45 protein-coding genes, 1 tRNA gene and 2 pseudogenes are annotated in these 51,030 nt (G+C 46.9%); 23 read left to right on the top strand and 25 right to left on the bottom strand.

What is annotated here, in order from left to right; genetic code table 11:
• Positions 1–705: 705 nt before the first annotated feature.
• The 3 genes from J07HQW2_RS09030 to J07HQW2_RS09020 all read left to right on the top strand — a co-directional run bounded on the left by J07HQW2_RS09030 (position 706) and on the right by J07HQW2_RS09020 (position 3,229).
• A complete protein-coding gene (locus J07HQW2_RS09030) occupies positions 706–1,047 on the top strand; it encodes a DUF5783 family protein (RefSeq protein WP_021055155.1) in 342 nt (113 codons plus the stop codon).
• 25 nt (positions 1,048–1,072) lie between these two features.
• A complete protein-coding gene (locus J07HQW2_RS09025; RefSeq protein ID WP_021055154.1) occupies positions 1,073–1,441 on the top strand; it encodes a NifU family protein in 369 nt (122 codons plus the stop codon).
• A gap of 201 nt (positions 1,442–1,642) precedes the next feature.
• Entirely contained in the window at positions 1,643–3,229 is a 1,587-nt protein-coding gene (locus J07HQW2_RS09020) for a sulfatase (RefSeq protein ID WP_021055153.1), read from the top strand.
• Positions 3,230–3,400: 171 nt separating this feature from the next.
• Here J07HQW2_RS09020 and J07HQW2_RS09015 read toward each other — a convergent pair whose 3' ends face one another.
• The 4 genes and pseudogenes from J07HQW2_RS09015 to mdh form a co-directional block, all read right to left on the bottom strand.
• Positions 3,401–4,192: an HAD family hydrolase gene (locus tag J07HQW2_RS09015; protein ID WP_021055152.1), complete on the bottom strand. Its 792-nt coding sequence runs from the start codon at positions 4,190–4,192 to the stop codon at positions 3,401–3,403.
• Positions 4,193–4,466: 274 nt separating this feature from the next.
• Positions 4,467–11,330 (bottom strand): DNA polymerase II large subunit, encoded by a 6,864-nt coding sequence (polC, locus tag J07HQW2_RS09010; protein WP_021055151.1) that lies wholly within the window; start codon positions 11,328–11,330, stop codon positions 4,467–4,469.
• 2 nt (positions 11,331–11,332) lie between these two features.
• Positions 11,333–11,752, bottom strand: a complete 420-nt coding sequence (locus J07HQW2_RS09005; protein ID WP_021055150.1) for a PPC domain-containing DNA-binding protein — start codon at positions 11,750–11,752, stop codon at positions 11,333–11,335.
• 207 nt (positions 11,753–11,959) lie between these two features.
• Positions 11,960–12,873 (bottom strand): annotated as a pseudogene (mdh, locus tag J07HQW2_RS09000) (malate dehydrogenase).
• A gap of 152 nt (positions 12,874–13,025) precedes the next feature.
• Between mdh and J07HQW2_RS08995 the strand changes: the two are divergent.
• Positions 13,026–13,808: an Sjogren's syndrome/scleroderma autoantigen 1 family protein gene (locus J07HQW2_RS08995; protein ID WP_021055147.1), complete on the top strand. Its 783-nt coding sequence runs from the start codon at positions 13,026–13,028 to the stop codon at positions 13,806–13,808.
• 288 nt (positions 13,809–14,096) lie between these two features.
• Here J07HQW2_RS08995 and fer read toward each other — a convergent pair whose 3' ends face one another.
• The 12 genes from fer to hemB form a co-directional block, all read right to left on the bottom strand.
• The gene (gene fer, locus J07HQW2_RS08990; protein ID WP_048075215.1) at positions 14,097–14,486 is read right to left on the bottom strand and encodes a ferredoxin Fer; all 390 of its coding nucleotides are present in this window, start codon (positions 14,484–14,486) and stop codon (positions 14,097–14,099) included.
• A gap of 506 nt (positions 14,487–14,992) precedes the next feature.
• A complete protein-coding gene (locus J07HQW2_RS08985; protein ID WP_048075586.1) occupies positions 14,993–16,150 on the bottom strand; it encodes an inorganic phosphate transporter in 1,158 nt (385 codons plus the stop codon).
• A 315-nt stretch (positions 16,151–16,465) separates the two neighbouring features.
• Complete coding sequence (locus J07HQW2_RS08980; RefSeq protein ID WP_021055144.1) at positions 16,466–17,764, bottom strand: O-acetylhomoserine aminocarboxypropyltransferase/cysteine synthase family protein; 1,299 nt, start codon at positions 17,762–17,764, stop codon at positions 16,466–16,468.
• Positions 17,765–17,986: 222 nt separating this feature from the next.
• A complete protein-coding gene (locus J07HQW2_RS08975) occupies positions 17,987–18,406 on the bottom strand; it encodes a hypothetical protein (RefSeq protein WP_021055143.1) in 420 nt (139 codons plus the stop codon).
• A gap of 78 nt (positions 18,407–18,484) precedes the next feature.
• Entirely contained in the window at positions 18,485–19,333 is an 849-nt protein-coding gene (locus tag J07HQW2_RS08970) for a uroporphyrinogen-III synthase (RefSeq protein ID WP_021055142.1), read from the bottom strand.
• Positions 19,333–20,148, bottom strand: coding sequence for a uroporphyrinogen-III C-methyltransferase (gene cobA, locus J07HQW2_RS08965; protein ID WP_021055141.1), 816 nt, complete (start codon positions 20,146–20,148; stop codon positions 19,333–19,335). Before cobA ends, J07HQW2_RS08970 begins: the two co-directional genes overlap by 1 nt.
• An 18-nt stretch (positions 20,149–20,166) precedes the next feature.
• The gene (hemC, locus tag J07HQW2_RS08960) at positions 20,167–21,333 is read right to left on the bottom strand and encodes a hydroxymethylbilane synthase (protein ID WP_021055140.1); all 1,167 of its coding nucleotides are present in this window, start codon (positions 21,331–21,333) and stop codon (positions 20,167–20,169) included.
• 258 nt (positions 21,334–21,591) lie between these two features.
• Entirely contained in the window at positions 21,592–22,035 is a 444-nt protein-coding gene (locus J07HQW2_RS08955) for a hypothetical protein (RefSeq protein ID WP_021055139.1), read from the bottom strand.
• Positions 22,036–22,286: 251 nt separating this feature from the next.
• On the bottom strand, positions 22,287–23,627 hold the full coding sequence (locus J07HQW2_RS08950) for a glutamate-1-semialdehyde 2,1-aminomutase (protein ID WP_021055138.1): 1,341 nt from the start codon (positions 23,625–23,627) through the stop codon (positions 22,287–22,289).
• A 506-nt stretch (positions 23,628–24,133) separates the two neighbouring features.
• The gene (locus tag J07HQW2_RS08945; RefSeq protein WP_021055137.1) at positions 24,134–24,496 is read right to left on the bottom strand and encodes a nitrogen regulatory protein GlnK1; all 363 of its coding nucleotides are present in this window, start codon (positions 24,494–24,496) and stop codon (positions 24,134–24,136) included.
• Positions 24,493–25,896, bottom strand: a complete 1,404-nt coding sequence (locus J07HQW2_RS08940; protein WP_021055136.1) for an ammonium transporter — start codon at positions 25,894–25,896, stop codon at positions 24,493–24,495. The genes J07HQW2_RS08945 and J07HQW2_RS08940 overlap by 4 nt, the downstream gene beginning before the upstream one ends.
• Positions 25,897–26,193: 297 nt before the next feature.
• Positions 26,194–27,174 (bottom strand): porphobilinogen synthase, encoded by a 981-nt coding sequence (gene hemB / locus J07HQW2_RS08935; RefSeq protein WP_048075584.1) that lies wholly within the window; start codon positions 27,172–27,174, stop codon positions 26,194–26,196.
• Positions 27,175–27,327: 153 nt separating this feature from the next.
• On the opposite strand from hemB, the gene J07HQW2_RS08930 reads away from it, so the two are divergent.
• Positions 27,328–27,846 carry a DedA family protein gene (locus tag J07HQW2_RS08930; protein ID WP_021055134.1) on the top strand — a complete coding sequence of 173 codons (519 nt, stop codon included), beginning with the start codon at positions 27,328–27,330 and terminating at the stop codon, positions 27,844–27,846.
• A gap of 239 nt (positions 27,847–28,085) precedes the next feature.
• Here the strand turns inward: J07HQW2_RS08930 and J07HQW2_RS18225 are convergent, their stop codons facing one another.
• Positions 28,086–28,250: a DUF6757 family protein gene (locus tag J07HQW2_RS18225; protein ID WP_021055133.1), complete on the bottom strand. Its 165-nt coding sequence runs from the start codon at positions 28,248–28,250 to the stop codon at positions 28,086–28,088.
• 177 nt (positions 28,251–28,427) lie between these two features.
• Positions 28,428–29,249, bottom strand: a complete 822-nt coding sequence (locus J07HQW2_RS08925; RefSeq protein WP_021055132.1) for a PHP domain-containing protein — start codon at positions 29,247–29,249, stop codon at positions 28,428–28,430.
• Between the two features lie 138 nt (positions 29,250–29,387).
• Between J07HQW2_RS08925 and J07HQW2_RS08920 the strand changes: the two genes are divergently transcribed.
• Entirely contained in the window at positions 29,388–29,672 is a 285-nt protein-coding gene (locus J07HQW2_RS08920) for a DUF5789 family protein (RefSeq protein WP_021055131.1), read from the top strand.
• Positions 29,673–29,783: 111 nt separating this feature from the next.
• Here the strand turns inward: J07HQW2_RS08920 and J07HQW2_RS08915 are convergent, their stop codons facing one another.
• Complete coding sequence (locus tag J07HQW2_RS08915; protein WP_021055130.1) at positions 29,784–30,776, bottom strand: DUF5784 family protein; 993 nt, start codon at positions 30,774–30,776, stop codon at positions 29,784–29,786.
• 175 nt (positions 30,777–30,951) lie between these two features.
• Positions 30,952–31,701, bottom strand: a complete 750-nt coding sequence (locus J07HQW2_RS08910) for a DUF7530 family protein (protein ID WP_021055129.1) — start codon at positions 31,699–31,701, stop codon at positions 30,952–30,954.
• A 365-nt stretch (positions 31,702–32,066) separates the two neighbouring features.
• Between J07HQW2_RS08910 and J07HQW2_RS08905 the strand changes: the two genes are divergently transcribed.
• The 3 genes from J07HQW2_RS08905 to J07HQW2_RS18220 all read left to right on the top strand — a co-directional run bounded on the left by J07HQW2_RS08905 (position 32,067) and on the right by J07HQW2_RS18220 (position 34,947).
• Positions 32,067–32,270 carry a DUF7561 family protein gene (locus J07HQW2_RS08905; protein WP_021055128.1) on the top strand — a complete coding sequence of 68 codons (204 nt, stop codon included), beginning with the start codon at positions 32,067–32,069 and terminating at the stop codon, positions 32,268–32,270.
• 58 nt (positions 32,271–32,328) lie between these two features.
• Positions 32,329–34,131 (top strand): ATP-dependent DNA helicase, encoded by a 1,803-nt coding sequence (locus J07HQW2_RS08900; protein ID WP_048075583.1) that lies wholly within the window; start codon positions 32,329–32,331, stop codon positions 34,129–34,131.
• A 639-nt stretch (positions 34,132–34,770) separates the two neighbouring features.
• Positions 34,771–34,947 carry a DUF7317 family protein gene (locus J07HQW2_RS18220; RefSeq protein ID WP_021055126.1) on the top strand — a complete coding sequence of 59 codons (177 nt, stop codon included), beginning with the start codon at positions 34,771–34,773 and terminating at the stop codon, positions 34,945–34,947.
• A 100-nt stretch (positions 34,948–35,047) separates the two neighbouring features.
• On the opposite strand, the gene J07HQW2_RS08895 is transcribed toward J07HQW2_RS18220, so the two are convergent.
• Positions 35,048–36,193 carry a 60S ribosomal export protein NMD3 gene (locus J07HQW2_RS08895; RefSeq protein WP_021055125.1) on the bottom strand — a complete coding sequence of 382 codons (1,146 nt, stop codon included), beginning with the start codon at positions 36,191–36,193 and terminating at the stop codon, positions 35,048–35,050.
• A 169-nt stretch (positions 36,194–36,362) separates the two neighbouring features.
• On the opposite strand from J07HQW2_RS08895, the gene htpX reads away from it, so the two are divergent.
• The 3 genes from htpX (at position 36,363) to radA (ending at position 39,293) form a co-directional block, all read left to right on the top strand.
• The gene (htpX, locus tag J07HQW2_RS08890; RefSeq protein ID WP_021055124.1) at positions 36,363–37,232 is read left to right on the top strand and encodes a zinc metalloprotease HtpX; all 870 of its coding nucleotides are present in this window, start codon (positions 36,363–36,365) and stop codon (positions 37,230–37,232) included.
• A gap of 26 nt (positions 37,233–37,258) precedes the next feature.
• A complete protein-coding gene (locus J07HQW2_RS08885) occupies positions 37,259–37,864 on the top strand; it encodes a PspA-associated protein PspAB (RefSeq protein WP_021055123.1) in 606 nt (201 codons plus the stop codon).
• Positions 37,865–38,261: 397 nt separating this feature from the next.
• The gene (gene radA, locus J07HQW2_RS08880; protein WP_021055122.1) at positions 38,262–39,293 is read left to right on the top strand and encodes a DNA repair and recombination protein RadA; all 1,032 of its coding nucleotides are present in this window, start codon (positions 38,262–38,264) and stop codon (positions 39,291–39,293) included.
• Between the two features lie 305 nt (positions 39,294–39,598).
• On the opposite strand, the gene sufU is transcribed toward radA, so the two are convergent.
• The 4 genes from sufU to J07HQW2_RS08860 all read right to left on the bottom strand — a co-directional run bounded on the left by sufU (position 39,599) and on the right by J07HQW2_RS08860 (position 42,803).
• Entirely contained in the window at positions 39,599–40,015 is a 417-nt protein-coding gene (gene sufU / locus J07HQW2_RS08875) for a Fe-S cluster assembly sulfur transfer protein SufU (RefSeq protein WP_021055121.1), read from the bottom strand.
• Between the two features lie 142 nt (positions 40,016–40,157).
• Entirely contained in the window at positions 40,158–41,441 is a 1,284-nt protein-coding gene (locus J07HQW2_RS08870) for an aminotransferase class V-fold PLP-dependent enzyme (RefSeq protein ID WP_021055120.1), read from the bottom strand.
• A 163-nt stretch (positions 41,442–41,604) separates the two neighbouring features.
• Positions 41,605–41,907 (bottom strand): DUF424 family protein, encoded by a 303-nt coding sequence (locus J07HQW2_RS08865; protein WP_048075582.1) that lies wholly within the window; start codon positions 41,905–41,907, stop codon positions 41,605–41,607.
• A 155-nt stretch (positions 41,908–42,062) separates the two neighbouring features.
• Entirely contained in the window at positions 42,063–42,803 is a 741-nt protein-coding gene (locus J07HQW2_RS08860; RefSeq protein ID WP_021055118.1) for a tetratricopeptide repeat protein, read from the bottom strand.
• Between the two features lie 312 nt (positions 42,804–43,115).
• Between J07HQW2_RS08860 and J07HQW2_RS08855 the strand changes: the two genes are divergently transcribed.
• The 11 genes and pseudogenes from J07HQW2_RS08855 to rdfA all read left to right on the top strand — a co-directional run bounded on the left by J07HQW2_RS08855 (position 43,116) and on the right by rdfA (position 50,728).
• Positions 43,116–43,268 (top strand): 50S ribosomal protein L39e, encoded by a 153-nt coding sequence (locus J07HQW2_RS08855; protein WP_011572618.1) that lies wholly within the window; start codon positions 43,116–43,118, stop codon positions 43,266–43,268.
• A gap of 2 nt (positions 43,269–43,270) precedes the next feature.
• Positions 43,271–43,549 (top strand): 50S ribosomal protein L31e, encoded by a 279-nt coding sequence (locus J07HQW2_RS08850; protein ID WP_021055117.1) that lies wholly within the window; start codon positions 43,271–43,273, stop codon positions 43,547–43,549.
• 1 nt (position 43,550) lies between these two features.
• Positions 43,551–44,231: a translation initiation factor IF-6 gene (locus J07HQW2_RS08845; RefSeq protein WP_021055116.1), complete on the top strand. Its 681-nt coding sequence runs from the start codon at positions 43,551–43,553 to the stop codon at positions 44,229–44,231.
• Between the two features lie 333 nt (positions 44,232–44,564).
• Positions 44,565–44,792 carry a 50S ribosomal protein L18Ae gene (gene rpl18a, locus J07HQW2_RS08840; protein ID WP_021055115.1) on the top strand — a complete coding sequence of 76 codons (228 nt, stop codon included), beginning with the start codon at positions 44,565–44,567 and terminating at the stop codon, positions 44,790–44,792.
• 2 nt (positions 44,793–44,794) lie between these two features.
• Positions 44,795–45,259 (top strand): prefoldin subunit alpha, encoded by a 465-nt coding sequence (gene pfdA, locus J07HQW2_RS08835; RefSeq protein ID WP_021055114.1) that lies wholly within the window; start codon positions 44,795–44,797, stop codon positions 45,257–45,259.
• 31 nt (positions 45,260–45,290) lie between these two features.
• Positions 45,291–46,545 (top strand): annotated as a pseudogene (gene ftsY, locus J07HQW2_RS08830) (signal recognition particle-docking protein FtsY).
• A 204-nt stretch (positions 46,546–46,749) separates the two neighbouring features.
• A complete protein-coding gene (locus J07HQW2_RS08825; protein ID WP_021055112.1) occupies positions 46,750–48,156 on the top strand; it encodes a signal recognition particle protein Srp54 in 1,407 nt (468 codons plus the stop codon).
• 89 nt (positions 48,157–48,245) lie between these two features.
• Positions 48,246–48,827: a magnesium transporter gene (locus J07HQW2_RS08820; protein WP_021055111.1), complete on the top strand. Its 582-nt coding sequence runs from the start codon at positions 48,246–48,248 to the stop codon at positions 48,825–48,827.
• Entirely contained in the window at positions 48,828–49,385 is a 558-nt protein-coding gene (locus J07HQW2_RS08815) for a magnesium transporter (protein WP_021055110.1), read from the top strand.
• Positions 49,386–49,494: 109 nt separating this feature from the next.
• Positions 49,495–49,567: transfer RNA gene (locus tag J07HQW2_RS08810), tRNA-Pro, on the top strand.
• Positions 49,568–50,035: 468 nt separating this feature from the next.
• Positions 50,036–50,728 carry a rod-determining factor RdfA gene (gene rdfA / locus J07HQW2_RS08805; RefSeq protein ID WP_021055109.1) on the top strand — a complete coding sequence of 231 codons (693 nt, stop codon included), beginning with the start codon at positions 50,036–50,038 and terminating at the stop codon, positions 50,726–50,728.
• Positions 50,729–51,030 lie beyond the last annotated feature (302 nt).

Here is a 51,030-nt window from a genome sequence, read left to right as displayed (position 1 = left end):
TCTAATCCTTCTGATTTGTGTAGACACATGCTCACAATGATATTATTAAGAATAACAACTGTAATGAGTCATCTTAAACTCAAACTCTTCACATTCTTGATTCAGATCTTCAGCAGTATTATTAAGTTAAATACAATGCTGCAAATTTGTTATCAAATATGCCGGACATAGAATGATATGTACACACTCAAATCTCAATTGTGATAATATGATTCTATGAATTTAACATATATAAAAAAGAATTCAAGCGAACTTAGCGCTGATATGATACGAATCTTCGGATGTCGATATCTCTATCTGTGATCATAAAGCAGGATTTTGTGCTCGAATTTTACAGATTTATCCATATATTTCAATTTGTTGCACAAGATGATCTGACTGATAGATTGATTCAGAAAGTAACTCTATTCGTGGGAATTCTCAGTGAGTACAATGTAGTTCACTCCATTGAGGATGCTGTTTCAGTAATTCACAACATATGCATGGCTTATTCCAAAATTGAATGATAATCCATTCGTTCTTCACGCTTTCTCAATCTTTTAAGATTTCACTCGATATATACTCATCAATCAGTTCAATCACCCAAAGTACCAATCGGTGATGCATCACATGCAATACAATTATGACTTCCAATTCATCATCTGCCTATCCGTATCGCCGTCCAAACCCGAATCGGTTTGTAGCGCCAGCAGTATTATACCAATAATGACTGAGTTTGACCCAGAGCAGTTTGAGGATAAATACGCAAACTACTTTACCGAACTCCAACGCGCGTATAAAAACGCATTCGAGTCAATGAATGATCAATATGACTCCGAGTTGATTCATGCAATTGATCAGCAAATCCTCAATGAATCTGAGCCATTTTATAACTCTGAGACAGACTCATTTGAGATTCAATTACCAGAGAATCCAACAGATCGTCTCACTGCAATAGTCGTTGATGATGAGAAGCTCCAAACGGTACTTGAGACGTACGTCGACGAACTTCAAAAGCAACACCGACGCGTGCTTGGACTCGATAATGAGTCCGAACCAAAGGTCTAAGCCGCTCGCTGATATTATATTTAGTATGAGCACGGAAACCGCAGATACTGAGAACGAGACAAAAGAACTGAAAGAACGCGTGACGAATTTCCTTCGTCGGAATTTCCCACAGATTCAGATGCATGGTGGGTCCGCAGCGATTCAGCATCTTGACGCCGAAGCAGGCGAAGTTTCGATCCAGCTTGGTGGTGCCTGCTCAGGGTGTGGCATCTCTCCAATGACGATTCAGGCGATTAAGAGTCGGATGGTCAAAGAGATCGCTGAAATTGAGACCGTTCACGCTGATACCGGTATGGACGGCGGTCACGGACACGGCGGCTCCTCACCATCGTTCCCAGGTGAGACTTCTGATGACGGTGGTGCATCCGACGAAGGTCCACAGGCTCCGTTCTAAATCGGCACACTGACTTTCCGCCTATTGTAGCAATACCCGTCGTGATTATCGATTTTGCGCATTGATTACTGATCTCACGAGTCTCATTAACTGAATTATTCTCTAGATTTATGTGGTATTATCCGGATATATATGAGCATATACCCGATTAGATGCACACGAGACCGATGCGTCTTTGATGTTATCGTTGCGAGTTAATATATGCCAACTGAATCACCCGAAAACGTCCTGTTCGTGGTGATGGACACGGTCAAAAAAGACCACCTGTCGCCGTATGGTTATGACCGCCCAACTACACCCACGCTCAATTCTTTCGCTGAAGATGCGACAGTGTTCGAAGAGGCAGTCGCTCCAGCGCCATGGACGCTCCCGGTGCATGCCTCATTGTTCACCGGATTGTACCCATCACAACACGGTGCAAGTCAAGAAAATCCATATCTTGAGGGGGCAACAACAATTGCACAGACACTCTCTGCAGCGGGCTACCGGACCGCCTGTTATTCCTCGAACGCATGGATTACTCCGTATACTCACCTTACAGATGGATTCGATGATCAAGATAATTTCTTTGAAGTAATGCCTGGTGAGTTCCTTACTGGACCGCTTGCTCGTGCGTGGAAAATGATGAATGATAATGAGTCTCTTCGTGCACTTGCTGATAAGCTTGTAAGCCTTGGCAATACGGCACACGAATATTTTGCTGGTGGCGAGGGTGCTGACTCAAAAACGCCTGCGGTCATCGACCGCACAATAGAGTTCATCGATAATACTGAAGACGAATTTTTCACATTTATCAATCTCATGGATGCACATCTTCCGTATCATCCACCCCCAGCGTTTCGTGAGGAGTTCGCCCCGGACGTCGACTCAAGTGCTGTCTGTCAAAACTCAAAAGAATACAACGCTGGTGCACGTTCGATTGATGATGAGGAGTGGGCAGATATTCAGGCATTATATGACGCTGAGATTGCGCATATTGATGACCAGCTCGGGCGATTGTTCAACTGGTTACAACAGGCAGGGCTGTGGGATGAGACAATGGTCGTTGTCTGCGCGGACCATGGGGAACTTCACGGCGAGCACGACATTTATGGACATGAATTCTGCCTATACGATCAGTTGGTGAACGTTCCACTGTTGATCAAGCATCCGGAATTGGATACTGATCGTCGACATGATCAGGTTGAACTCATCGATCTCTACCATACCGTTCTTGATGCGCTTGATGTGGACGGCGGGAATCCACACACTCCTGGCGAGACTGCAGTAGCCCATGACCAAACACGGTCACTATTGTCTGATTCCTATCGTGAGTTTGAATCGCTTGCTGGGACCGACGAGTCTGACCCTGCTCAACAAAGCAGTGATGGCTCGTATGCATTCATTGAATATTCACGACCCGTCGTTGAACTCAAACAACTTGAAGAGAAAGCAGCTTCCGCTGGTGTGACGTTATCAGAGGATTCACGATTTTACTCGCGGATGCGTGCAGCTCGGCGAACCGATGCAAAGTATGTCCGAATTGACCGAATTTCTGATGAAGCATACCAACTTGACACCGACCCAGACGAACAGAATTCAGTAGCTGGCGTAGTAAACGGGAATACAGCAGGTATGAACATAGGAGCAGAAGCAATCACAGCGACAGAAACAGCTCTTGCAGCCTTCGAATCAGCAGTTGGGGGCGCATGGACTGATGGGGTTGCTGATGACGTGACAGACGACACTATTGCTGAGATGGATGCTGATGCGCAAGAGCGCTTACGCGATCTTGGATATCTCGAGTGAGCAAATGCGTAATTTATTGTATATCATATTGAGATTACATCCACACCCCGGGGCACTCGCCTTGCTCATCTCTAGAAATGACAGACACGATGCTCATTAATCACAAATGAGAATTCCGATGTCAATTATCCAGGGTCACGTTAAAATAAGCACAAACGCGGAATCATCTGATTATTTAATTTGTTCAAGCACCCTCGGAAGGTCTCTGAGATCATTAATTGATGCCGTTGGTGTCCTATCAAGTGTCGCAACGTCATTGTGTGACCGACGAAGGAAAACGCTCTCAAGACCTGCTCGGTGAGCGGCAATTACGTCTGTCCCACGGTCACCGACGTACACTCCACTGTCAGCACCGAGCGCATCAAGCGTTTCCTCAAGATAATGTGGATCCGGCTTCCGTCGGCGGAATCCATCGACACCAAGGTCACGTCCGCGAACATGGTCAAAGCGGTCAATCTCGAAATGATCTACGACGAACTGGACCGTTGGATGGTAATTATTACTTACGAGTCCGAGTGTCGTCTCATTGTCGAGTGTCTTCAACGCATCAATATCTGCATACACACCACGACGTCCATCCGCAATTCGGTCAGAAATACGCTGTGCGCTTCGCTCTTCACGGGCGGCATAGAGTGCGACTGGGTCAACATCAATAGCTTCGCAGGCGGTGACGAATTCCTCAGTATACTCATATTGCTCAAGCGCACTACGATGTGACTGTGAAAGCGACTGCTCCCAGTCATCTCCCCATTCTCGTTCCGCAAGAATATCTTCGAATGCTCGTTCGTGAACAATCGAGTCAGCACCGCGACCCTCCAGTATGACACCATCCATGTCAAACAGGACAACAAAGTTATTATCAGCCGATGCTGGCGGTTCAGTATTCGATTGTCTTACTGTATTTGTTTCACTGTCCTTTTCGGAATGTGCGCGGGTAGCCGCGTCCGCTTCGGACTCTGTCACGTGTGTTATGTCGGGCTCGATTGTCCTGAATCTATCTGTCTACGCCGTCTCAGCCGAGGAATTTGGTCTGTACCCGTACCCGTATAGACTGCATTTGTAATAACTAGCACAGACAGGATTGGCATCTCATCTCTATATTCTCAATTAGTTATTATCGATCAATCATCTATAGATGTGTATTGATACTTGACACACGGATACACGATACTGTTATATGATAAATTTCCATCTGAAAACATAGGAACCGACTCTGAACCTGGTCAATACTTCGTATTTACATGAAATCAGCGATACCTGATTGCTTGTTTGTATCATCCTCAAAAATAGATTCGAGGCTTCTCTCGAGCACTTCAAGACGCTGTTTTGTGTATTCACGGCAGTCAAATTCCTCAGCAATGTGAATTGCCGTGTCCATGTATTTATTCACCGACCCCTGATGTACGGTGAGATTCACCCGACCACCGCACTCTCGACATTCACCGGTCAGTGGCATTCGTCGATATGACTCTCCGCAGTCAAGACATCGTGTTTGTTGTCGTGAGAATGCTCGCAGATTCCCAATCAAGTCCGGCAGGAAATGATATTCAATTACACGCTCTGCAACATCTGTCTCATCAACTGCTCGGAGTTTTCGTGCAAGTTCAAGCTGTGCATCCATCTTATCCATCATCGAATCGAGTGTTTTGTACGCCGATAGATCCGGACCAGCAGCAATATCGGTCGTATCATGCGTATGATTGAATCCTGTATATTCGGTATCGGTATCAAGATACTCTTCAGCAATCGTAATCTCTTCTTCCCACTCCTCAGGGTCTTCCATCCGTCGGGTCGCCTCATAGAATCCTCGGGGATACTGTCGAACGACATCCATATTGTGTGCCTCATCGTCTATCTCTGATGGGTCAATGCGTGAGGACATTACCAGCGGAGCATCCATTGAGTTGTGCGCGTACAACCAGTTTGCCGTGAACACCGGCTCTCCACCGACCTGTAGATCATATAGGTATCCATCATACTCAACGCATTCGACATTCTCGACTCGAAGATACGATAGGTCACCCTTGGTGAGTACTGCAAGCTCGTCTCGCTTTGCTTCGAGTTGTGTCGGAAGGTCGACCGTCGAAAGCTCTGTGACAATCGAATGAAGCCTTTCCAGTGAGACTGTTTCCTGTCGTGTGATAGACTCTGGGATTATCTGACTGATCTGAGATGTGTCCTCAAGCACTTCCTGAATCGTGAGGAGTGCGTCCGGAATTGGCACAGCGATATTCTCCTGCGTTATTGGACACTCACCGTTCAGGATCTGATGTAGTGGATTCTTATTACCCTCACTCTCAACTGAGACGGTATATTTGGGTTCTACTGAATGAGTTGCATCTTGTTCTGAGATACGTGCAACAATACCAAATCGGTGAAGTAAGAAGACAAGTCCATCCTTTATATCGACATTTTCGGCATTGAGTGTGACTGTTGTCTCTTCAGTTGCTATATCATTGCCCTCGAGATCGATACCTTCGACCGCATCAGCTCTACTTTCAGCATTCTTTCCGGAAATAAATCCTCGGAGGAATGACACTGCAACATCATCTGGACCGTGAAGAATACACTCAGGAATGACGAGCTCACTTGAGTGCGTGTGATCAATACCTTCCTCCGTTTTAATTCCTAAAACAAGTGTGGATACAATAGTATTGAGCACCGGTGGAAACGCAATTTCATACCCATTTTCCACTATATTGACTGTTGGTCTTACACCGAATACGCTCTCACTCGTGACGACAATTCGCTCAACGCGTGTTTTATCTACAACATGAATACTCAGCGTGTCGGTCGTGATCGACTCCTGGGCAATGAACTGTCCAAGAAGCCATCCAAATGAGTCAGTGACATCGACATATCGTTCAATTTTTTCTGTGGACTCTCGTAATCCAACTGTCTCATTTTGCTCTAATCCCAGCTCTCCTACAGCAGCTGAGCCGAGTGTCCTCATTTCATCTGCGGATCCTGACCGTTGTCCCGATGCACCAGGATCAGCTACTGGATTCGTTTTTTGCTCAGTATTCATGCTCACGGTCTCAGATGTCGAATTCGATGTTACCGATCCGGTCTGTTCGCCGAGACATGGACCATTGATATACTCAACAACATCAAGCGTTGTCTGAGTGGACTCAACATCAAGTGTCCGTGGTGCAACTATGATATCGCCTGCAGCGAGGTCATAGCCAGCCACCTCCTCGATACCATCGTCATACCGGAAGAGACTATGTTGGTCAGTAATATTGAGCGATCGACCAAACTGGGTGGTAATCCGACGTAACTGCTCGCTCTCATCGGCTTTGTATCGAATTGCTTTCTCAATCGGCTGTAAAGATGCCTGATGATCTTTATCGAAGGCGTATGTCTTCCACCCTTCTGACACACATGTTCGTTTCCTAAACTTTCCATCACGATTGATCGGACTATCAAGTTGCTTCCAAAAGTCTTCAAATGTCGTGAATACTACCTCATCATCAGGACCTACTGCAACTAATCGAGAATCAGCTGCAACGCTTCCTCCGCGCTTATCTGGAAGGTACTCTCGTGAAAAATTCAACAATCCATCCATTAGAAGCATGACACAATCTTCATCGCCGTCACACTGTTTCTGTGAAAGATCATTCGCAATGAGTGAATGTGTCTCAGAAACTGTGAGACAGTATGTGTACTCAACATCCGCCTCGATATACTCAATATCCGTGATCGCTTCAGTGATGTAATCGTCACTTCCTCCGTCGATCGCGCGTCGAGACTCGCTGACTAGCCTATTATTCGATCTTGAATGCTGTGATTCATATACTTGTTTCTGCTTCTGACTTTGTCTATCATGGACAAGACTCAGGCTATCCGATGCTGTAAGCGAAATAACATATGAGCGAGTCGCTGCCAGTTGATCAGCATCAGTATGCCTCTTAGTATCGAGTACATACGATTCTGGAAGAATCTCAGAGACTGACTCTGGCTGACGTGTAATTATCTCTGCGGTGATCCCAAGTCGTCGTAATATCGCAGTAATATCTTCTTTGAGCTCGCGACTGACAACTATCGTAGAAATATCTGCTGTGTCCGTCTTTACCTGATTGTGAGCAGTAAAGAAGCTACGTAGATACGACTCGACATGAGACTCAGATGCATCAAACAATGCCTGTGGGATACGTTTTTCAGTTGGTCGAGTGCCAACGTCAACTATCGTATCAAAAACCCTCCTGATGAGTTCTCCAGGAGTACTAACCGTCGTTTTATCTGAATTGTATTGAATTGTTTCAATCTCAAAAACATCGGTAAGTGCTTTCGAAAGGAGCGCTTCTGTTTGTGAGTTAATATCATAAAACGATAGCGTTGATTGTTCTCGTGGAGGCGATTTAGCGTGCGTATGGAATATTCCTGCTGCAGCGTAGTATCCAAGTAGCGATGCAAACTCTTCAGTAAATCGAATACATCGATCAATCTTCACTTCCTCTCGATGAAGCCCAATTTGCACATCATCAGGAACACCTCTCAGAAGGGATTGATCTGTTTTAACAAATTCCCGAAGAAGCATAACCGGTATCTCTCCCTCACTGAGCTGTTGCATCAGTGTTTCTTTAGTTGATTCGAGCTGGTAAGCAGTATCTTGTATTAATCCAACGATATCTTCATAGTCAGTAACCTCCTCCGGGAGGAGTTGATTGCACAGTTGGACGGGAGCTGTCGTATGAATTATTAGCCGATCAATTGCGAGGTCATCCTGAGTGAGGAACTCCGCAAGAAGATCATACTGCGGTGTGTGAGATGACGGTGATATCTCTCCCAGCTGTCTCGACATCGCTGCATACTCACCAGGCGTAATCTCACTTGCCTGCTTTGAGACTAGATTACCTTGCTTGAGAATATGCATCTCATGATCAGGTGTTACCGTTATCTCCCGACCACTCGCTGTCTCAATTCGAACCAGATGATCCGGTGCATGATGTTTTGACACTGCTGTCACTGACTGCAATCGCTCATTGCCATCGGCATCTATCGATGGAACCGACACCTCGCTGTCAGCAGCATCAAGTTCCTGGACGAGAGTCCCAACAGCATCTATTTCAGGATCCTCAAGCCGGTCCTCAACAAACGTTCGAATCGTCTCATGATGCCACTCATCGCTGGCATTCCGAAACCAGAGCTTTGTGTCCGGATGGAAGCAGTTTCGACGTTTTGCAGCGTGGAAATATGGATGTGCGTACCCAACAGCCGCAGAGGTGAATCCAACAATCCGTCCAACGACGGCAGCCGATGTATGCGGCGCCATTCCAAAGACGAGTTCACCAATCAACTCGTCGCGTTCATCAATCTGATAGAATTGATTTAGATTATAATACTGCGTTAAGAGATCATCAACGAAATCCGCGGTCTTCATCATGTGTTCTGCTGCTCCATCCGGAAGCACGATATCTTGCACCTTGAGTTCGACAAGTTGATTATCGAACTGAAGCGGCTCGCCGCTGATATCCGTTTGATATCCAAGTTCACGAAAGTGGTCAGCGGTGACATCAAGTTCTTCAGGACGAACTGCGGTAACCGGTAAGTCTGTCATATCATACCGAACAGTGCCGTCCTTGAATGATGATACACCGTGTTTTGCCCGCAAGATTCCTTTCTCAAGCGGTTCAGGTGTTTTATTCGATGAGGTGAGACCTTTGACACCTTTCAAAATCTCAAATGAGGCTTCACGCTCATTGACACGATTGAGTGCATCGTGATATCTCTGGTGTAGGTCAATATCTTGCCACTCAGCACTTGTCACATCACGTTCGCAATGATCACAGTACACCCGTCCAGATTCATCGGGGTGAAGTATTGACTCACAATCAGGACATTTAAACTGCGGTTCAGTATGTGCACCACACTCAGCGCACTGCAGTTCAAATCCAACCGTATTGCATTGAGAACAGTGACGTCTGCCTAATTGAACCGAAATCTGACCACGTTCGTTATCATCGCCAAAGCTCTGTGCGGCATCACCGAGATTGCGTTGATTCCCACCAGCCTCACCGATTGGAAAGAGTGTATGTACAGCCGGTGAGAGGTCTCGATCCTCAGATTTCTCTGGGCGTCCCATTCGACTTCCAATTCGTGTTGGTGCGCGCTCACGAACCTGAAATGGGGCAACCTCATTCACTGCTTCAATAGCGTTATCTCCATTATCTTGCTCTCGAGCATGTTTTGAAAGGTCAGCAAGCGACCATGTGCGGTCACCGATACTTGCTTTCTCATCAGATTCAATCTCAATCTCAATCCCGAGTGAAAGTGCGAGTGCCCGCCATGCAGGGATTTGAATCGAGTCATCACCCTGATGATGTTCAACGAGTAACCGTTCAACTGTCTCCCGAATCGCCGGTGTGGTATCAATCCGCAACGCATCATTCGTCGTTATGTCGGCTGTGATTGAGCTGGTACCGCTACTGTTGGCGCTTCGGTTTCCGTTATCACTACCAATGGTATCCCCGAGGTCACTGACAACAATATCACCGGCTGCTACAACATCTGCGAGATGGTCAAACTCAGCAACTGAAATATCGTGCCAAAGATATGTGTATGCCGGGTGTAGTGGGATATCATATTCTTCTGCCCAGCGTACTGCGCTATCGACAGTTGGATTCTCTAAATCAACCGTTGGGTCGTCACGAAGTGGTTGTATATCTGCAATGCTCGCTTCAAAATCCTGAATCCACCATTCAAAAACATATGCTGCTGGTGCGAGTGGGTGATTATTTTCTATAAATTCGCCGAAGTTGACGAGGTATTCACCAAGATCAATAATTTTCTCAACCCCGTTTTGAAGTTTCTTTGCCTCTTCAGGATCATCGATACAGCGAACATCGCCGTTTGCGAGTCTTACCGTCGGTCCTTCGATCGAGTCAACAGGCACAACACCGCCAGCTTTTCCAGGACGCTCGGTTTTGATTTGGGTTCCCGTGGCAACAAAATCATCAACAATATGCATCGTTGCCGGATGGACGCCTGCGGTTGCAAATCCATGATTCCGTGCGCGTCCATAGCGAAGTCGAAACGCACCTGCAGCCGATGGATGTCCAAACACAGGGCGACCAGCAATAAGATCACGCAGATACTTGCCAGTGGCATCAACACGAGGGGACTCAGTGGGCTCTAATCCAGACTTATTTTCGACAGTATCAATTCTGTGCTCTAGCTCATCCTTTGTTTGAGGTTCGTCTTCATCTGCGTCTGTACCGGGTATATGAGTCTCATCGTTTTCAGCGCTATCACTATTGGTTCCAATCGTATTATCAATGAGATCCTGTAGCCATGGCCATTCCACCTCATCAAGTTGGCGAGTATACCGCTGAATCTTCGGTGCTTTGAGTGCAATCCCCTCAGCAAGTACAAGACACATTCCCCCACGTGCGGAATTCGTGTCGACACGCTCAAGATCACGATATCCAGAGACTTCTTCATCACCAGTAGCCTCGCCGTCAAGCATAATCGGCATGTGTTTGGTTATGAATTTTGTCTCTTTGTCTTTTGGTGAGTACTGTAGACCCGTTTCACGGTCATATAAACTTATTTCTTCAGCATATCGCTCTGTTTCATCCGTACGTGCAGCGTATTCATCGATATCTAATAGCGCTCGGGCATAATCAGCAACGAGTACTGACAGCGCCTGCGCAGTTCCTCCTGCTGAACGGATTGGTCCGGCATAATAGACATTAACAAATTCACTGCCATCATCATTATTGAGAATTTCAACCCGGTCAATACCCTCAATTGGCGCCGCAACAACACCCTCAGTAAGGAGCGCCACAGCTGTCCGAACCGCACCCTCTATTTTCCCTTCACGTGTGTCATAATCGCCGACAGTTCCTCCGACAAAGTCAGTAACAAGCTCCAGTGCTACCTCTTCACGAGAGCGTCCATTATCAAGCTCTCGTATACGTGTTGCAACGCCAGCAATCCCGAGAATATTCTCGACACGATCTGCCATGTCCTTCGCAACTGGGATTTCAACCTCTGGCTCCGGGTCATATCCCTTCTTCTTCGCCTGTTGTGCCCGGTCGAATGCTTGATTTAGCTGCGATTCCAGTGTCTCAAAGTATTGTTTATCGGCGTCTCGCACGATTATAACCAGACATCAAGACCGGTTGTCTCATCATACTCACGAATAAGGTCAGTGTCAAGCGCTCTGAGATACACCTCACCAGCGAAAACAGTCCCAGCGTTGAGGTGTCCAGCAAGTGCTTGCCCGCTAGGTCGTGAAAGCACAGCGTGAGTGTGTGCGAATCGCTCATCATCAAGCATTGCAATGTTCCCGATACAGGCGGCAATTTCAAGTGGTTCATCAAAACTCACACTATTATACTCAGCCTCAGTTTGGTCATAAAACCACACCTCGGCGTCTTGAACTGCACCCATTGCATTGAACCACGCGGCATCGATATCTTCGAGTTTGGCGAACTCTTCAATCTCTGCTCGCCAGTCAGCACCCGTTTCAAGTCTGAGTAAGAATTCCCGAGCCGTGTCCACCTCACGATAGTGCATACAGCTTCACTCGTGAGACGACGACAAAAGGTCCACGATGATACTAAGTGTGTGATCGAAGATATCTATCTGACTCAATAACCGATCAAGCGGTATATTATACCATTGAATATTCACCGTCAGTGCGGCGTATATCCCCCAACATACAATATCTCTCTAAATCACCACCGATGATTGAAATAGACTAATATCGAGGATATGATCACTTCACTCTATCTTTGCGTATTGATCTGAGAGTTTTTCTGCTGCATCATCCATCAACTCACGCTCATACTGATCAAGGTCCCACTCAACAACTTCCTCAACACCATTTGCACCGAGTTTGACGGGCACGCCAAATGCTGTGTCAGTGTAGCCGTACTCATTATCAAGAACAATCGACCCAGGAAGCACTTCTCCGGTATCATTGAGCACAGCCTCAACCATATGAGCAACACCTGTTGCCGGACCCCACTGTGTTGCACCTTTTCGCTCAATTACATCCATTGCTGATGCCTGTAAGTCCGCCAAAATTGTCTCACGTTCATCAGAATCAAACGTTGGACCCGCTCCGTCGATATGGACTTTTGAGAAGGCTGGAACCTGTGCATCACCGTGTTCACCAAGAATCGTCGCTTCAACATTCTGAACTGGCGTATCAAACCGCTCACTCAACACATATCGAAACCGAGCAGAATCAAGACGTCCACCAAAACCAATGACAGTATGTCTCTCTCTATCCCCGGTTTCATACAGATGACGATGAGAAGATCAACAGGATTTGACGTTGTTATTGAAATGAATTCCTCATTATGTGCTGCGAGTGACGATCCAATGTCTGCCATGATTGGTGCGTTGTCCTCGGCAAGATCAATCCGTGTTTGACCCGGACTTCGGGGAATCCCTGCGGTAATAACAACCACATCAGACCCGGCAGTGTCCGCATAATCGCCCTGAATGACTGTTGTATTCGAATCATATGCAACCCCATGATTCGTATCTGCAGCCTGACCAATCACTTCATCTTTTTTATCAGGAATGTCAACGAAAACGAGTTCATCAACTACGTCACGAAGCGCGAGGCTGTATCCTGCGGCAGCACCAACTGTCCCAGCAGCACCAACGACACTGACTTTCGCCATATCACATATGTGAACATGTGGAAACTGATTAAATACTTCGAATTCGGTGATATGCGGTCTCTACTGTCGATATTTGCTTTCGTCGACTGTCGAATTAGTGTGTTAATATGACCCCGGTGGATTTTTCGATGTGGCATACCTAACCCATCAGTGTGAGCGATTTTGACGAAGAGGCAGAGCGAGAGCGACTCCGAGAGAAGTATGAGCAAGATTCCGAACGGCGGGCGGAGACGCAGCAGATGAGCGAACTCCTATTGAAAGGGGCGACGATGACGAACGCCCACTGTGGGACATGTGGGTCGCCCATCTTTCGCTACGACGGTCAAGAGTTCTGTCCGACGTGTCAATCACGGAATGCTGAAAACGAGGCGGCTGATAATGGCTCGATGAAACAATCAGACGCTAAAACCGCCGCTGCTTCGGATAACAATAATCAACCTGTCAATACTGGCGCATCACCGAATGCCCAAACGAATAATCAATCACCCGCCGAAGCAAATGCACAGACCAATGCAACCGCTACGCCGGATGCTAATAACTCAAATTCAGGAACACCACCAACCGTTGAACCGGTTGACACGGCTGTGCAGACGAATACGCCGGACCCGACATCACAATCACAATCACAATCACAACACAAGCCACAATCCCAGCCAACATCAGACAGTGATAATACGTCCCCGCGAAACAATGCGTCCCGTCCGCGTCGTGACAACAGTGGTGCAGTCACCGACACTGATACTGCCGCACATACAAACGTATCCGAACAGTACCCTGCGGAGAACAATCCAACTCGACAAACAGCAGTTGAGTCGTTGCTTGAGGCACTGACCCGTCATGCCCAACTTGCTGCTGCGAGCGATGACCCACGTCGTGCACGTGATCATTTACAAGCAAGCAATGAGGCAGCTGAAGCGCTTAATCAACTACGATAATCTGAGTGATACATACTGTCGTATGCGCTCAGCTATCACAGTAGTGCCGCTGGATATCTGCTTTTTCATATGACATATGCGTGAAATGACATGAATATGTTTAGAATTCCTGTCTGAAATGAGACGACTCACGCGATGTATTGTTTATTGGGTGTTATCCCAAATAATCACTATACACTAGATTAGACAGTATAGCACAGACTACACAGCGAGTAAATATAAAAGAATTAGTGGTAGTTAGCGCTCAATAGCAACGATTTGTAGAGCGCAGGTATGTATTGTCGTCGTCTAGATGACGCGGTTTTGGAGATAATCGAGGTGTTTTGCGTTGTAGACAATCTGAACACTGTCGGCTGCTGGTGATCCGATACACGTTAGCCGAACATTCTTCTCAGAGACTTCCTCATCGGAAAGAATCTGCTGCATGTCCATGTCGATTTCTCCTTCCGTTACGATTGCAGCGCAGTTTGCGCATGCACCCGCGCGGCAGGAGAAGGGCCAGTCATAGCCTTGTGCTTCTGCGGCTTCAAGAATATACTCGCCTTCGTTCACCTCGAGTGATCCGTAATCTTCGCTACCGAGATCGGAGTCTGCAGCCTTATCGAAAAGGTCCTCATCGTTCATCTCCCAGCCCTTGTCATCAAGGGACTCATAATTGAGATATTCTACGGTTGCCATCAACATTTAATATGTGCGCCACACCATTAGACTTTGTTGTTTGCTAATTTCGTCATCATACCACCATCTACGGGCGAAAATCATACGCTCGTGCTCGGTATATGCACGACTATGTGCATTATTTTGATTTTCCCCTTCTAATCACCATACAACGGCGATATTACTCGTTATCGGAATATTATATTGAGACATATGTTCATTTCTGTTCCAACCGTTGATTCATTGATCTTGATATGACCCTGTGGTCATAGCTTGGATCAGATACGGACCTCTGATGAGTAATACTGATTTCGTGTTTATACAATGAATATCTGCCCTGAATACAGCCAAAATTAGAAACAATATGAAACATATCACGAGGGTTATGATGAGAGCAACTAACACTCAAACGAACACCTGATTCACTTCCTATATTGATTACCAACTCGCATCGGGAGATATGATAAACCGGGCGAGAAGTTTCAGAGTCCTAATTAAATCTATACTTGAAATTAACTCAAAGAGTTTCACAATGGGGTCAAAGTAAACAATACATACGATGCGACTGCTGACACTGATGGTGTCAGGAGCCAAAAGAAGATGACACGCCCTGTTGTCCCAGGGTCAAACAGCGTTTGATCGGTAAGTTCTTGTGGCGACTCCTCACCGACATTTGGGACCGTTTTGTCGGTCTCAGCGGTTAATGCATCTACTGACATCTCTGGTTTTTCTCCACCGATTGCATCACCAATCGTGACTGTCCGTGTTGCTCGACCCCATCCAAGACCGACAATACACATTGTAGCTGAGACCGCAAGACTCGCTGGAATGCCTAACATTGAAAGCACTGCAATGACCGATGCAGAGACTGTTTCGACGACAAGCGCAGCCAAAATCGGCAGTTCAGTCAGGTCATTCCCAACCGTATCAAGTGTTCGACGTGCGATAGTAAATGCTCCGAGCCCAATCGCTCCAGTGGCTAGGACAATCCCGATATTCATTGATACTGATCCATTCCCGACGAGTGGTGCAACAGCGTTTGCTGCGTTTGAGGCACCCGCGGAGTATGCCATATAACAGGCGATAATAATGACTAAACAAACACTGCCGAGTTCTCGATTTGAGGTGTTTGGTCCTCGACGAACTTGTGGGACAGTTCCACTGCGATTGAGTGTGATGAGCGGTCCCGGTGAGCGGTTCAGTTTGAGTCGAGCATCAAGATATGGGTAGAGATATCGTCCAACGACTGCACAAATCCAAAATGCAAGTACTGGTGCGACAATCCACCATGAGACGATCTCAAGCATCACGGCTTCGTTGAGCGTTCCTGAGGCAACACCAAGCCCGGCGATGGCACCGACAGCAGTCATTGACGTTGATGCGGGAACTCCAAATGTGTTCGAAATAAGTAACGCCATCCCAACGAAGAATAATACAGCAACGCTCGCTGCAAGCGTAAATTGACCTCGTGGAACAATCTGTCCACCCATTGTCTCTATTACTTCTCGGCCGGCGGTCCATGCACCAAGAAGTGCAAATGTCGTCATCAACCCGGCTGCAAAAAGCTTTGAAACAAGTCCACTCCCTACTGCCGGTCCAAATGCAACGCCTGTTGAGGACCCACCAATATTGAATCCGACAAAGACTGCAACGCCGATGCCAATAAAGAGCAATACTTCGACCACAATCAGCGATTTAATATCTTGAATGAGAAAATTCCGCATCTACGCATCGTGGCATACTCATGTTTGATACAGCGATTTGGATTCAGTATTACTCTAGTCATTGTTCAAATTAATATAACATACTCTCTCTCCTGAAGCTACCGATACAGTATATAAATCAAATTATGATCATGGCTTCTATTTCGCCCTACAAGTGTTGCCTCACTTCATATTCGGTTTGATATTATCCATTGAAACCACGCCAGCAAACAGAAATCTGTTTTTTACTCTCGTGCATACCTAGATACAGACCCTGATGTAATCAGTTATTGATATCTATGCTGTTGCGGTGTCGATTGCCTGTGATAGATCAGCAATAATATCATCGACATTTTCAATTCCAACAGAGAGCCGAACCATATCAGATGTTACTCCAGCAGCTTCCTGTTCAGATTCAGTTAATTGCTGATGTGTCGTTGATGCAGGATGGATCACGAGTGTCTTTGCATCGCCAACATTCGCCAGTAGTGACGCGAGTTCAACGTTATTCACAGTATCCCTTGCAGCCTCATATCCAGCGTCAAGTCCAAATGTAATCATTCCGCCATACCCACCCTCAAGATATGATGTTGCTTCTGAATGTGTCTCGTGGTCTGTGAGACCTGGATAATTGACCCATGCGATTGCCTCATGTGAGTCAAGGAATTCTGCAACAGCCATTGCATTTGTACAGTGCTGTTCCATCCGCATTGGTAGTGACTCTAATTTCTCAAGTGTATTCCATGCGTCAAATGGTGACTGTGCACTCCCAAGATCTCGAAGTCCTCGGGCAATGGCGGCGTATGTTAATGCAGCATCACCGAATCGTTCCGCAAAATTAACCCCGTGATATGCAGGATTTGATGCTCCGATCTCGGGGTATTTCTCTGGATACTCGCCCCACGGGAACGACCCACCGTCGATGAGGACACCGCCGACCGTTGTCCCTGCCCCATGTATCCATTTCGTTGTTGAATCCCATACGAGATCAGCACCATGCTCGATTGGGCGACAAAGTGCCGGTGTCGCAAATGTATTATCTACGAATAATGGTGTATCGTGTTCATGAGCAATATCAGCAATTCGCTCAATATCTGGCGTCACAAGCGCTGGATTCCCGATGGTCTCGATGTGCACATATGCTGTATCATCATCAATTGCCTCAGCATACTCATCATACGCAAGCGTGTCGACAAATCGGGCTGAAACACCACGTCGCTCAACGGTGTGTGTAAAGTATGTATATGTCCCACCGTACAGCGATGATGCGGTTACAATATTATCCCCAGCCGATGCAAGAAGAAATGTCGCAAGATCAAGTGCAGCCATTCCTGATGCGGTCGCGGCCGCACCAATCCCACTTTCTAATGACGCCAGTCGCTCCTGTAGTGTTGCGACTGTTGGATTCATCAATCGCGAGTAAATGTATCCCTCTTTTTCTAGTGCAAACTGCTTTGCAGCATCATCGGCGTCATCGAAAACGTATGAGGTAGTCTGATACAATGGTGGTGCTCGAGCACCTGTCGTTGGGTCAGGCTCCTGTCCAGCGTGTAATGTCCGTGTTTCAAATCCAGGTTCTGATTCGTTATCTGACATACATTAATAATTATCCACCGAGCATCTATTTATGTTGGCGTATGCAATTACCGCCACTATCTCTCATAGCCGTCACAAATCATCGAATATACTCTCTGAAATGATTTTGACCTGCTCCGACGTATCTTGTATTCGTTTAGATAAAAATAAAATAGATTATGACGTCGGAACTACCTCTCATAGCCACTTGCTGTATATCATCTCAAATCGAATGGGACCCTCTCAGCTATTACCCTGAACCCAGAAATCGTTGAGTGACGTCCCAGTAAGCATAGTAGCGAGTCCAATCACACCGAGTGATATCAGTGCACGTGGTGGTGGAAGTGTCACTGACGCCATTGGATAAAATACGATTCCAATTAATGAGACAATACAGATACCTGTCCCTGCAGAGACGACTATTGCCCGCCCTCGTCCAATCAATAATGACACTCCCGCGATTGCTAACATTCCACCAACAGTAATCTCGATTGCAGTTACGATATCTCCACTGCCCCACTCAAGAACCCTCATAATGGCTGCTATAACCCCTCCACCAGCTGAGATACCTGCAAAATCAATTGAAGCCGCGAGCATCGTTCCGCCAACAGTGACGCTTACAATGCCGGTTATGAGATTCACAGACCGATACAGACTATTCATACGCCGGGATCAATGATATCCGTCTCAGTGCCCACACCGCATATACTCAAAATAGATCTGAGATACTGGAATCCAAACTTACTCATCATGACTCTCGACAGACCCCTGTTGTGTATTTGTTATTTCACTCGCCTCATCGATATTTGATGATAACTGCGTATTTTGAAGTTCATCAACCACAGCCTCAACGAGATACTCAAACGTTGCATCTGCTGGAGTTACGTCAACGTTGATCCCATGTGCTTCAGCTGCCTCTCGAGTAGGCTCGCCGATTGTCCCGACAATAGCGTGATTGAGACCCGCAATCGCCTCTTTACGAAGTTCCCTGTTTTCAGCAGCCTCAAGAAAATGCTCAACTGTCAGTGATGAAGTAAAACAAACTGCATCCAACTCACCGCCAGCAGTCATTACCGCTGATTGTCCGGTTCCAGTAGGTCGCACAAGACGATACAAAACCGTCTCAGTAACATCTGCCCCGGCTGCGTTTAATCCGTTAATAAGTGTCTCACTTCCATGATCGCTTCGTGCGATAATAACTGACCGATTTGCCACTTGCTCCGTAAGTGCGTCAACGAGCCCCTGTGAAGAGTACTCTGCTGGGACCAGATCAACTGTCCATCCAACATCGCGGGCTGCGGCTGCGGTCTGTGGTCCAATACACGCTAATGTTGATCCAGTAGGACTCCACCCAGCATCTGCGAGAATCTCAATTCCAGTCTTACTTGTCAATACAACGAATGGTGATGAATCTGATACAGCATCTAACTCGGGGATTGTACCGGTCGGCTCAACCGATAACATCGGGTCAGGAACAGCCGTGATTCCATATTCCTCTAATAATTCAACCGCAGCGACCATGCGTTCATCATCCGGCCGAAACACGCCGACCCGTGGGGTTCGTCTCCAGTCTATCTTATCATCTGACATTATATATCCTCATTAGTATCGAGTTCGCTGCGATTGTGCTGTGTCTGTTCTAGCCAGTGAGATACGTGTTCGCGTGTCGCGGCAACCTCACCGATGATCGTGATCGCCGGCGGTTCAATCTCAGCTTCATCACGCACATCGACTGCTGTGTCAAGCGTCCCTACTGCCACTTGCATCGACGGACGTGTTGCCCGTTCAATAACTGCAATTGGTGTTTCAGGATCCATTCCAGCGTCTTGTAATTCGGCAGTATATGCCGGGAGTTTTCCAACACCCATCAATACAACAATTGTTCCGCCAGTCGCCGCAAGTGCTTCCCAGTCGATAGCAGACCCCTCTTTTGTTGGATCTTCATGACCGGTAACGAACGAGACCGATGATGCATGTTCACGATGTGTCACCGGAATCCCAGCCACTCCCGGACCGCCAATAGCAGATGTGATGCCTGGAACAGTTTCAAATGGAACACCTGCAGCAGCAAGATGCTCCATCTCCTCACCCCCTCGACCAAAGACAAAGGGGTCACCGCCTTTCAGCCGTACGACGGTCTTCCCAGCCTCTGCAAGTTCGACTAATCTATCGTTTGTATACTCCTGTGACGTTCGTTCACCACCAGCACGCTTACCAACATCTTCACGCTTTGATTCAGGAATTGATTCGATAATGGCTGGTCCGGGGAGTTTATCATGCAATATGATATCTGCGGTTTCAAGTAGCTGCTTTGCTTTTACTGTCAGTAACGACGGATCCCCCGGACCGCTCCCAACAAGATAGACAACACCGGTGTCAGTATCGGTATTAGCATTATTGCTCATACTCACTTACTCTCCTGTTTATTCATCGCTCTCATCCTCATCGTCAGTTTCATTCGCAACCCGTGCGGCAGCAATCAGTTCATCAGCACCGCGACCTGCGAGTTTGTTAGCGAACTGGACAGCTGCATCTGCGTGATTATCGACGGGGAGGTTACGACTTCCACTAACGGTTTCAGTGCCATCGCCAGATAGAATCCGTGCGGATACATGCACATACTCACCCTGTAATGTTGCATGAACACCAATCGGTGCAATGCATCCACCACCTAATTCAGCCAGCACCGTCCGTTCGACAGTCGTCTCGACACGTGTCCGTGGATGGTCAACCGCTTCTCGAATCTGTGCTGTTGCATCTGTCTCTCCTTGCGTTGTGATAGCAATTGCACCCTGCCCTGGCGCTGGGACAAACGTTGCTGTGTCAAGTCGGTCGTATTCGATATGATGCATAAGCCCTGATCGCTGTAATCCAGCTTCCGCAAGAACGATCGCATCATATTCCGTTTCAACTGAGCGCTCAAGCGCCCGCCGTTCGATCTCAGAAAGCCCATTGAACCACTCCTCAATTGACCGTTCGAACTCAGGAAGGTCTTCGTCTTCATCCTCATTTCCCCCGTCAGCACTCTCATTATCGGTCATCTCATCCTGTTCAGCTTCGATACGCTGTTCATGTTCTGTCTGTAACGATGGCGCAAGCAGCTTTTCAACGCGTGTGTCAACATTCCCCCGTAGTGGCTCAACAGTAATGTCTCCACGTTGGGCAAGTAACTGTGCTTGCCGACGAAGTGATGAGGTTCCAATAACAGCCCCAGCCGGCAGTTCAGACAATGTCTGTCCATCAGCCGTGAGTAACAGATCACCTGGTGGTGCGCGTTGCGGGATACCAGCAACAACGAGTTCATCTGGGCTGTCCGTTGGCATATCCTTCATCGAGTGAACTGCAGCATCAGCCTCAGCTGCGGAATCAAGAACTTCTTTATCAAGTGAACGAACGAACGCACCTGTCTTGCCGAGTTGATGTATCAGTTCATCTTGAATTTGATCACCGCGCGTTTCGACTTCAATGAGGTCAACCTCATAGCGCTCATCCATGAGCGCCTCTTGAACGCTCGTCGCCTGTTTGAGCGCGAGATCAGACCCCCGTGTCGCGAGTGTTAATGTCCCGCGAGTGCGACTACGAGTGGTCATTTTCTATGCAATAATCTTCGGTCACGGGTGAAAAAGACACCACTTCAACACACTGCTGGATCGGTAGATGACAACGGTGGATGCATCAGAATAACTGAATTTAGGTCTGTCTGCTTGTTCACTCACACAAAAAATCTAGTAGAGTCTCAAAATCGTTTCCAAAACTCGCTACGATAACTCAGGCGCTCAATGCTACTTACAGAGACCGGAGAATAAGGATTAGAGATTATCGGTTGCATGATCCACAGCCAAACGAAATTATGGCGTTCCAACGACGTTGTGTCGACGATATAGATAGTATAGGGCAACAGCGATACTCAGCGTGAATACACTGCCAATGACTGTTCCAAGAGCAGCAATCCCCCAGATGCGAGAGTCAGGCGTCCACTGATATTGTGACTCGGAAATGGCTCGTGAATCAATATATATTGCGACTGGAAACATGACGGTCATAATCACACCACTCAGACCGACGACTGGAATCAGAATGATCCAACTTCCGACGACTGCGAATTCGATATCGATTGCGACTCCAGTCAGAACAGTTATAAAAAATATAATAAGACCAACTGCAGCGACTACGACGTACAGCGGTACTGCAGCAATCCAATACCACCATCGTGAACTAACCTCTGCGTGTGGGAGCAATCCAGCGAGTGGGTCAGTATCATTACTCGCATTACGAGGCGGTGAATCAGACATGCTCAAAACTCCGGCGGATTCGTATAAAAGCCCGACTGCATGATGCAGCTATCGAAACAGGACAGATCACCACTGTGGATATTTTTATGTATCTAATCTAAGCTCATCAGTCTAAGAATTAATCCACAAAACTGTATTATCATACCACGGTGTATCATACCCGATACTCTCCCGCGACTGAAGACGCGGGTATTCTCCTTGTATTCTATAATATTAATCGCGCAACAGGTGTGATGATATCACCCAGCTACTCATAACGCTGATTTATATGCCTCTAATGTTCGATCAATATCCTCATCGGTGTGTGAGTACGAAACAAACTGCGATTCGAACTGATTCGCTGTAAGGAAAATATTATGCTCGCGCATTTCCTGCCAGAAAATCCGCTCCCACCGTTCGGTCTCAGCACTAGCAACATCCGCTCCCGTTTTTGGACATTCATCATACCGCATACATGACTCTCGCTGTTCACACCCAGCAGAACAGACGTCTCCATCATCTGTTGTCGAACCTTCTCTCGCAAATATGGTTTTGAACATCGAGTCCATCCCAACAACGATTGCTGATGGTGACTGATCTGTTGCGATCTCGGTAATACCCTGTCGGAGCCGCTCCCCAAGTCGGTTGACATGATCATAGACGTTATTCTCGGCAGCATATTTCAACGATTCATATCCAGCTGCCATCGTTACCGGATGTCCTGAGAATGTTCCTGACTGGAATACATCTCCAGATGGAGTGAAATGCTCAATAATATCTGCACGCCCACCGATCGCGCCGACGGGGAATCCACCACCGATAATCTTTCCAAAGGTCGTCACATCTGGCGTCACGCCAAACTTCGATTGTGCACATCCCAGCCCGCCAACACGGAAGCCGGTAATTACCTCATCAAAAATCAAGAGTGAGTCATAGTCGTCTGTGAGCGACCGAAGGTGTTCGAGATATCCATCGACCGGACGGACAATCCCATTATTCGCAAGAACTGGTTCGGTAAGCACGGCAGCAATGTCGTCACCATGCTTCTCAAATACGCTTGTGATCGCTTCTGGATCATTAAATGGAACTGGGAGTGTATGCTCGGCGAACGAACTCGGGATTCCTGGCGTACTTGGTTCGACATCCATTGGGTCACCCTCGACAAGCGTGGACTCTTGAGCACCATGGTAGCCGCCCTTCATTACCACAATCTTATTCCGACCAGTATACCCACGAGCAAGTCGAACAGCTGAGACGGTTGCTTCTGTTCCTGAATTAACGAATCGTATCATCTCGACAGACGGTACATGTCGAGCAACAAACTCAGCGTGTTCAACTTCAATTGGTGTTGGGGCACCATACATTGGTCCTTCAGACGTATATGACTGAATTGCCGCATGAACTGGATCCGGGAGGTCATGACCGTACAGCAGAGGTCCATACCCCATCACATAATCAAGATAGCGGGTTCCATCGGCGTCGATAACCGTTGCTCCGTCACCGCGCTCAACAAAAAATGGATATGGCTGTGTTGCCCGTACAGATGAATTAACGCCACCGGGCATCACTGATAATGCCCGGTCATATAATGCCCGAGACTCCTTGTCAGTCATATAAATCTGTTTGGCTGTACGCGCAAAAATCTTCACTGTTTAAGACTGTTTTTTTAGAGATAGTACACAGCATCCACGCTGAAGTGGTCATGAGATGAATAAAAAGAATATCTGAAGTTTAAGACGTACAATGGTGTACTTTATGCTATTGTTGAACGTTACGAAGCGATTCGTCTTGAGATAAACTAAAATGATTCTGAGTGTTTGAACAATTTGGATTAAAATCAAAATACCGGCTGATTGGTATCATTAATCGCTCTCCGGCAGATCCTAACCACAGATATAACTGGTAACTGCAAGTCATCAACTCTTAGCTCCAGCGTCTTCAAATATGGATTGACACCAATCATGTGACGACTCGACATAGTGCTAAAAAATACTAATACACTCGATAAAAATGCTCACTTATTGTCGTTCAATTTAGTACTATTATTCGTTCCACAAGAGGAAAGTAAACGACGATTACCCTCTGTTCTTTATATTACCCGTATGAACAAGTCTAGGACTTAGACCGCGTCTGGACCTGTTTTGCCGGTTCGAATCTGTGTTGCTGCTTCAACAGGAAGCACAAACACCTTTCCATCACCTGGCTCACCGGTATGTGCACCCGATTCAATCGCATCGACCACGTCTTCAGCAGGGATATCAGAAACTACACACTCGATTTTGACCTTTTCATGAAGATCAACCGTGTACTCCTCACCACGATATTGACTTGTTTTTGCTGGCTGTGACCCACGACCAGAGACATTTGTCACAGTCAGTGATGGAGCACCAGTTTCGGCGAGTGCCTTCTTTACATCTGTCAGTTTATCTGGTCGGACATACCCCATTACCAACTTGATTTCGCCTGTAGTGTCACTACTCATTTTTGTTCACCATATCTGAATCTGAATCTGAATCTAATCTCATCGCCACCGTCAGTCTCTACCCCAGATCCATCAGTCGCAACACCCTCGCGACGTTCACTTGGGACGAATTCTGGGTAAGCCGAAATACCATGTTCGCTTCTGTCGAGTCCCTGTTCCTCGCTCTCTTCTGAGACACGAAGTCCAAAGAGCACATCTGCGATTCCAAAGACCACCATTGTCGCCAACACTGTCCAGGTTCCGATGACCAACACACCGACAACCTGCATAATTAGCTGGTTGACACCAAGGAATGTATAACCTCCAGCGGCTGTCACACCAAAGACAGGAATCAATATAGTGCCGATAGCACCGGCACTTCCGTGAACCACGAACACGCCACAGACATCATCGATCCCGAGTGAGTCAACAACCCATCGGAAGGTTGGAAGCACCAATGCACCAGCAATCAGACCGAGCAGGAGACCACCCCACCACGTAACATGTGGTACTGCGCCGGTGACGGCTACAAGACCCGCAAGTAGACCGTTAGCTGCCCAGAGTGGATCAGGCTTCCCTTGCCAGCTTGCAGAGACAATCATCGCTGCAACTGCACCTCCACCCATTCCAAGGGTGGTATTCAATACGACTTGTCCGAGTGCGCCGCCGTTGAAACTTAATGCGCCGTCAGCAGCAGCGAGGACCGTTGCCTGTGTACCAACATTAAATCCGTACCAACCGAATGCTAGGAATAGCGTTCCAAGTACGGCTAAGAGCATCGAGTGACCAGGGATCGGTTGTGAATTACCGCTTGCGTCAAATCGAGTCTTACGTGGTCCAACCATCTTTGCCCCTACGAGACCAGCAAGTCCGCCGACCATATGGACAACAGTCGCACCGGCAAAGTCAAGATATCCAACACCGAGTGCAAGTCCGATGAATCCATCTGCTGACAACAAGCCACCAGCCCAGGTAAGCCCTGTAACGACTGGATAGATGACTGAAGTCATCGCTGCAGCAACGAAAACATAAGCAGTGAATTTCATCCGACCGGCGACCGCGCCAGAGACGATTGTTGCAGCCGTCATCGCAAAGACGGCACCAAAGAACCATCCAATGTACGATGATGGATCATTGATGTATGCGAATGCACTTCCAAGATCAAGTGCTGCACCAGGAGCCGTTAACATTCCAACAATCGAACTTACTCCAGCACCGATAATGAAAAACACAAGAACGCCAAGCGTCCAATCGGTCATATTTTTCATCAAGACATTACCGACGTTCTTTGCTCGAACTTGCCCGGCTTCTAACAGCGCAAACCCAGGCTGCATAAAGAAAATCAAGAAACAGACGACGAGAATCCATACATTGTTGACGCCACTCGCAATCGCTCCTGCATCAATCTGTAGTGGGATCATTTCTCACCTGCCATGTGAAACGCACATTTGTTTACCAATACGTCGTAATAGCAATGATTTGCACTGTATGTCACAACAGATAGTCTGGTAACAGAACCTTATAAACCCTACAGTTTAAAACATAATATAATCTAATGTCGTAGTTTACGAATGCTCAATTTAGGAAGAAATATAACGTATATAAGGACATAATCCATCCAGAAATACAGAGAATATAAACGAAAATATGGACATACGTTTTGATAATTTTTTATCATATACACTCGCATGCGCTAGCGCGCAACCATCTATTAGAGTTCAGAGTTGATCTGCAAGTGTTTCAGCGAAATACGTAATAATCAAATCAGCCCCCGCCCGTTTCATGGCAATGAGTGATTCAAGAGCCGTTGTCTCTAGATCAACCCAACCACGGTCAGCAGCAGCGTGAATCATCGAATATTCCCCAGATACGTTGTATGCTGCGACTGGTCGATCAAACGTTGAGGATACGGTATTAACAATATCAAGATATGCAAGTGCTGGTTTGACCATTAACACATCAGCACCCGCCTCAACATCAAGTTGGACCTCTCGCTTCGCTTCCTGGCTATTTGCTGGGTCCATTTGATAATGCCGCCGGTCGCCGAATGACGGTGCCCCATCAGCCGCATCACGAAATGGACCATAGAATGCACTTTCATACTTTGCAGCATACGACATGATTGGAATATCTGTATTTCCTGTTTCATCCAATTCAGTTCGAATCGCGGTGATCATGCCATCGGTCATTGAACTTGGCGCTACCATTTCCGCTCCTGCCTCGGCATGTGAAACGGCTGTCTTTGCCAATAAATCGAGTGTTGGGTCATTTTTGACTGTCAGTGTCGGATCAGTCGCTGCATCAGATTCGACAACTCCACAGTGACCGTGTGTCGTATACTCACATAAACAGATATCAGTAATGACGTATGCATCTGTCTCAGCCGTTATGCGATGCACAGCCTGTTGAACAACGCCATCATCAGCCCATGCACGTGACCCACGTTCATCTTTCTCACTTGGGATTCCAAACACTATGACTGCTTCAACACCGGTTTCACGGATCTCTTCGACGCGTGTCACTGCCTCCTCAATTGGAACGCGTTCGTGCCCTGGCATCGATTCGATTGGAATTCGTTTCGACGTCGTTGCATCGACAAATACGGGTGCAACAAGATCTTGAGCAGTTACGTTGGTCTCACTGACGAGTGATCGAATCCCGTCTCGGCGCAGTCTGCGCGGGCGGTCAGTCAATTCGATATTCATAATTTATATTCGATCCGAAGTAAAAAAGCCGCATCGCTCTCAGTGCCAGAAAAATACCTTTGAGTACACTCAGATAATTATCACATAAGACAGTTTGTCCTAATTAGAACGAAACGAGTTTGTGGCTCTCAATCATAATGTGAATCAATGTTAGTACTCCCGCTGCAACTTGAGTCAATGCCTCCGCAACTGGTGGCACTTCTTGAGTCAGAGTGGGCTTATATCGCCCTACTCGCTGTATTCGTGCTTGAGGGGGCAATGTTGATGTACTTCATGCCAAGTGAGTTCATCGTCCCTGGATCATTATTATTGCTCGGTGACGATGCTGTTATCCCTATTATTGGGGTTGCAGTCGTGGGTGCGACAATTGGTCAATATACATTATTTAAACTTGCACAGCGGGGCGGCCGTGAGTATCTCCTCCAGAAATCGTGGTTTCGGATCGGGGAGTCCAAAATTGAGCGATTCGACGGATGGTTTGACCGCTGGGGTCCGCTTGTTGTTCCAGTCAGCAATGCATTACTATTTACTCGTGGAATGCTTACTGTACCCGCAGGATTTGCTGAAATGAATGATCGACAATTTATTACACTGTCTGCGGCTGGAACTGTCACCTTTGAGTGCGCTCTTGCTGGATTATTCCTTATTTCAGGTCGCATACTGTAACAATCCGAAAATGACTCTTTACAAGATTCAATACTACTAGTACATGCATACGATAGTCGATCCTGTATTTTAACCGTTTATTCAAAATTTGCTGTTACTCAATATGAGATGTCACTCCTGTCTTCTGATGTAATGAGAAATTACAGATATCCGCCGCAGGAAATGATATCAGTTGTGACGGTTCACCATCAGCATACTTCAGTATATGCGTAGTACTGTTGGTCCCGGTTTTGATAGTATTACTCGGTTCGATCGATATCAATCTGCTCTCGAAGGGCAGCTAGTTCCTCGGAATCTGCGAGTTCTTCAACGCGTTGTCGGAAGTGCCGCTCGCAGAGACCGAGCTTGATTCCATCCTTCTCAGCGGCATATGCCGCCTCTTGGTCGCAATAATGGCACTTCATTACTATTTGTATATTAACTTCCCTTACGATTTAAGCCTACTGTCGAGAAGTCAAGTAATGAAATTTCACTTATCATTTTAAGACTGAACCATGCCATCAATGAGCAAGTGTATTAATACCACTCAACTGAGATATTCTGATCATAGTATAAATAATATGATAATAGATCGGTCTCATTCAATTATATGATATCTGTGTTGCAAACGGCTCGAATGCGGTTGGTGGCGGTCCGGTGACACCGATAGTTCGGTCATGAGCATCCGACCCACCAATAAGAAGCAAATCATTGTCTGCTGCAATATCTTCAATATCTGCTGGGTCAGCGTGGTCAGCATTCTGATTACCATATGCATAATACCGCTCGACAGCGTCTAGTTTCTTTGCATACTCAAGTGCTGCATCCGGGTCCGGGTATCGAAATGGATGTGCAAGCCCAACGACTGCACATGCATCGGAAAGCACTGCAGCTCCTGTCTCGAATGATGGAATATCTCGCTGGATATAGCAAGGGTCACCTGATCCAATTACCTCACCGAACGCATCGGAATAATCATATGCTGCGTCGCTTTCATGTATCGCCCGTGCAATGTCAGGGCGACCCAATCCCTCACGAATATCGATATCGAGGGTGACATCAAGATATGATTCGACAGCATCAATCATTGCTGCACCGCGTTCTTTTCGATTTTGCTGAATTGAGTTTGTGAGTTCCATGAGCGAATCTGTTTGTCTCACAGCATACCCAAGCAGGTCTAATCGCTGATCACTCGTACTGACCCGGAGTTCAATTCCACGGATAATCGTCACAGAATCATGGGTTGACACAGGGGCAGTAAGTTCAGGATGAACTCGATCGTGGTCAGTGACGGCAATGGTATCGACGTCTGCTTTGTGTGCAACCTTCGGGAGCTCTTCAACCGTTAAAATCCCATCTGAAGCGGTTGTATGTATATGGAGATCCGCAGATGGAGTGGTCGTCTCAACGCTGTCAGTTGTCATGCAGACGATAGATGCGGACGTATAATATCCTTTCTGCCACGTGTCGTTGATTACATTAATGATAATTAAGGTCTCTATAGAATCTATAGTTTATCATTGAAAACCATTAAAAACTCTCAGTGAAATAACTCGATCATAATGAGACTGAATCATACTAATGAGTTAATTGACGGACACAAGTTCCCAGCAACGACCGAAGATCTTGTCGAGGCATATGGTGAGGAAACGATTGAACTTCCAAATGGCACTGCGAAACTTGGCGAAGTGTTGACTCGTGCTGGATCAGAGACATATACCTGTCCAAGTGACGCACAATCAGCACTTCTCTGTGGGCTTGGGCACGAGGCTGTTGGTCGTCGATATTACAGTGATCGCGATGCGTATGCGACCGGCGAAGACGGACCACAGCAAGTGTCGTTCTAGTCTGGATGAAAACTATTTGAGTATTTATCAAGAGCGGCTTTGCATTTTCACTTTCTTATTTGATGTGACATCAGAATCATTCAGAGAGATATCCGTATACTAAATCACTTATCAAATCTCTGATAATTCAAGCGGAACTTCTCCGTTCATATATCCTGAGACGTGACCTGATGGTCGGATCCGATAGACTACGGCTGGTTGATGATGGACAGATGGCTTCTCTGCAATGATCCGTTTCCACTCATCATCCGGAAATGATGAACAATCAACAAACAATACGATATCTCCACCATGAGCTTTCAATTGACCTCTTGACTTTGTTTGCGCTGTATCTCGTACCGCTGCAATCGGCGTACCTGCCGTTCGTTTTGCTGTTGGCGTTGGTCTCGTTACTTCAACAAGGGTTGCTGTTTCATCATCTTCTGCGCGATAATCAATTGCATGCCCTGTCGATACAGTTATCTCGGGCTCGATATCGTATCCAGCATTATCCAGTAGATATGCAACATTGAACTCTCCCATTGCTGCAGTCATCCGGATTAAATCAAGATATTCGGATGTTCCCAGCTTTCCAGCCATCACTTCCCGCCATTGATCAAGCACACGTGTCCGGACAACCGCCTCATAAAACTCCAAGACATCCTCATACGATGCGTCAGGAAATCCCGCTGCATGGTCTTTGAAAAAAGTCCGCGTTGTCTCACGACCATCCTTCGAGAGGAACACTGGTAGAAAAAACCATGAAAGATGTGGATACGATTCGAGCCACGGACTTTCGGCGTGCAGCTGCGCAGTTAACTCTCGGGTTGCCCATCGCGAGATAGCATCATCAACGGCGTCAAATCCATATTTGTCAGTTCGCCAGAGTGCTTTTGGTGTCTCCGTGTTCCCAAGCCAGTAAGCTTCTGTATCATTCCATGCGAATAGTGCCATATCACCGTTGTCCATCTCAAATCGGGTACCTGTGTATGTTGGTGGTGATTTAAACCATGGTTGACGTCGTGTTGCCCCAAGATTCTGATCAAGATCACGATAGAGTTTCTCCTCTACCTGGCTTTGACTCCATTCCCAAGGGGCGTATCGAAAGCGAAGCGGACGGGCCACAATTACAATATTAGGTGGATGCAATTATTCATATCGCCTATTCTGTCATCATATGTGATTATCTGCCGCTATCTACCGTCATTTCTCGGCGTTGTTCCACATCAGCTTGATAAAAAAGAGTCATACTGTATTCAAATATCGACATTTTTGATATCATAAGATCGAGTATACAGTCTCAGGTATTTCCTTGCGCTGTTGGTACGTCTATTTCATCAATCGTCACCAGTGCAGCGAGGGATACACCAATAACAGCAAGCACGTGACCTCCAACTGCGATGAGCAACACCGGTCGGTCGATCACAAACGGAACCATGGCAACCTGCACTAATCCAAATCCAGCATTGAGTGCATCAAGACGTCGCAATTTACTGGCAGTCTCGGGGTCAAACTCATATCGCCATGATCGCCAGAGGGCAACAACAGCAGCCCACCACGACGTTCCAATCCGGTAACAAAGGTCCCAAAGAATCAGAAGAGTGAGGTATACGACAAGAATCGGCGGATTCTCTCCAAGAAAAGACTCGATAATCGTCATACCGACTCCTCGCGGATCAAATACGAACAGATGTGTCACGAGCGCAACAAACGCTAATACGCCAAGGACAACCTCGATACTCGATCCAAATAAGAACTGACGGTATGATTGTGGAAGATCAAGATCACGTGTCCCACGACCCAGTCGCTGCATTGCACCACTGCCAACAGCTGCCTCAAAAACTGCCACAGTCCCTGGTAGAATCGCTGATTCAATGCCGTATCCAATCGATAACACAATTACCGCAACTTCAAATAACACGAGTTGTAGTGCAATCGCCTCACCATCGGACAGTTCAATCCCTGGCAACGCCCCAATGATGCTTTCATATACCCATGTATCACCATATGGTCCCGATTCTGTCCCTGCATGAGCACTTGACCGAGCCATCAGCGTGCTGCCCGGTCGTCAGTAATCTGTATGATTCGTTCCCACTCTGTGTGACTCAATGCTTCGCACTGTCCTGATTGAGTGCTTGAGCGATTATAGTTATAGCTCCGACAACATATCCGATGTGGAAATACGGGTATAGACCGGGTAGCGCGTGGACATGATTCAGAATTTACTGAACACAGTGGTGAGTAATATCTGCATGTCCACGCCCCCACACACGCAGTTTGCTCGGCACGAATGTGTGTATATGCCGCGATCGGCGGGCAAGGGTGCATATTATACGCTTCACTCCCACCCTGTTAATGATTCTTGATTCGGACTCTCACCGGAGGCTGTTTATTGATTGCATCAATAACCATACCATGGCAACTCAGTCGTGTGAGACGTGTGGGCGACCTGTCCGTATTGCCGGTGGGATTGGCGATCTTTGGTCATTCGAGACTGATCCAACCGGTGGGATGACAATCGTGCTTGATGATGGTGGTGAATTCTTTCTGTGTCATGACTGTATCGAACAACTCCCAAGTGATCGAGTCGTCACGAGCGATGACGTCAATGCACTGTGATTAATTTGGATTAGTGATTGTTTAGAAGACTTTTATATACTAACAACAGAGAATGTCCGTGGACCCGGATCGGATTCCCGAATCATTTCCAGCCCCCTCGTTCCGTGGTATGCAAGCGGAAGCAGTCAACGATATTCGCGATTCTTTCGACGCGGGAAACAACGTTGTTCTTGTTCGTGCACCGACAGGCAGTGGTAAGTCACTTCTTGCACGAGCAATCGCCGGTAGTGCACGCAGAGCCGCTGACGCTGAACCTTCTGATGCAATTAATGCATACTACACTACCCCACAGGTATCACAGCTTGACGACGTTGCTGCTGATCCATTATTAGATGATTTGAATATCATCCGAGGCAAATCAAATTATACCTGTATTTTGAATGGTGAGACAGAGACTCCTGTCAATCGTGCCCCGTGCGCTCGCGAACAAGGATATGACTGCTCGGTTCAACACCGCTGTCCATACTTCTCTGACCGGGCAATCGCTTCGAATCGTCGAATCGCTGCAATGACTCTTGCATACTTTATGCAGACAGCAGGCTCAAACGTTTTTGGACGGCGCGATGTTGTTGTTATTGATGAAGCACATGGATTAGCTGAGTGGGCAGAAATGTATGCAACTGTCAATCTGCAGGCTAATACCGTTCCAATCTGGGATGAGCTAACTGTCCCCGATCTTACAGCCGAATCAGACCCAGTTGACCGGACGATTCGCTTCGCTGAAACACTTACTGATGCATGTGAGCGTTCCATTGAGCCGCTGACTAATCGTGATGAACTCACTCCGGGCGAGGCTGCTCGTCGTGATCGATTGCAAGAAATCCGTTCAGAATTACGGTGGTTTATTACCGATGCTCGCGACCCACATAGCACAACAACATGGGTTATTGATCAGAATTATGATGACGACAGTAACAACAACGAGATTGCAATCAAACCACTTGATCCTGCTCGATATCTTTCCCACACCGTCTGGGACCGTGGGAATCAGTTTGCACTGTTGTCCGCGACGATTCTGAATAAAAAGTCATTCTGCCGTGGTGTCGGACTTGACCCCGCTGAGGTTGCACTTGTTGATGTTGATCATACATTCCCCGTTGCAAATCGACCGCTGTATGATGTGACTTGTGGCAAAATGACATATGATGAACGCGATGAGACGCTTCCAGCGGTCACTCGTATGCTCGTGCGGCTAATGGCAGCACACCCAGATGAAAAGGGGCTCATCCATTGTCATTCATATGCAATCCAATCCTCACTCCGCCGTCGTCTCGCAGAGTTAGGGGTCGAATCACGAATCCGAACACACGATAACACCAATCGTGATGAATCACTCCAAGCATGGCTCAATACTGACAGTCCGGATGTGTTCCTCTCTGTGACGATGGAGGAAGCATTGGATTTACAGGGCGAGCTTTGTCGCTGGCAGGTGATATGCAAAGCGCCATATCTTAATACGACTGATTCACGCGTGAGTCGCCGACTTTCGGATGGAAAATGGTCGTGGTACCGACGCGTAGCACTTCGGACGGTTATCCAGGCATGTGGTCGTATTGTTCGTGCACCAGACGATCACGGCAGCACCTATCTTGCTGATTCGTCACTGTTGAAGTTATTTAATAATACACAAAATGACATGCCAGCGTGGTTCCGTGATCAAGTCGATCGTCTCTCAACACCGACACTACCTTCATTTGAGGAAGCAACCACTACCGTAGGGCGTGCATCTACGACAGAATCTCAATCATCGTCGACACCCCGATCAAATGATTACTCGGATAAATCAAACTCAAATCACGACACTGACTCTGAGAGCCACCGTTCCACTCACCCACTGAGTGACGTTTGGGGAGAAGAGTAATTCCTCTGTTCAGCTTCTTTGCTACGTTTGTGTTTATTAAGTTTTGATAAAGAAGACTACTCTTCTCTACGATCACAGCACCAGCGCTGCCCCGTATGCGACTGAGGAGCCGACCATTAATATAACCAATAACAATGCAAGTACTTGTTGTCGATTCATATCATATAACAATATAATGTGCAACGGTCTTGAGGATGACTAATGTGAGAATGCTCACTACGTTGTCTTTAGACATCACCTCAATGAATGACAGGGAATGAAATCCAGATGTACGATTTCAATGATCACAAGCCGGGCAGCACCGGCAGAAATGTAACATCCAATAGAAACGATCTCTCAAACTCGCATTATTGTACCTATTGCACGCAGTACAGATACCATATATAGTATGCAGGCGTCGTAACTTCGGCTTTCTGGCAATCAATATGAAATGAGCAAAGAGAGGCTGACAACCTCCGAGATGAACTAAAATCAAAATCTTATGATACATCATATGACGGTTTAATAACTATGTGAATGTGGGACAAAGTAGAACTATTACACTTGTTTGTCGAGTTTTTACTTGATTTGACTACCTAATGATAACCTTTCTCACGAAACAATTAATATACGTCAAGTTATAGCCGTAGATGAGTCGAAATGTACACATATAGGCTACAAACGGCATTGACGCTATATCGAAGTGGAACATTGAGTTTATCAGAAGCAGCTTCCCACGCAGGCCGGTCACGAGAGACGTTCATTACCACCCTCCAGCGGCATGGAATTCCCATCAGAGAGCATATTGATCTTCCACAACAGCACCATGCTGGCTGATTGATATTGCGTCCAAGTTTAATAATAAATACCCAAGTTTAGACTCTAGAACCCTAATATCGGATAACCCTCACCGTATTGATCAAAAATCCACACGCAGCTACTGAGGACTCACTGATTGACCCTCATCAGTGGCTCCCATCATCGACATTGGAAGCACATACAATCCCTCACGGCTTTTGATGACTGGAACGGTCGTTGCATCAGCATCAACGTATGATGGTCGTGCAACTGTCTTTGATTCGTACGTCTCTGGATCAAGCACCTGCATCGCGTATGCGTCCTCAAATGCGACCACCGTTGTTTCATCTGCATCATCAACTGTTCCGATATACTCTGCATCTGGTGCGATACCTTCCTCAAATGATGCCTCATATGTATCGCCCGTTGTTGCCCGGACACCCTTAAGATTCCCTTGTACACTTCGAACAACAACCGGACCGTCCTCATCAACAGGATCAATCACATCTCCGGGGGTAAATTCCGGCAGTCGAACCGCATATGTTACCCGATACACCTCATTTCCATCTCCGTCCTCGGTCACAAGTGTTGGATACTCTGAGACATTCCCCCCGAGTTCACGGACAATCTGTGCTGCAACACCACTGCCTAGCTGATTGGTCGATATTTTGATATTCGTTCCATCATCTGTCGTTGTTATTTCTGAAATGAATGCATCTCGGTCGCCAGTCGCCTCACGGTCTGCAATGTATGATTCAGCAATTTCGACCCCACGCTGTTGCTCTGTCGTTGTCGGTGTTCGACCACGTGCACGTATCTGTACAATACTTGCATAATATCCACCAGCGATCCGTCCACATCGCTCACAAGTCTGTCGGGAGATACGCACTGGAACTGTAATCTGCTCTTGTTGGTGTGTCCCGCGAACAATCCCAGTAAATGTACAATGCATCCGAATGGTATTTTTATCAACCTGTTCGGGTTCAATCCCCCACTGGACCTCTTCAGCAGAAAGGTGGACGCCAAGTGATTCGGTGACTCGATCAATCGCAACGTCAGTGTAATCATCCGCATCAACATCGACCCACTGCTTTCCTTCTTTAATCGCACCACATCTTGCACATACTTCTACCTCAAGTCGTTCAGGTGCATCTACCAGATCAAAGTCCGCAAAATAACAATCATTACAGACGACGGCATCACGCTCATGTGGGGCACCCGGATGTGATGCTGACTGTTCGGAGATAAGATCGCCACATTGCGGACAGAATTCTCCAGAACTCATTAACTGTATATACTCTATCAACGCGGTTAATGATTATTAGTCTCCATAGGGTATTGTGAGTGTCAGTGACCGATTTGATAACTCATATACTCAGCGGGTATCTACAAATATATGCAAAGACGATACGTGTCTGCGACACCGTTTATTATGTTCAACACGTACCATAGATATGGACTGGAAAACAGACTGGGGACTACGTGGCAGAATGGCTCTAACGATGTTCCTTCTGTTCGCCCTATACTTGGTCTTTGTTGGGGCGTTATGGTGGTCGCGGTCTCTTGTCTTCCTCCCGCTAATGGGGGTCTTTGTGCTTGCACAGCTCTTCTTTAGCGATCGGCTTGCACTTTACAGTATGGGAGCTTCGAAAGTCTCTGAGGATGAATATCCTGAACTTCACACGGCGATTAATCGACTCAGCCAACAGGCTGACCTTCCGAAACCAGATATCGCAGTTGCTGACTCACAGGTTCCAAATGCGTTCGCAACTGGGCGTTCAAAAGACAGTGCAACGATTGCTGTGACGACTGGACTACTACGTTCGCTTAATCAAGATGAATTATCAGGGGTTCTTGCACACGAGCTTGCTCATATAAAGAACCGTGACGTCATGATAATGACAATTGCCTCATTCCTTTCGACAGTTGCATTCATGATTGTTCGAATGGGCTTTTGGTTCGGTGGTGGTCACGAGCGAGAAGGTGGTAGTCAAGTTCTCATTGCTATTGTTGCATCGCTTGTTGTTTGGGTTGTCTCATACTTCCTTATCCGTGCACTCTCTCGGTACCGTGAATATGCTGCTGACAGAGGCGGAGCAATTATTTCAGGGCAACCATCAGCTCTCGCCTCAGCGTTACTGAAGATTGACGGTCGGATGGAAAATGTTCCACGGGAAGATCTTCGTGAACAGTCAGAAATGAATGCATTCTTTATTGTTCCGGTCAAGAGCGATCTTATTGGACGGCTATTTAGCACTCATCCCTCGACCGAGCAACGTGTCGAGCGTCTTCGTGAACTCGAACGTGAGCTAGAAACACAATGATGACACACGTAGATACTAAATAACAGATGGGTTTGTTCGATACGATACGATCTGTTTTTGGAACGAATGCAGCTGCAGATGCAACCCGCGATGCTGACCCTGAAGATCTCTTTGGCATGAGCACTGCGTATATGACGATGGGTGCAGATCTTGGCTTCGACTCTGTCGGCGCAGCTGCACTATGCTTTTCAGGTGTTGATAGCACTGACTTCGCTGATACTGTCGATGATGTTGAAGCTATTCTCCGTGCTGGCGGTGAAGAGACGGGAACAAGCTTTGACCTTCACGAAGACAGCCATGGATGGGAGTGGGTCATTCTTCAGGATAATAACCCAGAGGATCTTGTGACAAGCATCCATTTCGCAGCTGATGAATTCATTGAACGTGGATATGGGTCACGATTACTCGCGGCTGTATTTGGATTTGAAGATGCTGGCGAACGTGCATACTGGATCTACTCATTCCGCCGTGGCGCGTATTACCCATTTGCACCGCGGTCTGGGAATAACCGTGATCAACAGCTTGAGTTCAAACTTCAGTCAGTCCTCACTGGTGAACTTACTATTGAAGATGATGAGTCATACTGGTATCCGATGTGGCCTGATGCCCGTGGTGGTCATCCGTGGCAGTAAGCTCCGGTAAGCAGGGGAACTGATCAAATCATTTTACGATTACATATTGATTGACACAGAGAATAGGGATCCAGCGTTACCCTGTGTATTGAATGTTTTTTTGAGGGCTCAGCATAATTGAGTCGTATCACAGGTGAGGTAAGCACGCTCGTTTGATTGGGTCGGAATAGGATCAGCAAAACACATACGCTCGCAACTGAGATAATTAAGTAATTACATTATTATAAGAAAATTTACCCATGAGTGGTAGAGAAGTCAAAAAAGCCGACTTATTTCAGATTTTCTCGTTGTAATAATATTCTGTATCTATACTGCACATGGATCAATCTGCGAAGTTTTACTTTCACTACGGTGTTAACGAGGCTTTATGTGGCAGTGGATTTTATGATTGTCTACAATGCCAGAGGATGAACTCGAAGATCTTCCAGGAGTTGGACCAGCGACTTCAGATAAACTCGTTGATGCTGGGTTTGAGAGCTATCAGGCGATTGCAGTTGCTAGTCCAGCTGAGATGTCAAACACCGCTGATGTTGGTGAATCGACTGCCTCTGATATCATCAACGCTGCCCGGGATGCTGCGGATGTTGGTGGATTTGAGACGGGAGCAGCTGTTCTGCAACGTCGTGAAGAGATTGGAAAACTCTCATGGAAAATACCCGAAGTAGATGAGCTACTTGGCGGTGGCATCGAGACACAGTCGATTACGGAGGTGTACGGCGAATTCGGTGCTGGTAAATCACAGGTTACCCATCAAATGGCAGTTAATGTGCAACTACCACCTGAGCACGGTGGTCTCGGTGGGGCAGCAATCTTTGTTGACTCCGAAGACACGTTTCGACCGGAACGTATCGATGATATGCTCCGTGGGCTTGATGATGAGCTTATTACAGATCTACTTGAGCGTCGTGAAATAGAGGGAACTCCGGGCGATGATGAGACGATGAAAGCGCTATTAGATAGTTTCTTGGATCATATACACGTTGCAAAAGCGTTCAATTCGAACCATCAGATCCTCTTAGCTGAGAAAGCGAAGGAACTCGCTCGCGACAATCAAGAGACTGACTTTCCTGTTCGACTCCTTTGTGTTGATTCATTAACAGCACATTTCCGCGCAGAGTATGTTGGTCGTGGCTCACTCGCTGAGCGACAACAGAAACTGAATAAACATCTTCATGATCTCATGCGAATTGGCGATCTGTACAATACTGCTGTCCTTGTGACGAACCAGGTTGCCTCGAACCCTGATTCATACTTTGGTGACCCAACGCAGCCAATCGGTGGGAATATTCTTGGACATACCTCAACGTTCCGTATGTATCTTCGAAAATCAAAGAATGACAAACGAATCGTGAGGCTCGTTGATGCACCAAATCTTGCTGATGGTGAAGCCGTAATGCGTGTCAAAGACGCTGGATTGAAGCCTGAATAGCATTGATTGGACCGTAATATAACAGATATCTCAGCTCGAGGATCCCAAAATAACTTTTCTTAAATAAGAACATAATGCGAATGCCAGATGACCGTTTTTCAGATGAAGGGATACTGTTCAGAAACTTCTGAAGAGATGCTCAACCTTCGCTCAGCGGTAAGCAAGAGATAATACCGAGTATATCAACAATATTTAATAACCGTACTGACTTGTACGATATGTTTTCGTTTCCGTCGGTGCCCGCTGAGGAAGGAATTTTAAGATCTTAATTAAAATAAAGGTAGTTACGCAGGACAGAGTACTTTTTATTCGACTGTTGTCGCTTCAAGAGTTATCTCACCATCATGTATTGCCGCTCCGTCTTGTGCAACCTGCCGTGCAAGCACTGCACATTTGATCCGCATTGGTGAAATATCAACACCAAGCATTTCAGTTACGTCATCAGTGTCAAGCTCGTCAAGCTCCTCTAGGGTCATTCCTTGTAGATGTTGTGAGAGCATTGATGCTGATGCCTGACTGATTGCACATCCGTCTCCAGTAAAACTCACATATTTGATTGTCTCATTATCATCTTTTAATTGCACGTCCACAGTGATGGTATCGCCACAAGAAGGATTCTCGCCGGTATGTGAGAAGTCTGGATCAGACATCTCACCCTTGTTTCGAGGGTTCTTGTAGTGATCGAGAATCTGCTGGCGATACATATCTGATCCTAGTCCCATAGTTGTTGTATTTACGGTTGTGTACCGCAAAAACGTTCCGCTGGTCAATGATCATTCTACGTAATAATTGCAGAAAGTAATCAAATTGTATCGCGTTATGAGTGGAGCGCTTGATTATTCTCGGATGTTTAGACAATGCCCATCAAGCGAATAGCTCTCGCGCAGCATCAACCGCAGTGACAAGTTCGTCGATTTCTTCGCGTGTATTATATATATAGAACGATGCTCGCGTTGAAGCTGGCACACCAATCTTGTCATGAAGTGGTTGTGTGCAGTGATCCCCGGCTCTGATTGCAACCCCATACTCATTGAGGATGCTCGAAAGGTCGTGTGCATGCACTCCTTCAAGATTGAATGCAACAAGTCCACCACGATCGCCACCCGGTGGACCGTATGTTTCGACGTCATCAAATGCAGACAGTCGATCATAGGCGTACTTAGCAAGCAACTCTTCGTGTGCTTGGACGGTCTCCATCCCGATATCTTCAAGATAATCGATTGCAGCATGGAGCCCAATTGCTTGCGCAATAACCGGTGTTCCAGCCTCAAACTTCCAGGGGAGATCTTCCCATGTCGAGTCTTCATATGTGACCCGTCTGATCATCTCTCCGCCATAAAGATATGGCTCCATAGATTCGAGTATCTCCTGTTTACCATAGAGAACCCCAATACCGGTTGGCCCAAGCATCTTGTGCCCGGAGAATGCAAAGAAGTCCGTATCCATCGCATCGACGTCAACCGGTCGCGTTGGCGCCGACTGTGCGCCGTCGACAAAGATATATCCACCATGATCATGTGTGAGATCTGCTAATTCTTCGACCGGTGTTACTGTCCCGAGAGTATTCGAAATATGCACGACAGACACCATTGCTACTGAGTCATCGATCAACTCACGTGCATGCTCCATATCAAGATACCCATCTTCATCAACGCGGATGTACTCAACAGTTGCACCCGTTCGCTTTGCAATTTGTTGCCAGGTGACGAGCGATGCATGGTGTTCCATCTCGGAGAGTACAACAGTGTCCCCAGGTTCTAATTCTGAAAGTCCCCACGCGTAGGCAACAAGATTCATCGACTCCGTAGTGTTCTTTGTGAAGATGATCTCCTCACGTCCATCAGCACCGATGAATTCGGCTACACGATCATGTGCGACCTCGTATGCAACCGAGGCTTCTTGACTTAGGTGATGAATTCCTCGATGAACATTTGAGTTATACTGATAATAGTATTCTGTGAGCGCCTCAACAACTTCCGTTGGCGTCTGACTCGTCGCTGCATTATCAAGATAGACGAGTGGGTCGGTGTCATCAGGGCTTGGACCTGGTGTCTCGATATCTCCTCCAACAGTTCGGTCGAGAATCGGAAAGTCCCCACGGACACTCGCAATATCAATTGGATATGCTTTCTGTTCTTGAGTTCCCATTACAACTTATAGGGACTCTAGGATGAACATCCCTTCGGTCTTAGTGCTGAAAAGATGATATGTTTGCGGCGACTACGTCTCTGACATCTCGTCGAATAGAGTCTAATGGTAATTAATGACATAATTATATGAGTATTAGTAGCCAAATCAGTTGATTAAACTCTCACATCCACACTAACTGTGCATGTAGGGTTTCATCAATCCGTAACACTCGATCCTCATCGACGATTCCAGCCTCAACTGCGGTTGTCACCGCATGCTTACCAACAATATTTGCCACACTAGCTCGCGTGAGAGACTTTATTGCTGTTTTCTCATCGACCTCCTCAGCTTCACTCCCCCCATAAAATGATTCCGTCACATCGAGTGATACATCACCATCAACATATGTCTCTCCAAGACAGTGACTGTCACAGACGGCGACAAGCAACCCTTCCGGTGTCTGTCGTTCTCGGAGTATGAGGATCTCATCATCATCCGTCTCAGCACGATCATCACTGTCATCATCAACACCAGTTGGTGTCGGCACAGCAGTAGAATCAGATTCAGACTCGGGTGCAGAGGTAAAGGAATCTCCGGATTCAGACACTATATCATCATCACTGCCCCGTTCTGACTCTGTCACTGGTCTTCAAGAAGTTCCTGTTCACGTTCACGTCGTAGTTCTTCTGCTTGTGTCTGTGTCTGCTCTGCTTCCTCATCTCGACCAAGCTCATCAAGTGCTCGTGCTTTCTCCTCAAGCACATCAGCAGTCTGCATCCCGAGCCGAATTGCATTATCAAATGCTGATACAGCTTCCTCATTGAGACCACGCTCATGCAGGAAAAAACCACGATTATACCAGGCTTGTGGAAAGCGTGGATCGATTTTTACAGCTCGCTCAGCATGTTGAAGTGCTGATTCGGTCTCGCCAGCTTCCCATAGCGCATATGCAAGATTTGTCTCCGCAGAAGCAGCATGTTCTGAATCATCGTCAATTCGAAGTGCCTCTTTGTATGCACCAATTGCCTCATCCCATTCTTCGAGTTGTCCATGGGCAGCACCTTTATTCACCCACGCTTCCTGAGCGGCAAGCGATTCCTCAGGGGCAAAGCGTGCTGCTCGCTCAAATGTTTCTGTTGCCTCCTCAAACCGGTTAATCTGCATGTATGAGAGCCCAACATCAACAAGCTGTTCAACATCAACTTGATCAGATGCGATATTTCGCTTATCAAGCTCATCGGTAATTACTCGCGTATCAATTGGGTCAACTGCCGTCGGGTCGGCGTTCAACTCTGGTGGATCAAGGGTAAATTCCTCATACTCCTCATTGAACCCCTGTCCCGATGAGAACTCATGATCGGCAGGTTCGTTATCTGTCATACACATATTATTCGTCCGGGACGGTTAATAGTTACCAGATTCATATTGTCGAAACCCACACGACACAGCTTGTGAGTTCACAAAAACTAGTATACGCTAATCAACGACAACCGATGACTATGTCATCTTCATACCCTATGAGAATAATCCAATTTTTATTTGAAATCTCATTATTGTAGTTCATAAATACCTAGCTGGTAGTTAAACCACCCTTGTTGAAAAATTACATACTCCAGAAGAGTAGCTATCAATCATACTACTGTGTCGCGAAGGAACAACACTTTATGCAGTCCGAAATTATAGTCTGGCACTATGGGAAAGAAATCGAAAGCAAAAAAGAAGCGACTCGGCAAACTTGAAAAACAGAATTCTCGTGTTCCTGCATGGGTCATGCTTAAGACTAACATGGAAGTAACGCGAAACCCAAAGCGTCGTAACTGGCGGCGAAGCGATACTGACGAATAACGATGAGTACCAGCGACTTTGAAGAGCGTGTGGTAACGGTTCCGCTTCGAGATGTTTCCTCAGTACCAACTCATGAACGAGCTGGTCGTGCAATGACATTGATTCGTGAACATCTCGCACAGCACTTCCGCGTTGACGAATCTGATGTTCGACTTGATCCATCGCTTAACGAGACGGTCTGGGCACGTGGAAGCCAGAACCCACCAAGCAAACTTCGGGTTCGTGCGGCTCGATTCGACGAAGACGGCGAGTCTACCGTCGAAGCGGAGCCGGCTGAATAACGTGCTTCGTGCCTCCTTCGCCGGATCGCCGTACGTTGGTGTCTTCGCTCGTGCGACCGACGATATCCTTCTTATCCGTTCTGATGTAGACGATGATACCGCCGATGCGATGGCAACTGAACTCGATATCCCAGCTATTGCGACGACAATCGGCGGCTCTGGGACTGTTGGGGCACTCGCGACCGGAAATGAAAATGGAATCCTCGTCACAAGTAACGTAACCACCCGTGAAAAGGAGGCTATTGAAGCAACGGCTTCCGTTTCAGTCACCGAGCTACCCGGTCGGATTAATGCTGCTGGCAATGTCGTTCTTGCGAATGATTATGGTGCATATGTGCACCCTGACCTCTCCACAGAGGCTGTTGAAACCGTTGAATCTGCACTTGAGGTTCCAGTCGCTCGTGGTGAGCTCGCGAATGTACGCACTGTAGGAACCGCTGCAGTAGCGACAAATCGTGGTGTTCTGTGCCATCCGAAAGCGCGTGAGCCTGAATTGGAAGCAATTGAAGATCACCTAGATGTCCGCGCTGATATTGGAACCGTTAATTATGGCGCACCACTAGTCGGGTCTGGTATTGTTGCCGGGCAAACCGAGTATGTTGTTGGTGAGGATACGACTGGTCCTGAGTTAACTCGAATTGAAGATACACTTGGATATCTTGAGTCAGTTACTAATAATTAATATAGTAGCACGGATATAACTGCGATTACCAGCCAGTAATAACGCGACTTTTCTATTTAGTTTGGACGTACCCGTCAGACCCGATCTATATACACTCCTAAACTCCGAACGACGTGAAAATCCCACACCCGATCATCTGAAATGATCGCTACAGATGATTACTGCAAAAAATCAGTTAATAACATATCTCATGAATACACTCAGATTTATTCTTCTTAACTTGTTTGAGAAATACTGAGATTTACCTGAAAATACATGTCCGACAAAATTGTACGCAGTGTGAAGAAACCCGAAAGTAGGAAGATACTTCCGGCTCGCTAAGGTACCATATATATGGTTCAATTCGCGGTGAGCGGTCAGTTCCGGAGCCGAGACGGATTCAATGAATTCACAACAGATGTCGAGGCCCCGAACAAGAACGTCGCTCGCGAGCGGGTATATGCGAACATTGGGAGTCAACATGGTCTCAAGCGAACACGGATTGAGATTGATTCAGTACGTTCGCCATCAGATGACGCAGATACAACTGCGAATATAGACGAATCTGAGGTGGCCGGATAATGATGGGTGGTGGTGGTCAGCAACAACAGTTACAACAGCTTTCTGAGGAGCTTCAAGCAATTGATGAAGAAATCGATGAACTCCGCGAAGAGGTCAATAATCTTCAGTCTGAGCAAACCTCAATTGATGAGGCTATGGATGCGATTCAAACATTAGAGTCAGGAGGGACTGTCCAGGTCCCACTTGGCGGTGACGCATACGTTCGCGCAGAAATTCAGGATGCTGATGAAATAATCGTTGGACTTGGTGCCGACTTTGCTGCTGAGCAATCTGCTGATAACGCTGTGAAGTCGTTATCTACAAAACAGGATGCACTCGATGATCGAATTGAGTCGCTTCGTGATGATATCGACGAACTTGAGACTGAGAGTAGTCAACTTGAGCAACAAGCTCAACAAATGCAACAACAGATGCAGCAGCAGCAGATGCAGCAACAGCAGATGCAACAACCAGACGATAGCGAATAAGACGCTGCTTGCGTAGTCAGATATCTCACTAATGTTTGATGGACTGAAAAACAAACTCGATCAGTTTCGGGACGACGTTGAGGAAAAAACGGCCGCTGATGAAGACACCGACACCGACACGGCCGGACGCGGACGCGGACGCGGTAACCGTCGAACAGCCCAATAAATCAGTATCAGCTGAATCTTCTGAAACAGTCACAGATACGAATAAACAGATAGTAAATGGTAATAGTGGTAATAATGATGTTGCTACCGCTGAGACTGCGACTGATACGGATGTGAACGCAGACACTGACACTGACACTGATGACACCGATACCGACTCGTCCTCACTTGCCTCACAAGAGGCTGCGGCAGTACTTGATGAGACAGCACAGTCAGATAATGAACCTGGTCGACTCAAGCGCGCCGCTGCGTTTGCCACCGGAAAAATTGTTATTGAGGAAGACGATCTCGAGGGTCCATTATGGCAACTTGAGATGGCACTTCTTGAAAGTGATGTTGAAATGCAAGTTGCAGAAGAGATTCTTGATACTATCCAAACAAAAATGCTTGGTGAGACGCGTGCACAAGTCAATACAACTGCTGCACTCGTCGAAGAAGCACTCTCGGATGCATTGTATGAAGTGATTAGCGTTGGACAGTATGACTTTGAATCACGTGTTGAGAACGCTGATTCACCGGTTACAATTGTCTTTACTGGTGTCAATGGGGTTGGGAAAACAACGAGCATTGCGAAACTAGTTCAATATCTCGAGTCTCGCGGACTCTCAGTCGTGATGGCTAACGGCGATACATACCGGGCTGGAGCGAACGAACAGATCCGTGAGCACGCGGAGAGACTTGATACAAAGATTATTGCTCATGAGCAGGGGGGTGATCCTGCAGCGGTACTTTATGATGCTGTTGAGTACGCCGAGGCGAATGATATTGATGTTGTGTTAGGTGACACCGCTGGTCGACTTCATACGTCAAATGACCTGATGGCACAATTGGAGAAAATCGATCGAGTCGTTGATCCTGATATGACTCTATTTGTGGATGAAGCCGTTGCTGGACAGGATGCTGTCGAACGAGCAAAGCAATTCAATGAAGCTGCTGAAATTGATGGTGCAATATTGACAAAGGCAGACGCCGACTCAAATGGTGGTGCAGCAATTTCGATTGCATATGTCACCGGAAAGCCGATTTTATTCTTAGGAGTTGGGCAAGAATACGATGATATTGAACGATTCAATCCAGACTCGATGGTTAATCAGCTGCTTGGTGAAACGGTATCTGACTGACATTATTTAGGATAATCAACATTTTTTGACGACCAGACTACCCAAACCAGTCTTAACTTATTTAATCTATCAATCGGCTATTTATAATGTTAGGCCGACGGTTGAATGAGCGTATCCAACGGACTCAGGTACGTTCAAAGCCTAATCCCCGAGCCGTTGACTGACAGACAAGGCTTTAGACGTCTAGTGACCTATTGGTGACAAATGGTACTCGATAATCTTGGGAGTTCCCTTCGTGGCAGCCTTGATAAGCTCCAAGGGAAGTCCCGCCTCGACGAGGATGACGTCGAGGAAATTGTCAAAGAGATTCAGCGGTCGCTGTTGTCTGCAGATGTTGAGGTAAGTCTCGTGATGGAACTTTCCTCATCAATCGAAGATCGCGCAACCGGCGAAGAGCCGCCAGCAGGGACCTCCGCGCGTGATCATGTTCTCCGGATCGTGTATGAAGAACTTGTAGAGCTTGTTGGCGATTCGACAGACCTCCCACTTGAGTCACAAACAATTCTCCTTGCGGGACTACAGGGATCCGGAAAAACTACTTCGGCAGCAAAAATGGCCTGGTGGTTCTCCACGAAAGGTCTTCGCCCAGCCGTGATTCAAACGGATACATTCCGTCCTGGTGCATACGATCAGGCAGAGCAGATGTGTGAGCGTGCAGAAGTATCATTTTATGGCGACCCAGACAGCGATGACCCAGTTAAGATTGCTCGCGAAGGTATCGAAGCCACTGCTGATGCGGATATTCATATTGTTGATACAGCTGGTCGCCATGCGCTCGAGGCAGATCTGATTGATGAAATTGAAGCAATTGATTCCACAGTCGCTCCGGATCGATCATTGCTTGTTCTTGATGCGGCGATTGGACAGGGAGCTAAACAGCAAGCCCGTGAGTTTAATGATGCAATTGGCATTGATGGTGTTGTCGTCACGAAACTCGACGGAACCGCAAAAGGAGGAGGCGCCCTCACTGCAGTTAATGAAACCGATTCATCAATTGCGTTCTTAGGGACTGGCGAGACGGTCCAAGATGTCGAACGATTTGAACCGAATGGATTTATCTCACGGCTCCTTGGAATGGGGGATCTCAAACAGCTCTCAGAGCGTGTTGAGCGTGCAATGGCTGAAACACAGGAAGCCGATGATGACTGGGATCCTGAGGATATCATGGAGGGGTCATTCACTCTTAAAGATATGCGTAAACAGATGGAAGCCATGGACCGCATGGGTCCCCTTGACCAGGTGATGGATATGATTCCTGGACTTGGTGGTGGACTCAAAGATCAGCTTCCTGATGACGCAATGGATGTGACACAAAATCGGATGCGAGATTTTGATGTGATCATGGACTCGATGACTGAAACAGAACTTGAGGACCCACGAAGTGTCGGTGCATCTCGTGTCCGCCGCATTGCTCGTGGGTCTGGAACTGACGAGGAAACTGTTCGTGAGTTACTACAACAACACAAGATGATGGAACGGACAATTAAACAGTTCCAGGGCATGGGTGAAGGTGATATGCAGCGTATGATGAAGAAGATGCAACAAGGTGGTGGCGGCATGGGCGGTCTTGGTGGGGGTGGAGGCGGTGGCGGTCTCGGACCTTTCGGATAGATCTCACCGATTTTTTGATTACTTTTGCGTAAGAGGATTGTCACAATAGTGACGCATCTCTTTTTATTCTTGCTATCATCGCCACAGACGTGACTGTTCGTGACGCCGCACGCGAAGCATATCGCGAAGCCATTCCAGCCCTTCTCGCGAGTCTTGTTGGTGGTCTTCTTGCAGGCGTCGTTCTTGGTGGTATGCGCTCTGAACTTCGCGCAGTCCCTGGATTATTAGTTCTTGTTCCAGCACTGTTAGCCACGCGAGGGAACGTCTACGGGTCACTCGGTGCTCGGATTTCAACCGGACTTCATCAAGGATTAATTGAGCCTCGACTCCGTGGTATAGATACTCGCCTCACCGCGGCGGCGACGGCGGCTCTTATGAACGGTCTCGCAACATCAGTGTTCGCTGCGATTGCTGTTTTCATCATACTTAGCATACTCAAAACATCTGTTGCGTCAATGCTGACATTGATCGCAATTGCACTTCTTGCTGGGCTCCTTTCTGGTAGTGTGCTCGTTATCACCGTTGTTACAGCCGTGATTATTGGATACCGTCGTGGATATAATCCCGATGCATTGGTCGGACCACTTGTGACAACTATTGGTGATGTCTTTGGTATGTTATTTTTACTTGCCGCTGTCCGCCTTGTCTCGGCTGCTGGAGGTGTCGGGTAGGTGCCGACTGCATGGACAGTTCGGGCAATCACTCGTGCAATGTTTCCAATATTAGTATTATTGACATTGGTTGAAGTTGGTAGCGGACTTGTGCTTGGTAGATTTGAAGCGCAACTACTTCGATACCCGACACTTCTTACACTCGTTCCAGTGACGATTGGGACTGCTGGAAATATCGGTAGTATTCTTGCCGCTCGCCTTTCGACTGCCTTTCATCTTGGAACGCTTTCATTCGATATCAAAGATGACACACTTACCGGAAATGCAATTGCCACAATTGGACTTTCGGTGTCTATTTTCCCAATCGTTGGTGTCGGCGCCTGGGGACTCACCGCACTTACTGGGATGACACGTCTCACGCCATGGCGCGTTGTCACTATTGCACTTCTCGCTGGTGTTTGTCTTGCTGTGCTTGCAACGTTCGTTACAATCATCACAACATACCTCGCGTATCGCCTGGAGCTTGACCCGGATGATGTTGTCCTCCCTGCTGTTACAAACATTTGCGACGTTCTCGGCGTTATTGTGTTGTTTTTTGTCGTCCAAATTTCACTTTAGCTAATAGTCGATAACTCCTACACAGTGTCAGAGTGAATCTATGAGTTTATGTGCAATACAATCGATAAACGAAATTCTTTAGTCGTAGTTAGCTAAATATTATATTGTCGGGATCGTGGGTTAGCCTGGTATACTCCGGGCCTTGGGTGCCCGTGACCCCGGTTCGAATCCGGGCGATCCCATCTTATTTTCGCTCGATTAGGAGTTATCCGCTAATAATATGCACTTTATTATACTCATTTTAAATCGTTTACTGCTTCTTTATTCGTCGTAAAAGTCCTAATCAGGTACCCAATGAATGACTGTAGTTTATTGACGCCTAAATCTGCCCGAAGACACGAACCATTAGTGTAACAACCACTCTTTCTTTGGATCCGATGTACTCTTGCAACTGAGCCTACACCAATGACTATAGTCTGAGTAACACAGATAGCAATACGACGAATGAAACATGAATATTGTTTCAATTATGAACGACAATTGCTGAATTTTGTTGAAGTTGTTACTCACGAATACATAGTTTGATGATGAAAAAGCATTTTCAGAAGATTAGCCCGATGACGCATACGGTAAAATGTGGCGCAGTATTTCAGCCAATGTAAACAGCCGCGAAGTCTATACATGAGTGGGCACATATTATCAGTAAAGAAATGAGTACGGAATCTTCCTATTCGCGCCGTGGGGGAAAAGGACCCAAAATAGAACGGGTCGCGAATCGATATAATCTTTCAAATCTCGGCGATGAAGTTGTTGATCGATGGCTTGGAGAGAATGGATACGAACAAGAGAGTCTTCGGGACCTTGCTGACCGCGTCAATAGACGTATTATCGATGCTGCGGTCAATAATTCAACAAATTTACTTGATGGCGAAGCAGCGAATATCTATCGGCTCCTGACTGCTGATGATGATGATGTGACATCCGGAATGCGGACTGAGGCTAGACAGAGTCTCAGACATGACGGTGTCAATGTTGAGCAGCTTGAATCTGATCTCATCACATATCAGTCCGTATATAATTATTGTAAGGACCATCGAGGCGTCTCACAATCATCTAGCAAGCAACATAGCAGTCCAGAATCAAGCCTCTCGTATACACGAAAGCTCGCTGGACGACTTCAAGCGATTATGGAGCAGAATCTAACGCGATGGATCAAAAATGAGATTCTCAGTGGTGGGTCATATGAAGTAGATATTGAAATTTGGATTACCTGTCAACGCTGTGGAGAGCGTCGTTCACCAGAGAGACTTATTGATGTAGGTGGGTGCCAGTGCACACATGAACCTGACCAGCAAGATGAAGAAAACTCAATCAATATCGAAGAAGATCATCTCAAAAACTAATTGCTTGATTCATTGAGGCTTGTCATGAACGCCTTCCAATACAAACACATAACATGCCTTTTGTGACAGTATACTGAAATCTTAGTCGTTGCTCCGGCGGGTTACCAACGCAAAATGTCAGCTTAAGTTTCATTACAGATGTTTAAAAAAGATTCTCAACCGTTTCTACGGCTATTGAGGGTACTGTATTCATCCGGTCATGTTCATCATACATATAGGCTGCAGAGCTCATGTAATGATGATCAGAATAACTAGATTATAGCCACACATAGATTTCGACCGATGGTTCTATTTTGCGGTCT

Origin of the sequence: Haloquadratum walsbyi J07HQW2 (assembly GCF_000415985.1) — an archaeon.
Classification (GTDB): Archaea; Halobacteriota; Halobacteria; order Halobacteriales; family Haloferacaceae; genus Haloquadratum; species Haloquadratum walsbyi_B.
The sequence above is the reverse complement of the archived record's forward strand: the minus strand, read 5'-3'. Positions and strand labels throughout refer to the sequence as shown.

Coding starts and splice junctions, on each gene's coding strand:
- J07HQW2_RS09030 (WP_021055155.1), top strand. CDS start 706: ATGACTGAGTTTGACCCAGAGCAGTTTGAGGATAAATACGCAAACTAC.
- J07HQW2_RS09025 (WP_021055154.1), top strand. CDS start 1,073: ATGAGCACGGAAACCGCAGATACTGAGAACGAGACAAAAGAACTGAAA.
- J07HQW2_RS09020 (WP_021055153.1), top strand. CDS start 1,643: ATGCCAACTGAATCACCCGAAAACGTCCTGTTCGTGGTGATGGACACG.
- J07HQW2_RS09005 (WP_021055150.1), bottom strand. CDS start 11,752: ATGCACTATCGTGAGGTGGACACGGCTCGGGAATTCTTACTCAGACTT.
- fer (WP_048075215.1), bottom strand. CDS start 14,486: ATGGCAACCGTAGAATATCTCAATTATGAGTCCCTTGATGACAAGGGC.
- J07HQW2_RS08980 (WP_021055144.1), bottom strand. CDS start 17,764: ATGTCAGATAACGAATCAGAACCTGGATTTGAAACACGGACATTACAC.
- J07HQW2_RS08975 (WP_021055143.1), bottom strand. CDS start 18,406: ATGAATAGTCTGTATCGGTCTGTGAATCTCATAACCGGCATTGTAAGC.
- J07HQW2_RS08970 (WP_021055142.1), bottom strand. CDS start 19,333: ATGTCAGATGATAAGATAGACTGGAGACGAACCCCACGGGTCGGCGTG.
- cobA (WP_021055141.1), bottom strand. CDS start 20,148: ATGAGCAATAATGCTAATACCGATACTGACACCGGTGTTGTCTATCTT.
- hemC (WP_021055140.1), bottom strand. CDS start 21,333: ATGACCACTCGTAGTCGCACTCGCGGGACATTAACACTCGCGACACGG.
- J07HQW2_RS08955 (WP_021055139.1), bottom strand. CDS start 22,035: ATGTCTGATTCACCGCCTCGTAATGCGAGTAATGATACTGACCCACTC.
- J07HQW2_RS08950 (WP_021055138.1), bottom strand. CDS start 23,627: ATGACTGACAAGGAGTCTCGGGCATTATATGACCGGGCATTATCAGTG.
- J07HQW2_RS08945 (WP_021055137.1), bottom strand. CDS start 24,496: ATGAGTAGTGACACTACAGGCGAAATCAAGTTGGTAATGGGGTATGTC.
- J07HQW2_RS08940 (WP_021055136.1), bottom strand. CDS start 25,896: ATGATCCCACTACAGATTGATGCAGGAGCGATTGCGAGTGGCGTCAAC.
- J07HQW2_RS08930 (WP_021055134.1), top strand. CDS start 27,328: ATGTTAGTACTCCCGCTGCAACTTGAGTCAATGCCTCCGCAACTGGTG.
- J07HQW2_RS18225 (WP_021055133.1), bottom strand. CDS start 28,250: ATGAAGTGCCATTATTGCGACCAAGAGGCGGCATATGCCGCTGAGAAG.
- J07HQW2_RS08925 (WP_021055132.1), bottom strand. CDS start 29,249: ATGACAACTGACAGCGTTGAGACGACCACTCCATCTGCGGATCTCCAT.
- J07HQW2_RS08920 (WP_021055131.1), top strand. CDS start 29,388: ATGAGACTGAATCATACTAATGAGTTAATTGACGGACACAAGTTCCCA.
- J07HQW2_RS08910 (WP_021055129.1), bottom strand. CDS start 31,701: ATGGCTCGGTCAAGTGCTCATGCAGGGACAGAATCGGGACCATATGGT.
- J07HQW2_RS08905 (WP_021055128.1), top strand. CDS start 32,067: ATGGCAACTCAGTCGTGTGAGACGTGTGGGCGACCTGTCCGTATTGCC.
- J07HQW2_RS18220 (WP_021055126.1), top strand. CDS start 34,771: ATGTACACATATAGGCTACAAACGGCATTGACGCTATATCGAAGTGGA.
- J07HQW2_RS08895 (WP_021055125.1), bottom strand. CDS start 36,193: ATGAGTTCTGGAGAATTCTGTCCGCAATGTGGCGATCTTATCTCCGAA.
- htpX (WP_021055124.1), top strand. CDS start 36,363: ATGGACTGGAAAACAGACTGGGGACTACGTGGCAGAATGGCTCTAACG.
- J07HQW2_RS08885 (WP_021055123.1), top strand. CDS start 37,259: ATGGGTTTGTTCGATACGATACGATCTGTTTTTGGAACGAATGCAGCT.
- radA (WP_021055122.1), top strand. CDS start 38,262: ATGCCAGAGGATGAACTCGAAGATCTTCCAGGAGTTGGACCAGCGACT.
- sufU (WP_021055121.1), bottom strand. CDS start 40,015: ATGGGACTAGGATCAGATATGTATCGCCAGCAGATTCTCGATCACTAC.
- J07HQW2_RS08870 (WP_021055120.1), bottom strand. CDS start 41,441: ATGGGAACTCAAGAACAGAAAGCATATCCAATTGATATTGCGAGTGTC.
- J07HQW2_RS08860 (WP_021055118.1), bottom strand. CDS start 42,803: ATGACAGATAACGAACCTGCCGATCATGAGTTCTCATCGGGACAGGGG.
- J07HQW2_RS08855 (WP_011572618.1), top strand. CDS start 43,116: ATGGGAAAGAAATCGAAAGCAAAAAAGAAGCGACTCGGCAAACTTGAA.
- J07HQW2_RS08850 (WP_021055117.1), top strand. CDS start 43,271: ATGAGTACCAGCGACTTTGAAGAGCGTGTGGTAACGGTTCCGCTTCGA.
- rpl18a (WP_021055115.1), top strand. CDS start 44,565: ATGGTTCAATTCGCGGTGAGCGGTCAGTTCCGGAGCCGAGACGGATTC.
- pfdA (WP_021055114.1), top strand. CDS start 44,795: ATGGGTGGTGGTGGTCAGCAACAACAGTTACAACAGCTTTCTGAGGAG.
- J07HQW2_RS08825 (WP_021055112.1), top strand. CDS start 46,750: ATGGTACTCGATAATCTTGGGAGTTCCCTTCGTGGCAGCCTTGATAAG.
- rdfA (WP_021055109.1), top strand. CDS start 50,036: ATGAGTACGGAATCTTCCTATTCGCGCCGTGGGGGAAAAGGACCCAAA.